At 56.8% G+C, this 50,478-nt stretch carries 43 protein-coding genes and 2 tRNA genes (1 of these 45 cut by a window edge); 15 read left to right on the forward strand and 30 right to left on the reverse strand.

The window, feature by feature from the left end:
- A protein-coding gene (locus A9Q02_RS01305; protein ID WP_097650568.1) for a hypothetical protein crosses the window boundary here: on the forward strand, window positions 1–1,726 show its 3' portion. The gene continues 425 nt to the left of window position 1, outside the view; the window shows 1,726 of its 2,151 coding nt (coding positions 426–2,151); its start codon lies beyond the left edge, outside the window; the stop codon is at window positions 1,724–1,726.
- Window positions 1,727–1,840: 114 nt separating this feature from the next.
- Here the strand turns inward: A9Q02_RS01305 and A9Q02_RS01310 are convergent, their stop codons facing one another.
- The 22 genes from A9Q02_RS01310 to A9Q02_RS01415 form a co-directional block, all read right to left on the reverse strand.
- Window positions 1,841–2,254, reverse strand: a complete 414-nt coding sequence (locus tag A9Q02_RS01310; RefSeq protein WP_097650569.1) for a gas vesicle protein K — start codon at window positions 2,252–2,254, stop codon at window positions 1,841–1,843.
- A gap of 72 nt (window positions 2,255–2,326) precedes the next feature.
- Window positions 2,327–3,025 (reverse strand): GvpL/GvpF family gas vesicle protein, encoded by a 699-nt coding sequence (locus A9Q02_RS01315; RefSeq protein ID WP_172450487.1) that lies wholly within the window; start codon window positions 3,023–3,025, stop codon window positions 2,327–2,329.
- Window positions 3,026–3,046: 21 nt separating this feature from the next.
- Complete coding sequence (locus A9Q02_RS01320; protein ID WP_097650571.1) at window positions 3,047–3,271, reverse strand: gas vesicle protein; 225 nt, start codon at window positions 3,269–3,271, stop codon at window positions 3,047–3,049.
- A complete protein-coding gene (locus A9Q02_RS01325; RefSeq protein WP_097650572.1) occupies window positions 3,264–4,136 on the reverse strand; it encodes a GvpL/GvpF family gas vesicle protein in 873 nt (290 codons plus the stop codon). The genes A9Q02_RS01320 and A9Q02_RS01325 overlap by 8 nt, the downstream gene beginning before the upstream one ends.
- Window positions 4,133–5,230 carry a GvpL/GvpF family gas vesicle protein gene (locus A9Q02_RS01330; RefSeq protein ID WP_097650573.1) on the reverse strand — a complete coding sequence of 366 codons (1,098 nt, stop codon included), beginning with the start codon at window positions 5,228–5,230 and terminating at the stop codon, window positions 4,133–4,135. Before A9Q02_RS01330 ends, A9Q02_RS01325 begins: the two co-directional genes overlap by 4 nt.
- On the reverse strand, window positions 5,142–7,310 hold the full coding sequence (locus A9Q02_RS01335; RefSeq protein ID WP_097650574.1) for a CDC48 family AAA ATPase: 2,169 nt from the start codon (window positions 7,308–7,310) through the stop codon (window positions 5,142–5,144). The genes A9Q02_RS01330 and A9Q02_RS01335 overlap by 89 nt, the downstream gene beginning before the upstream one ends.
- Before the next feature lie 24 nt (window positions 7,311–7,334).
- Window positions 7,335–7,637: a gas vesicle protein gene (locus tag A9Q02_RS01340; RefSeq protein ID WP_097650575.1), complete on the reverse strand. Its 303-nt coding sequence runs from the start codon at window positions 7,635–7,637 to the stop codon at window positions 7,335–7,337.
- 130 nt (window positions 7,638–7,767) lie between these two features.
- Window positions 7,768–8,034, reverse strand: coding sequence for a gas vesicle protein GvpO (locus A9Q02_RS01345; RefSeq protein ID WP_097650576.1), 267 nt, complete (start codon window positions 8,032–8,034; stop codon window positions 7,768–7,770).
- Window positions 8,035–8,082: 48 nt separating this feature from the next.
- Window positions 8,083–8,340 (reverse strand): gas vesicle protein GvpG, encoded by a 258-nt coding sequence (locus A9Q02_RS01350; protein WP_172450489.1) that lies wholly within the window; start codon window positions 8,338–8,340, stop codon window positions 8,083–8,085.
- 48 nt (window positions 8,341–8,388) lie between these two features.
- Entirely contained in the window at window positions 8,389–9,159 is a 771-nt protein-coding gene (locus tag A9Q02_RS01355) for a GvpL/GvpF family gas vesicle protein (RefSeq protein ID WP_097650578.1), read from the reverse strand.
- 36 nt (window positions 9,160–9,195) lie between these two features.
- Entirely contained in the window at window positions 9,196–10,236 is a 1,041-nt protein-coding gene (locus tag A9Q02_RS01360; protein ID WP_141508648.1) for a hypothetical protein, read from the reverse strand.
- Window positions 10,236–10,748, reverse strand: a complete 513-nt coding sequence (gene hsp20 / locus A9Q02_RS01365) for an archaeal heat shock protein Hsp20 (RefSeq protein ID WP_097650580.1) — start codon at window positions 10,746–10,748, stop codon at window positions 10,236–10,238. The genes A9Q02_RS01360 and hsp20 overlap by 1 nt, the downstream gene beginning before the upstream one ends.
- A 15-nt stretch (window positions 10,749–10,763) precedes the next feature.
- Complete coding sequence (locus A9Q02_RS01370; protein ID WP_141508650.1) at window positions 10,764–11,120, reverse strand: hypothetical protein; 357 nt, start codon at window positions 11,118–11,120, stop codon at window positions 10,764–10,766.
- Window positions 11,121–11,138: 18 nt separating this feature from the next.
- A complete protein-coding gene (gene gvpN / locus A9Q02_RS01375; RefSeq protein WP_097650582.1) occupies window positions 11,139–12,101 on the reverse strand; it encodes a gas vesicle protein GvpN in 963 nt (320 codons plus the stop codon).
- A 58-nt stretch (window positions 12,102–12,159) separates the two neighbouring features.
- On the reverse strand, window positions 12,160–12,888 hold the full coding sequence (locus A9Q02_RS01380; protein ID WP_097650583.1) for a hypothetical protein: 729 nt from the start codon (window positions 12,886–12,888) through the stop codon (window positions 12,160–12,162).
- A 385-nt stretch (window positions 12,889–13,273) separates the two neighbouring features.
- Window positions 13,274–13,780 carry a hypothetical protein gene (locus A9Q02_RS01385; protein WP_141508652.1) on the reverse strand — a complete coding sequence of 169 codons (507 nt, stop codon included), beginning with the start codon at window positions 13,778–13,780 and terminating at the stop codon, window positions 13,274–13,276.
- Window positions 13,781–13,919: 139 nt separating this feature from the next.
- Window positions 13,920–14,129, reverse strand: a complete 210-nt coding sequence (gene gvpA, locus A9Q02_RS01390) for a gas vesicle structural protein GvpA (RefSeq protein WP_097650585.1) — start codon at window positions 14,127–14,129, stop codon at window positions 13,920–13,922.
- A 55-nt stretch (window positions 14,130–14,184) separates the two neighbouring features.
- Entirely contained in the window at window positions 14,185–14,394 is a 210-nt protein-coding gene (gene gvpA / locus A9Q02_RS01395) for a gas vesicle structural protein GvpA (RefSeq protein ID WP_097650585.1), read from the reverse strand.
- 106 nt (window positions 14,395–14,500) lie between these two features.
- A complete protein-coding gene (locus tag A9Q02_RS01400; protein ID WP_097650586.1) occupies window positions 14,501–15,226 on the reverse strand; it encodes a response regulator transcription factor in 726 nt (241 codons plus the stop codon).
- A gap of 21 nt (window positions 15,227–15,247) precedes the next feature.
- Complete coding sequence (locus tag A9Q02_RS01405) at window positions 15,248–17,797, reverse strand: GAF domain-containing protein (RefSeq protein WP_172450492.1); 2,550 nt, start codon at window positions 17,795–17,797, stop codon at window positions 15,248–15,250.
- Between the two features lie 315 nt (window positions 17,798–18,112).
- On the reverse strand, window positions 18,113–19,264 hold the full coding sequence (locus A9Q02_RS01410) for a M20/M25/M40 family metallo-hydrolase (RefSeq protein ID WP_097650588.1): 1,152 nt from the start codon (window positions 19,262–19,264) through the stop codon (window positions 18,113–18,115).
- A gap of 340 nt (window positions 19,265–19,604) precedes the next feature.
- Window positions 19,605–20,648 carry a TRM11 family SAM-dependent methyltransferase gene (locus tag A9Q02_RS01415; protein ID WP_245860179.1) on the reverse strand — a complete coding sequence of 348 codons (1,044 nt, stop codon included), beginning with the start codon at window positions 20,646–20,648 and terminating at the stop codon, window positions 19,605–19,607.
- A gap of 648 nt (window positions 20,649–21,296) precedes the next feature.
- Between A9Q02_RS01415 and A9Q02_RS01420 the strand changes: the two genes are divergently transcribed.
- The 3 genes from A9Q02_RS01420 to A9Q02_RS01430 all read left to right on the forward strand — a co-directional run bounded on the left by A9Q02_RS01420 (window position 21,297) and on the right by A9Q02_RS01430 (window position 24,477).
- Window positions 21,297–21,388, forward strand: a tRNA-Ser gene (locus A9Q02_RS01420).
- A gap of 105 nt (window positions 21,389–21,493) precedes the next feature.
- Window positions 21,494–23,509 carry a hypothetical protein gene (locus tag A9Q02_RS01425; protein WP_097650590.1) on the forward strand — a complete coding sequence of 672 codons (2,016 nt, stop codon included), beginning with the start codon at window positions 21,494–21,496 and terminating at the stop codon, window positions 23,507–23,509.
- 278 nt (window positions 23,510–23,787) lie between these two features.
- Window positions 23,788–24,477, forward strand: a complete 690-nt coding sequence (locus A9Q02_RS01430; RefSeq protein WP_172450495.1) for a DUF2202 domain-containing protein — start codon at window positions 23,788–23,790, stop codon at window positions 24,475–24,477.
- 121 nt (window positions 24,478–24,598) lie between these two features.
- Here the strand turns inward: A9Q02_RS01430 and A9Q02_RS01435 are convergent, their stop codons facing one another.
- On the reverse strand, window positions 24,599–25,150 hold the full coding sequence (locus A9Q02_RS01435; RefSeq protein ID WP_097650592.1) for a GNAT family N-acetyltransferase: 552 nt from the start codon (window positions 25,148–25,150) through the stop codon (window positions 24,599–24,601).
- A 383-nt stretch (window positions 25,151–25,533) separates the two neighbouring features.
- Between A9Q02_RS01435 and A9Q02_RS01440 the strand changes: the two genes are divergently transcribed.
- Both A9Q02_RS01440 and A9Q02_RS01445 read left to right on the forward strand, forming a co-directional pair.
- Window positions 25,534–26,721: an acetyl-CoA C-acyltransferase family protein gene (locus tag A9Q02_RS01440; protein WP_097650593.1), complete on the forward strand. Its 1,188-nt coding sequence runs from the start codon at window positions 25,534–25,536 to the stop codon at window positions 26,719–26,721.
- Between the two features lie 156 nt (window positions 26,722–26,877).
- Window positions 26,878–27,621 carry a 3-oxoacyl-ACP reductase family protein gene (locus A9Q02_RS01445; RefSeq protein ID WP_097650594.1) on the forward strand — a complete coding sequence of 248 codons (744 nt, stop codon included), beginning with the start codon at window positions 26,878–26,880 and terminating at the stop codon, window positions 27,619–27,621.
- 73 nt (window positions 27,622–27,694) lie between these two features.
- On the opposite strand, the gene A9Q02_RS01450 is transcribed toward A9Q02_RS01445, so the two are convergent.
- Complete coding sequence (locus A9Q02_RS01450) at window positions 27,695–27,994, reverse strand: hypothetical protein (RefSeq protein WP_097650595.1); 300 nt, start codon at window positions 27,992–27,994, stop codon at window positions 27,695–27,697.
- Window positions 27,995–28,089: 95 nt separating this feature from the next.
- Here A9Q02_RS01450 and A9Q02_RS01455 point away from each other — a divergent pair, with 95 nt between their 5' ends.
- Both A9Q02_RS01455 and A9Q02_RS01460 read left to right on the forward strand, forming a co-directional pair.
- Complete coding sequence (locus A9Q02_RS01455) at window positions 28,090–31,380, forward strand: AfsR/SARP family transcriptional regulator (protein WP_097650596.1); 3,291 nt, start codon at window positions 28,090–28,092, stop codon at window positions 31,378–31,380.
- Window positions 31,381–31,702: 322 nt separating this feature from the next.
- Window positions 31,703–32,101, forward strand: coding sequence for a hypothetical protein (locus A9Q02_RS01460; RefSeq protein ID WP_097650597.1), 399 nt, complete (start codon window positions 31,703–31,705; stop codon window positions 32,099–32,101).
- Between the two features lie 33 nt (window positions 32,102–32,134).
- On the opposite strand, the gene A9Q02_RS01465 is transcribed toward A9Q02_RS01460, so the two are convergent.
- Window positions 32,135–32,887: a LamB/YcsF family protein gene (locus tag A9Q02_RS01465; protein ID WP_097650598.1), complete on the reverse strand. Its 753-nt coding sequence runs from the start codon at window positions 32,885–32,887 to the stop codon at window positions 32,135–32,137.
- Window positions 32,888–33,112: 225 nt separating this feature from the next.
- Here A9Q02_RS01465 and A9Q02_RS01470 point away from each other — a divergent pair, with 225 nt between their 5' ends.
- The 3 genes from A9Q02_RS01470 to A9Q02_RS01480 all read left to right on the forward strand — a co-directional run bounded on the left by A9Q02_RS01470 (window position 33,113) and on the right by A9Q02_RS01480 (window position 37,259).
- Window positions 33,113–34,951 (forward strand): phosphoenolpyruvate carboxykinase (GTP), encoded by a 1,839-nt coding sequence (locus tag A9Q02_RS01470; RefSeq protein ID WP_097650599.1) that lies wholly within the window; start codon window positions 33,113–33,115, stop codon window positions 34,949–34,951.
- A 303-nt stretch (window positions 34,952–35,254) separates the two neighbouring features.
- Window positions 35,255–35,845 carry a TRAP transporter small permease subunit gene (locus tag A9Q02_RS01475; RefSeq protein ID WP_097650610.1) on the forward strand — a complete coding sequence of 197 codons (591 nt, stop codon included), beginning with the start codon at window positions 35,255–35,257 and terminating at the stop codon, window positions 35,843–35,845.
- A gap of 76 nt (window positions 35,846–35,921) precedes the next feature.
- Complete coding sequence (locus A9Q02_RS01480; protein ID WP_097650600.1) at window positions 35,922–37,259, forward strand: TRAP transporter large permease; 1,338 nt, start codon at window positions 35,922–35,924, stop codon at window positions 37,257–37,259.
- Window positions 37,260–37,358: 99 nt separating this feature from the next.
- On the opposite strand, the gene gyrA is transcribed toward A9Q02_RS01480, so the two are convergent.
- Window positions 37,359–40,427 (reverse strand): DNA gyrase subunit A, encoded by a 3,069-nt coding sequence (gene gyrA / locus A9Q02_RS01485; protein WP_097650601.1) that lies wholly within the window; start codon window positions 40,425–40,427, stop codon window positions 37,359–37,361.
- A gap of 163 nt (window positions 40,428–40,590) precedes the next feature.
- Between gyrA and pxpB the strand changes: the two genes are divergently transcribed.
- Entirely contained in the window at window positions 40,591–41,283 is a 693-nt protein-coding gene (gene pxpB / locus A9Q02_RS01490; protein WP_245860182.1) for a 5-oxoprolinase subunit PxpB, read from the forward strand.
- A complete protein-coding gene (locus tag A9Q02_RS01495; protein WP_097650602.1) occupies window positions 41,276–42,271 on the forward strand; it encodes a 5-oxoprolinase subunit C family protein in 996 nt (331 codons plus the stop codon). The genes pxpB and A9Q02_RS01495 overlap by 8 nt, the downstream gene beginning before the upstream one ends.
- Before the next feature lie 122 nt (window positions 42,272–42,393).
- On the opposite strand, the gene A9Q02_RS01500 is transcribed toward A9Q02_RS01495, so the two are convergent.
- Window positions 42,394–43,107, reverse strand: coding sequence for a metallophosphoesterase (locus A9Q02_RS01500; protein ID WP_097650603.1), 714 nt, complete (start codon window positions 43,105–43,107; stop codon window positions 42,394–42,396).
- A gap of 85 nt (window positions 43,108–43,192) precedes the next feature.
- Window positions 43,193–43,267, reverse strand: a tRNA-Lys gene (locus A9Q02_RS01505).
- A 57-nt stretch (window positions 43,268–43,324) separates the two neighbouring features.
- Between A9Q02_RS01505 and A9Q02_RS01510 the strand changes: the two genes are divergently transcribed.
- Entirely contained in the window at window positions 43,325–45,247 is a 1,923-nt protein-coding gene (locus A9Q02_RS01510; RefSeq protein WP_097650604.1) for a VanW family protein, read from the forward strand.
- A gap of 52 nt (window positions 45,248–45,299) precedes the next feature.
- On the forward strand, window positions 45,300–47,843 hold the full coding sequence (locus A9Q02_RS01515; RefSeq protein ID WP_097650605.1) for a WD40 repeat domain-containing serine/threonine-protein kinase: 2,544 nt from the start codon (window positions 45,300–45,302) through the stop codon (window positions 47,841–47,843).
- 171 nt (window positions 47,844–48,014) lie between these two features.
- Here the strand turns inward: A9Q02_RS01515 and A9Q02_RS01520 are convergent, their stop codons facing one another.
- Both A9Q02_RS01520 and A9Q02_RS01525 read right to left on the reverse strand, forming a co-directional pair.
- Window positions 48,015–48,632 carry an SH3 domain-containing protein gene (locus A9Q02_RS01520; RefSeq protein ID WP_097650606.1) on the reverse strand — a complete coding sequence of 206 codons (618 nt, stop codon included), beginning with the start codon at window positions 48,630–48,632 and terminating at the stop codon, window positions 48,015–48,017.
- Between the two features lie 53 nt (window positions 48,633–48,685).
- Window positions 48,686–50,446: a M14 family metallopeptidase gene (locus A9Q02_RS01525; RefSeq protein WP_245860183.1), complete on the reverse strand. Its 1,761-nt coding sequence runs from the start codon at window positions 50,444–50,446 to the stop codon at window positions 48,686–48,688.
- Between the last annotated feature and the right edge of the window lie 32 nt (window positions 50,447–50,478).

Genomic DNA, 50,478 nt, shown 5'->3' on the forward strand with positions numbered 1-50,478 from the left:
AGCTGTGCAACCCGCCGACCAGGTGAGCCTGGAACTCGCCGAGGGCTATGCCCATGTCACGATCTACCCCCGTGGTGCCCCTGGGCCACAGTGGGCCGTTGTGTTGATTGATGGGCAGGTGGCCGGGGCGCGCAGCACCCTCTTCACCCTCCATCCTACGACCGCCCTCGCAACAGGCGATCCCGAGCTTGATGCACTCTACCCACGCCTCCGTGGTTTTATGGAACGCGCCGCCGTGAGCTACGAGCTCAATGGGCGGGTCATCCGCGGTTATCGTTCGCCCGACAATCCGCTCATCTGGCTGCGCGACCACGTCTATCAGGGGCGTGGCTTCCGCTATTTCGAGACCGATGTCACCAGCGTGCTCGATGCCTTCCGCGAGGCCCAGTTGCCCGACGGCAGTCTGCCTGATGTGCTCGACTATCCCGAACGCATGGTCAAAGCCCACCGTAAAGAAGTTGAAAGCGACCTCGAATTTCTCTATGTTCAGGGCGTCTACGAAGCCTGGCAAATGACCGGCGACGACGCGTGGCTTCGTGGGCATGTTGAGTCGATGCGGCGTGCGCTGAACTATATCACCAGCGATCCGCTGCGCTGGGACGCCCAGCGTCAACTCGTGCGCCGGCCTTACACGATTGATATGTGGGACTTTGCCTATGGGCCAACCACGATCAGTCCTGATGGCAAGCCCGCCCCCCGCCACTGGATCGAACCCGATACCATCTGGGGCACCTTCCACGGCGACAATACCGGCGTCGCCCACGCTATGCTCGTGATGGCCCGCGTCGAAGAACACGTCGGTGACCCGCAAATGGCCCCGGTATGGCGTAGCGCAAGCAAAGGTTTGATGGATCGCCTGAATGATCTGAGTTGGAACGGGCGCTTTTTCACCCACTTCATGCCCGAAGATCCAACCTTTGCACCGGCTGGCGTTGACCCTGCCACCCAGTTGAGCCTCTCGAATGCCTATGCGCTCAACCGGCTCGGCGTCGATGGCTATCAAGGTCAGCGCATCATCGAAGAGTACTTCAACCGCCGCGACTTTGCCCGGGCCTTTGCCGAATGGTACGCGATTGACCCACCCTTCCCGGCGGGCAGCTTTGGCATGGCGGGCGGCAAAGGCGAAAATCCCGGCGAATACACCAACGGCGGCATCAAACCCCTCGTTGGCGGTGAACTCGCCCGGGGAGCGTTTCGCCACGGCTTTGCCGCCTACGGGCTCGACATTCTCCGTCGCTACGCCGACCTCACCGAACTCACCGGCTCAACCTATCTCTGGTATTATCCCGACGGGCGCCCAGGGATTCAAGGGCCCGACACGATTGCCAACGACGGCTGGGGTGCCGGGGCGATGATCGGCGCACTCTTTGAAGGTCTGGCTGGCTTTGACGACCAGGCCGAACGCTACCGCGACGTGATCCTCTCGCCGCGCTGGGCCAGTGACCCCTCGTTGACCGAGGTACACGCCGTTGCCACCTACGCCGCATCAGACAGCTACCTCGCCTATCGCTGGCAACGTGAAGACCGGGCCATCCACCTCGACATCACTGGAAGAAGCGAACGCATCTATGCACGCATTCTCCTTCCGCCCGAACTTGACACCGCGACTATGCAGGTCACGCTCAACGGCGACATCGTACCGACTACCATCGATGGCGTCGCCCACGATCGTTACATCGCCGTCCCCCTCGACGCTGGCAATGCGCAAGTTACCATCACCTGGTGATGAGGGCGGTCGCCCTAACAATCCGTGGTTGTGCGGGCGAAAACGACCAGCTTCGCTGGTCGTTTTCGCCCGCACAAGCGAGATTAGTGGGGGCCTGTGACCCCCACCACATGCTCACAGCAACTTCCCAAGCGGCCCAAGATCAATATTCAGATCTTCATCCGTCAAACCGAAGACCTCTTTCAATTCCTTCATACGCTCGTCGAGGCGCATAAAGGTCAGGCCAAGCCGTTCAATCGCCTCGTCGTCAAGCGAACCATCCTCGACGCGATGCAAGGCCTGGCGTTCCATCAATTGACGCAGCAACTCAACAACCGTCAAGACTAGTTGGGCCAGTCCGCTCTCGACTTTGTCGGGATCTAAGCTAATCCGGCCTGAATGCGCCTGACGTGTTGCGCCAAGTTCAGCCACGAGTCCGGTACGATCTTCAGGGGCAAAGAGTATCTTATTGAGATCATCAATCTCCTGGATTTCCAGGTCACAACGTGTTGCTGCATTATTTGTCTCGGTATATTCGTGTAAACTCATGATGTTCCTTGCTTAGGTATGCCACCCCAAGAAACCGTGCGTATGCTGGATTCTTGGGGGCCTGTGGCCCCCTCAGTCAGCGATTTGGCGCACAAAACTATACACCGGCCATGGGCCTGTGGCCAGAAAAGCAAGCTCAGGATGTGCTTCACGCATCGTGGCAAGGCGCTGCCTTGCCTCGTCCATACAGTCGCGGTCAAGCAGATAGGCGGCTTTTACCAGGGTACGCGGCGAGACCAGGAATTTCTGTTCAACCTGAACGGCCAGGGCAACAAGATCAGCCGTTACGTCTGTTACCATCTTCGTCAGCTCGGCCCGCTCGTGCTCCTCACGCTTCGTCTCACGGAGGCGCTCGAGCATATAGGAACGTCCATCGGTGGCTGCTGGCGTGGCCCGGGGCGCTTCAGGTTCGGGCGGCGCCTCACGGCGCATCACCCGCAGCGCCAGTTCCACTTTGCCCGCCAGCCGCACGAGATCCTCTTGATAGATCGATGCGCCCGCCGCAAGACGCTCACGAATGCGCGCAGTCGAACCTATAGTGCCAAAGCGTACCGGCAAGACCGTCCGCGTTGCCATTAATGCCTCGATCACCGTTTCGTGTCGCAACAGATCTTCACGGGTCACTGGCAACTCGGCACGATCGATCGGGCTCACAATGGCAAGCAAAGCCCCCTCGCGCACAGTCTCAAGCGGGCCTTGCGCAAGACCGAGGATGTCAGGCAAAACCACCTCAGGCACGCCTGCAATCGCATAGAGATAGTATCGATCCACGCGCAACACCTTCCCCCCAACTTACGCCTCAAGCTCACGCTGATGTTCAACCAACTGATACCAGGCCGCATTGCGCATCTTATCGGCCGTGTCAACCGAACAAATCAGTGCTTTAAGCCCGACATAGACCAGATCAACATCAGCGATCGACAGCGTCAGCTCACCCCACAAGAAGACACCCTTATCGAGGGCACGATCAAGGAGATCAATGATGGCAATTTCGCGCCCTTCGAAATCATCACCCATCAACAACCTCCTGCACATCCTCGGTGGGTTCGACAAAACTGTACGCCGGCCACGGGCCAGTTAGCTCAAGCCGCAAACCACGCGGCCCATACGTTGTGCATACCTGCTCGAACGCCGCCGTAAAAGCCTCATACTCTGCTTCGGCCACAAGATAGGCCCCATTCAAGACCATCGGCTCATTGGCCGTATTGCTCTGGGTTGCCGGTGGTTTATGACGGTCGCTTGCCCGTACCAGTGCCGCAAGCGTCTGATGGATCGCCTGAGCATCATTGTACATCAGATCATCAACCACTTCATGCGTAGCCCGTTGCAAGCGCTTGCTCAACATATACCGAACACCTTCAGAAGCTGCGTTGAACGTATTGGCAAGATCGCGTAGCTTGGGCACCTCTTGTTGAGCCCAGGTCGTCAGGACAGCACGATCATAGAAGAGCTTCACGCCCCATTCGAGGCAGCCTTCAATGCGGTCAAGCGCCGCACGGAACGTATCACCATACTCGGTGATGGCCTGGCGCAGACGCTCTTCACCAACATAGATCGTGCAAAACTTCAACGGCACAACCGTATAGTACTGCATCAATTGAACGAGTACCCGCTGATGCGCAACCGCCCGGGCTTCGAGCCATTCGATATCCTGGACACGTTCACGCAAGCGATCAACCTCATACTCGGTCAACGGCACCGCGCTCACCATGACCTGCAGATCGTCATGGCCAAACGACTGCACCTGATAGGCAGGCTCGATGCCCTCAATGAGCAAGGGCTCATCCGACAGGTTCGCATGGGGCCGCACGACCGCATAGGCATAGTACGCCAGCAGATTGTCGGCAAAAATAGCCGGATCAAAGGGGGGCAAAACCATCATTCTACCGCCTCCTGACGCACCACCCGCACCATCAGCGTCGCCTCGACGTCCTCACGACTGAGCCGACAGAGTGCCTGCGGATCACTGCCAACCTGAGACGTTGCCACCTCGGTCAAGAAGCGATAGGCATTCGTCAGCGCATCCATCTGGCTGCTCGCAGTGGGGTCGTCCTGGTTATAATCAGGATGGGTGCGGGCGGCCAACCGACGAAAACTCTGTTTGATCGTCGCCGCCGAGACCTCCTCATCCAGTTCGAGCACCTGGCGTGCCGCCACAACCTCAGCGAAATCGAGCATCGCCACCTCAACCGTCGCAAAGCTATAAGGGGCGAGTGAGTCGATGCAGCGAATATGCAACTGACCACCAAATTGTTGATCAAGTTGATCAAGGCGCTGATCAAAAACCATCCGCTTGCGCGTATCAATAAGCAACGCCAAGTTCGCCACCATAGTCTCATCCATCAATGGATTGACCACCACATCTTCGGCAGCCACCCGCAGATGTTCCAACACATGGGCACTGAGTCCCGCCCGCCGCTGTTGCAACAAGCCATGTACCAACTGTCCAAGGAGAATCCGCCCCGACTCGCTCTGTTCAGCGGGCAACTGAGCCACCTGTTCCTTCACCGCTACAACCTCGGGCGAAGCAGCAAGCTCAGCGAGCACCTTGTTGAGATCCCAGAGCACCACCACCTCGAGTTGCTCTTTCTGCTCGAGCTGCGTCAGGTGTTCGCGCAACAACGCCTTGCTCTGACGCAACAATTGTATCAGGCGGCGTTCATTGGAGAGAGTCGTCCCAAACTTGACGGGGAGCAACGGATACTCACGCAGTACCGCATCAACCACGCGCTGGTGCGCAGTAAGGTAGCGCATGGCCTCGGCGCGATCGAGGCCACCAAAATCGCTACGGGGCACCTGGCTCGTCACCACAGCCAACCCGCCGTCTTGAACTGTATAAACATCACTCCCAGGTTCGACGCCTTCAACCTCAAAGATCAGCGCCTCTTCAACTGGAATGATGGCGTACAGGTACTGCGAGGTCGCGTCGTGCCGCGTCGAAGTGGCGTTGATTGACGCAGAGTTCAGCGAAGTCATACAACTCTTCCCTTTCCATTCGCTCGGCAGATCCGGCGCGTCGATCAAGATACTCACGGATTGCCAACAGAGCCGCCCGATGACACAGACCCTCGAGATCCGCGCCGACGGCACCTTCATAATCCCGTGCCATCGCGTCGAGATCAACATCATCGCCCAGCGGCATCCGACGGGTCAGAACCGCGATAATAGCCTGACGGGCGGCAAGATCGGGCCGGGGCATTTCAACCAGGAAATCAAAGCGCCCGGGGCGTTGCAGGGCCGCATCAACACGATCAATCCGGTTGGTCGCAGCCAGCACCACCACCCCCTTGAGCGACTCGATCCCATCGAGTTCCGTCAGCAACTGACTCACCACGCGCTCGGTCACATCATTATTGCTGCCACCGCGGGGCGGGGCAATAGCATCAATCTCATCAAAAAAGATAATGCACGGGGCGGCCTGGCGTGCCTTGCGGAAAATCTCGCGCACCCCACGCTCCGACTCACCGACCCAGCGATTGAGCAACTCAGGCCCTTTGACCGAAATGAAATTGGCCTCGCTCTGGCTTGCCAGGGCTTTGGCGAGCAACGTCTTGCCCGTACCAGGAGGGCCGTGCAAGAGAATCCCTTTGGGGGCACGTACACCGAGTGTATCAAACGCCCGACTATGGCGCAACGGCCATTCGACCGCCTCGACCAGCAGCCTGCGCACGTCTTCGAGTCCACCAACATCCTCCCAATTGACATCGGGGATCTCGGTGAAGACCTCGCGGATCGCCGATGGTTCAATCTCGGCCATCGCCGTATCAAAATCATCGCGGTTGACCTCAAGGGCCATCAGTTTATCATAGGGAATCTGGGCCTGGCTAAAGTCAATATCGGGCAAGAGTCGCCGCAGCGCACTCATCGCCGCTTCGCGACACAAGGCCTGCAGATCGGCCCCGACATAGCCGTGGGTAATCGAGGCAATCTGAGTCATGTTGATATCATTCGTCAGAGGCATCCCGCGGGTATGGATCTCGAGAATTTCGAGGCGGCCATCTTTATCAGGGACATTGATTGAAATCTCGCGGTCAAACCGTCCGGGGCGACGCAACGCGGGATCGATGCTATTCGGCAAATTGGTCGCAGCAATGACAATCACATTGCCCCGCGACTCCAGGCCGTCCATCAACGCCAGCAACTGCGCAACCACCCGGCGCTCAACCTGGCGATCACCACTCAAATCTTCCCGCTTGGGTGCAATCGCATCAATTTCATCAATAAAAATAATCGAAGGTGTGTGCTTGCGCGCATCATCAAAAATACCACGCAGATTGGCTTCTGAAGCACCGTAGAGTTTATCAATAATCTCGGGGCCGTTGATCGTCACAAAATGGGCACTCGTCTCATTCGCGACTGCACGGGCAATCAGCGTCTTGCCGCTTCCTGGAGGACCATAGAGCAAGACCCCCTTGGGCGCATCAATGCCAAGGCGCTCGAAGATCTCGGGGTAACGTAGTGGCAACTCAATCATTTCACGGATACGCCGGATCTCACGGCGCAAGCCACCGATATCCTCATACGTCAGAGCACCGCGTTCACGGCCTTCACTGGCCTTGGAAATGCGCACCTGGGTTGCAGAGCTTATCACCACCGGCCCGTTTGGCGTCGTCTCCTCAACAGTAAAGGTCTGCGAGCGCGTCCCAAACAAGTTGATCCGGACGCGATCGCCAGGTACCACCGGAATCCCATCAAGTTGTTTCGCCAGATAACGGGCCTGAGCCGACGTAACCTGGCGCTCATTCTCGGCCGAGGCCAGCACAATCATCCGGGCAGGCTGGGCGGTCACGCGACTCACGCTCACACGCTCATCAATACCCACGCCGGCATTGAGTCGAAGAATTCCATCGAGTTGAACAAGCCCCATCCCACGTTGTTCGGTATAGGCAGGCATCGCACGAGCCACCGTAGCCCGTTTGCCTTCGATCTTTACAACATCGCCAATCCCTAAGCCCACACGATCGAGATCCTGCGGGTCGAGACGCACAAGACCCCGACCCACATCTTTGGTAAGGGCTTCGGCAACGCGGAGTTGAACCATTGCTTCTTCAGGCATGATCGTCACCGTTCCTAAACCAGGCTATTGCCTGACCGATACCTGCGCCTCAAGACGTTCAATACGCTCTTGAAGAGCTTTATTTTCATCTGTAAGCTCACGTGCTTTGGTGGTCAAATAAGGATCATTTTCCCACCAGTTGATACCCATTTCCATTGCTTTATCAACTGAAGCAACAAGCAAGCGAATCTTAATCGACAGCAACTCGACGCCAACCAGTGAAATCGTAATATCACCGGCGATAACGATGCCCCGATCAAGCACACGCTCAAGTATATCGGCCAGATTGGTTGACTGCACCGAGTGCTGCAACTGATTAGAGGCCATTACTTCCTATCCTCTCGTAGGCATCCTGAAACAAAGCCTGGCTCTGCGTCAGGGCACCTGACTGAGTAGCACGCTGCAACGAAGCCCGTCATCGAACAACTAACACCAACAGGCTCATTGCAGCGCACGTTTATTGTACTTTACCCTCGACTTGCCCACGATAATAGCGCTGGGTACGCTCATAGCTCATCAGATTGCCCTTCTCATCGAGCACCACCTCGTAGGTCGCGAGAATGTCGCTCGACTCGGGAATGCGTTTGAGCTCAATCATATCAACGATGATGTGCCAGCCATCTTCTCTATGTGCCAGGCTCGAAACCGTCCCTGCCGGCAAACCCGTCAGACCAACCAACTGATCCCTGGCCCGCATTGCAATCTCACCTACGCTCATTGGCATAGAAAGCCTCCTTGCTTCACTCAGAACAATAGAACTCAGAACGATCAATCACTGCTGCGCCTTAGAGGCATTGTACTCACGGATCTCTTTGATCCGCTCGAGCAAATACTCCTCGGCCTCCATATATTCATCCTCGGTAATTTCACCAAGGTCAAGTTTCAATTCCATCTCCATCAACTGACCACGAACCTTCCCTTCGTCGTAGATCTCGCCTTCAGCCTGCTCGAGCAGTTTCTCGGCGATCCAGATGGTGCCATTGATGGGGGCTGTCACCGGCAACAGCAGCAGGTCAGTCAAGATACCCACGCGTAGCTCCTCTCTGGTTCCAACCCCGCTCTGGCGGGAGATTTGATCCTAACTATCCCAGCGGACAACAATATTGACAAAGTTATAGGGCGGCGCACTACCCACGTATTTGAACATCATGCGCTTGCCCATCTCTTGATCCAACTCCTGGACGACCTGATCAACCTCGGTCTCATGCTCTTTCCTGACCAGGAACGCCGCATTGAGCACCATCCGCTCGGTGATGACCATGTTATTCCGGGTTTCCAGCACGAGCGGCTCGATCTTCTCTAGAATATAGTGCGCGTCTTCTTCGCGTTTGCGTTTCATCGCCGACTCGACCAGTTCGCCGAGCTTAATCCGCTGGTAGTAGGTCTCCTCAGGTGACTTGCCCACCAGGCTATCGCGCAACTGGCGAATAGCAGGACTAGCCTCCACAATCTCACGATAGACGACTTCTTCATACCAGAAGGCTTTCAGGCCCAGTTCAACACACCCATCCATTTTGTGCATCAATTGCTCAAGCTCGTCGTAACGACGCTTGAGCATCTGCTCAACAACCGCCTCGGCATCCGGCGCAACAATGCCAAACCGTACCGGAAGAATGGTGTGCGTATTCATCACCTCTTCCAGCACCGTCGTATGCGCAAGCATATTGCGGCGCGTACTATCGTACTCAACAATCGGCGAACTACTCACCACGGCAGCGAGATCCTTATACACAAGCGCATGCACCTGGGCATCCTGGCCCCCGATGCTACGTGATTGAAAGGTCAGCGGAGCCGAACTGCGAATGATGCAGTAGAGGTATTCGCCAATTTCGATGTTTGGAGCGGGCATGAGACTTTCTCCTACGCAGATTAAGATGGTTAACCTTTACGCACCAGGTTCATACCGCGATTCAACCGTCGCTTCGACTAGAAGCTCGTGTTCAGCCAGCGCGGTAACAAGGTGCGCAGCCACCTGCTGCCCCCACGTCACGAGCGCTTCGACCGAGAGATCAGGTGCTAGATCGATATAGAGCCGATTGATCGCAGCAAACGCTGGTGCTACCTGCGGTTCAAGCTGTGGGAAGATTTCACGTTCGAGCACACGTAACAATTCACGGGCGGCATGGTCATGACCAGCACGCACAAAGGGAGCTATTTCCATCGCCAGCACAAGGTGGCTCTCGAGATCACCCCCGAGCAAGATCTGACCAACGACCTGCTCACTACGATTGCCACTAGCAACATCTTGCTCGAGCAGATTGCGTAACTGCGCCCGCCCGGCTAGGCTACGGCCAGCATTCGCGACATTACGGCGATTGAGGTGCAAGAGCGCCTGATCAAAGCCGGTTTCAAGCGTCAACTGATTGGTAAAAATCTCACGGGGTGCACTGATCACCAACCGTTCGAGCAGTTCGCTCAAGAGCGTCTCGAGGCGACTCGCCTGTGGCAGGCCATCACCAGAACCAGTTGGCCTGAATGCCAGCCTGGTACGCAGTGAGCGCGAGGCATGCGTGGTCATATTTTCGGCCAACGGATGCGCATGCTCGTGGGCGAGCAACCCCTGCACAGCCAGCAAATCATCCCAGTAGCCGGCCAGTTCCATCGCCTGCTGATTGACAAAGACATTGCAACGCTCAGGATGCGCTAGATCATAGAGATTAATCACTGGCCGGCTGGCGATCATCGTCGTGCCACCAGGCACCGACGCCAACGTGAGATCGAGTTGTCGCGTCAACGGGCTGAGATCTTGTAACACAAACAGTTGTACCCGCCGATGAGGCCACGTCACGTGCTGCATATAGCGTCGGATGACCATCTCTTCGGCCTGGACAATCGGGCTGACCCCTTCGTCAATATCTGAGACGACCCGTAACTCGGTCGACCCGATCCAGTGCAACTGAACGTGTTTGACGCCGCGACCCATCATTACGCTGCTTTCATCAACCGCAGTTCGAGAATACCATTGTTGTAGCTCTGCTTAAGCGATGCAGCCTCCACCGGAGCCGAGAGCAGGATCTCTTTGGCATAGCGGCGCTCACCATTGGTCTCGATACTCACAATATCGTCCTTGAGTTCAACCTGAATCTGGGCCTCACTGACCCCGGGCAATTCGGCGACAATCACGATCTCTTCACTCTCATCAAAGACATCCACCAGTGGCTCACGGACGTCCGCCACCTCGGGGCCAGCCTCGGTCTTGCGGATATTGCCAAAGCGCTGCACCCGCGGCGAACCATCGCTCGCCGTGCGAATACTCACGCCATAGACACCACGGCCCTTTTCGCCGAGCCCCTTCACCTCAAACTCGCCACTCTGATTGATCTCAAGCTTGTCGTTGGAAGCTAGATCCGAGACCGCATCAAGGAGATCACCAAGACCCTTGAAGAGTCCACCGAGACCAAGATCAAGATTGATCTGTGGTTGTTTCTTGTCACTCACAGCTCTTCTCCTTTATTAATATTCAAGCACAATCGCATGCCATTCAGTCAAAGAGTCATCATCAGACTCATCATCCCGAGCGACACGGTTCCGATTTGGCCGCAACGCTTTGGCCTCAGGTTCGGGGGCTGGAACTGGGGGGGCGGTCGCCTCCATCAGCACTTCAAGCCGATCCAGCACCTCTTGCAAGCGTTCAGCCGTCTGGCGCTGATTTTCCGACCACATGGCCAGTTCACGCTCAAGCATCGCCCGCTTATGTTCGAGGCGCGCCTGTTCCGCCAGGATCTTTTCACGCGTCGGTGGGACCGAACGCCCGCCCGACCCACGCGACGTCATCACATCACGCATACCACGGATCTTCCGGGTCTTCATAGCCAGCGCCCTTTCGCTCTAAAGTCCTGTCTGTTCAGGCATCACACGAGTCGCATGATGTTCGATCAACTGGAGCAACATCTTGCGCTGATTCATCCGGCGGGCACGATTCTTGATACTAAAATCCATCTTGGACTCAAGGATATCGAGACAGATCTGAGCAAAGCGTGGATCGCCAGAGGAAGGCAACAGGCCTTGCAACGCGGTCACCCGAGCAATCATAATGCACGCCCGCAGCGTAGGTGCCTGGTCATACTCACCCGAAGAACGGAATTCGCGCACAAGATCAACCACACGTGCGGCCTCATCGAGGGGCAAGCCCGAATTAGACTGCGTAATCGTGACCTCGGTCTCGCGATCATAATAATCGAGATCAATCGTGATCAAGCGGTCACTGAGCGCATCAGGCAACTCGTGAACCCCGGCATACTCCTGGGGGTTACTAGTAAAGATCGCCCGAAACTCAGGATGCACCTTGAGATACGAATTGCGTCCAGTTGACGTCGGCAAAACAAGCAGGCGTTCTTCGAGCACCGCAAGCAACACATTATTGGCCTCGGGGCGCGAGCGGGTAAACTCATCATAGACGAGCGTGAAGCCCTCGCGACAGGCAGTCGTGAGTCGATTATCAACCCACTGCTGCACGGCATCTTCTTCATACTTCACGACCGAATGGATATAGCGATCGACCACACGGCGGTAGCGATAGCCATTCTGCTCACCAACAAGATCAGAAGACGTGAACTGCTCATCACCAACAATCAACATCACCGGGCGCTGAAACTGTGCCGCAATATGCAACGCCAGCGTTGTTTTACCGGTACCGGCCGGGCCACGCAAATGGACAGGAAAGCCAGCGGTGAGATAGGCTGACGCCCGATCCATCACCTGCGAAGTCGTACTCGTCACCACAAAATCAACACTGGATTGCAGTGAAATAAACGCCTTAGTTCGGTTACCAGTATTCGTAGCAGTGGACATTGCTCCTGTTTCTCCTTACCTGATCAGGGTCAAGTGCAGCACCATGTGGGTGCCCAACTTACCGCATTGTCGGCGACCCCACGGCAGCGTGGGCACTTCCGAGTTCAAGATTAAGCGCAAGATACCAGCGCTGACGGGCCGAAGTATACGTAGGGGGATCGGCATGCCAGCCTTCAAACTCTTCCCAGACACGGCGCAAGCCCGGGGCCGAGCGCGTCCAGGCCCCCGGATCAAGCGACACCTTTCCCGCACCATCACGTGAGCCATAGAGTTGTTGCGCCAGGCCCCGTTCATACTCCAGGCCCGACTGGGTCGCCACACCAAGCACGAGATAGGCCACCACATCGCCAAACGCGAGCGCCAGTGGCTCGGACAGACCGAGGCGATAGGCTGCCACAATTGACATACATGCCACCAGGCGGGCCAATGCCTCGGTTCCACCCCCAGCAGCGCCCTGGCGCAACACCACCAGCGCATCAACATAGGCCAGCGGGGGACGGCGCTGCCAATGCGACGGCGGCATCAACGCCAGCGTAAACTCAGACGCATCAAAGTCACCAATCTCATCAATGTCGGCCAGAGCTGCACCAACCAGCGACCAGAGTTTCTGCAACAGGTTATACGCAACCGAAAGGTCGGGCTGGATGATAATTTCTGGCGTCGCCCCATCACGAAGCATCAGGCGGCACTCGATCTCTTGTAGCGCCTGCAACTGCGGTGGCAGCGTCACCTCGACACTCCCGCTTGTCCGACCGGCCGAACGAATACGTCGCTGTCCAAAATACATAGGTCACTCTCTATGCTAGTTCGCAGTGCAGACCATCTAGCAGATGAACCTCCCAAAAAAAAGTGCTGCGAACCGACCCTTCAACGCATCTCTTCACCTGCCCAACCAAATGTCCCAAGCGAGATAAAGCAGCCAAGCGAACAAGAGTTATCATCCGAGGGGCCACTGGTGTCAACCAGCGACCCCTCGTTACCGGCGTGGCGCCTGACCGCGCCTGGTACGACCAGAGATACACCTTGTTCGACAGCGCGACGTCGATCAAATGATCGAAGATGACCCGCCAGAGACTATGCTCTCAAGTCAAGGCTAAAGGCGAACAACGTTTCGGCTGCTATGGTGTATTGACCGAACATAACTAGTAGCGAAGGGAAGTTTACCGCCGAAGTCACCCTCGGCGTTTTTCCATATCCTGATTGAATTGCGCCCAAGCTTCCTTGGAGGCAAGGTGATCAGCACGCACTTCCATCCTCGCCGCGTTTGCGTCAGCAATGAACGTTTGTGTCCGTTCACGCAGATCGGCCATGAAAGCATCGAGCCGCTGACGCTGATCCTGCGACATTGACTGTCGCTCGTTATCACAGGTCTTCAAGAAGTCAGCAACATCTTTGCGCAGATTACCAGTAAACTCATCAAGTTTCTGCTGCTGTTCTGCACTCATCGCCTTATGCGCGGCATCAAACCCACCAAGCATCCCAGCAACATCTTTTTCAAGTGCTGCATTGAATGCCTCTAACTCTTGCCGCTGCGCAGTTGCCATCGTCAGATGGGCTTGACGCGTCGCAGCAAGTTGAGCTTCGGTCTCTTTTTGCAGGGCACCGACCGCCGCTACCCGACTGTCGTACGCCGCCCGCATTTCAGCGGTGAGACGGCTCATATCTTCGGATAGTGACATTGGAACCTCCGATTGCTTATCGAGCGAGCGAAACTATGGTAGCCAACATAACGGGGAGCGCGGCGTGCCTCATACGGATGACCATGCTCCCCACTGTTATCTAACCAGCCACATACGCTACCCGACACAGAACAAGCCGTTAGGCAGTAGCAGCGGCGGTCAGGCCCACGGCCTCAGCATATTTCAGATAGGTGTCCACACCAGCGACGACCACACGAGCCTCAATCGCAAGCAACTCAATGCCAACGAGCGATACGCGAACCCATGCGTCAACGACGATGCCCTTATCGAGGATACGGTCAATGACTTCGGCAAGGCTGCTGGATGCGTTCATCTTCTCGATTGCCATGGTAGTACTCCTAATATCAAGTGATAGAGACGAAAGAAGAAAGTACGAAAAAGTCCTAAGCAGTGGCGGCGGCGGTCAGGCCCACGGCCTCGGCATACTTCAGATAGGTATCCACACCGGCGACGACCACCCGAGCCTCAATTGCCAGCAACTCAATGCCGACAAGCGATACGCGAACCCATGCGTCAACAACAATACCCTTATCAAGGATACGGTCAATGACTTCGGCCAGGCTACTAGATGCGTTCATCTTCTCGATTGCCATGTTACATTCACCCCCTTTCGCGCTTAAACATTCCACACACGCAGCATACTACGCCAGGGAGCGCTTGTGTGTTAGGTATGCGTTAGGGTATCAGCAGTTTGTCAGCCTAACGGTTGGTCTCGACCATCCCACCCAGGATGTAGCCATGACGCGGTACCGTGCGGATGTACTGCGAGTTGTTGGGATCAAGCTCGATCTTGTGGCGAAGGTTCATAATGTGCCAGCGCACGAGGCCCCGCTCAGCGAGATCAACCGGATACCCAAAGACCTCTTGCAACAACCGCGTACTCGAACAGACTTCGCCCTGATGGGTCAAGAAATAGTGCAGCAGGTCAAATTCAGACGGCGTCAGAATAACCGCCCGCGAGCCAATGTTGGCAATACGGGTATGCACATCAAGGTGCAAATCCTCATAGGAGAGTACGCTCTGCTCTGGTTCATTGGCAAGATTATTCTGACTGACACGGCGGAGCAAGGCACGGATGCGGGCCTTCAATTCACCAAAATCAAAGGGCTTGACCAGATAATCATCCGCGCCACCATCCAATCCGCCGATGCGATCCTCGATCGAATTGCGCCGCGAGAGAAAGAGGATCGGAACCGCCGCAAGATCAATCTGGCGGCGCAAGGCAAGGCATACCTGTACTCCATCCATCTGCGGCATGACAATATCAAGCACAATCAAATCAGGTTGATGATGTTGCGCGAGCGCAAGGCCATCAACCCCATTGAAGGCTGTCATCACATCATAGCCTTCATCCATAAGGGTGTGTTTCAGAGCCCAGACAAGATCAGGCTCGTCATCAATAATAAGAATTCGACTCGCCGTCATAACCTGCTTCCTATTACGTTATCAGTTCTGATGGAGGGTTGCTTCAGCTACGGGTAACCGGACAAGGAAGGTTGTCCCCAATCCGGGCGTACTCTGCACCTCAATCACACCACCACATTGCTGGATGATGCTATAGCTCACCGCCAGACCAAGGCCCGTGCCCTGGCCTGTCGTCCAGTGCGTAAAGAAGGGATCAAAAATGCGCGAGAGATGTTCAGGGAGGATCCCCACCCCGGTATCACGCACGCTAAACCTGACCCAATCGGCTTCACAGGTTGCCTCTATCTGCAAGAGACCACCCCCGGGCATCGCCTGGCAGGCATTGAGGATCAAGTTGGTCACGACCTGTTGCAAAAGGGCACCATTGCCAATAACCGCTGGCAGATCGGGGGGGATAGCATGCCGGAAATCAATCCCCCGCATCCGCAACTGATACTCCATGATCAACAAGGTTGACTCAAGTACCCGTTTCACATCGGCGACTTCAACCTCAACTGCTTTGGGCCGCGCAAAGGTCAATAGGCTATCAATAATAATGGCAGCACGCCTCGTCGCATGATGGATCTGCTGGAGGCATTGCTGAAGCAGGGAAGAATTACCGAGATGATCCTGGGCAAGCTGGGCATTCGCCGAGATAATGCCCAGGGGATTGCGCAATTCGTGCCCAATCCCACTCGCCATCACACCGAGCGACGCCATCTTGGCCGACTGAAACACCTGCGCCTGCAACTTGCGGTGCTCGGTGAGATCACGGCCAACGACAACGACACCAGCCCCGACCCCAGGTTCAAGCTCGATTGGGGAAAACCGCCACGCAATGGGTATGAGTTGATCGTGATGAGCGAGGAGGTCTATTTCACATGTATAAACAGAGCGGCCAACACCAGACATTTCAAGCAATTCGCGCATGCGTGGCCGCTGGTCAACAGAACAGAGTTCGGCAAGATTACGGCCAATCACCTCTTCACGGGTATAGCCACTGATCTGCTCGGCAGCGCGATTCCAGGTCACAATTTCACCCTTGCCATCGGTCGCAATGACGAGATCGCTCGCCGATTCGACAATATTGGCGAGATGACGTTTTGCCTGCAAAACTTCTGCCGAAAGTTGGGCATGTTCATGGTAGAGCTGCACCGTATGGTCGTGCATGTCGACCCGATAGATCGCATTGGTCAAGATATCAGCAATGCGCTCGATCAGCCGCGTCTCGTACACGGTGATTGGTTCCGCACTGCCAACCCAAAGCACCCCAAGCGCCATCTCGTGAATATGCAATGGAAGGCCAAGCAAGCCTGCGACAGGAGGGGCATTCACGGCGACAAAATCAGGATGAGACAACGATGGCGCATTGTGCTGCACGACCTGACCCTGACGCAAGATCTGCAATGAAGACGCTGACGGATCGGTAAGAACCCCGCCCTGGTTTGACGTCCAGATGCCACGTGCCGCAACAACGACAAGCCCCTGTTCGTGGCGCAGCAATAAGGCAATGCCAACACTATTCAACTGCACATACATATAATCAAGGCAGAGTTTCAGCATATGCTGCCGCGACGTGCCGCCCCGCATTGTCCGCGAAAGCGTCGTGACCACCTCATACGTACGATCGCGCCATGTCCGTTCAATCACCATCGACAGCGCATCGGCAACTGTCTGCACAAACGCAAGATCAGCCCGCGAAAAGGTATGCCGCTGTTTACTCAACAAGGTGATCGCACCAAACGTACGACCTTTATACGCAATTGGAAGGCAGATACCGCTGCGCATATGGTGCAAGCCAGCAAGGGCACCTCCAGCGAAACGATCCTCTACCGGCAGATCATTGACCACTGTCGGCGTCAATTGATGCAGGGTATAGGCCAGCAAAGGATCTTCTTCTAAGGAGACATAGATTCGCTGCTGGATCGTTTTTGGATCAGTCAGATAGGCATGCACTTTGACGTAATCAGTGGCAGGCAACACCTCAACAATGCGACACCAGGTCACATCAAGCGCACGAGCCACATGGCGCACCGTCCAGGTAAAGAGATCGGCCAGTGACTCGCTGCTCAAGGCACGCCAGTTCAACTGCGCAATTGCCGCCTGACGCCGACTCTTCGGCACGTCACGCTGTGTCCGGCGCGGGATGGCACGCGCAAGGGCTTTGTGTTCTTGCTCAAGCAAGTTACTGATCTGGCGACTAGCATTACAAAGCATCTGCTCTTGCTGTGGGGTCAGGGTGCGTGCAAGCTGATCAAGGACGAGGAGCGAACCGATGGAGGTTCCTTGGAGATTGAAGAGCGGAACGCCCGCGAGAAAACGGGCATATGGCGCACCCACAACCAGCGGATGCGCACGAAAACGGGCATCAGCCGTCAGATCAACGACCTGGAACACCCCGTACTGGTGCATGATCTCCAGGCTAAACGCATGGACGCGAGGCAACCAGCGGGTTTGCACCCCACGCCGATATTTGAAAAACTCGCGATCACCCCCCATCACCGCAATGATAACCATCGGTGCTTCACATGCATTCGCTACAAGCTGAAGCAGATCCTCTAGCAGAAGTTCCGTTGTTGCCTGATCTGACATGGCCTTCCTTGCTCCTATAGGATCGTGCACGATCCAGACTAGAGCGAGTACGCGACAAAGGGACAGCCCGAAGCACAGGATGTTGTGTGTAACGCACGTTTTCTGGGGTTGTGTCACCCTGCGTACCACATGGCCCACGGGCCAATAACGCCGCGAACAACAGGGTGAGCGCCCGTGAGACCTCATCGGTCTTGAAGACCGGTGAGGTCTCAGGCTCCTGTACCGAGGCATGTATCGTTTCCTGATGCGCTCGGCTCTTTACCTATCCCCTATTCCCTACGATCCTGGCCTCATCTGGTGTTTCACGTGAAACAGCTACGAGCTTGCGGCAAGCGTCATCAACAATAACGCCTGGAGGCCACGTCCAAGTTTGGCGGGCACAATATACTCATCCTGGCGATGTGCATTGCCACCCTCGGTCAACCCAATGCAAATCGCAGGAAGACCCTGGCTCAATGGGATATTGGCATCGGTACTGCTATGCTGATAGCTCACCGTTGCCCCAACCGCGTGGTACGCCGAAACAGCCATCTGCACCAAGGGATGCTCGCGTTGAATAGCCCCCGAAGGCCGATCACCAACGACGGTCGTCTTAAACTGAATGGTCTCGGTCTCCGCTGCCGCTAGCGCAACAAGACGGTCAACCTGGGCAATCAGATGTTGCAACGCCCTGGCATCAACCGAACGCATATCGAGCAACATGCTTGCATGTTCGGCGATCGTATTGACCGACGTACCACCTTCGATGACACCGATATTAAAGGTCGTGCGCGGTGTGCGCGGCACCGAAAGCAACGCAATCTGGGCAGCCAGACGCACCAGGGCATGAATGGCACTCGGGACGCCAAAATTAGCCCATGAATGACCACCCGGCGAAATCGCCTCGATCCGGTAACGCCGCACGCCGATAGCCTGATGGTGCAACGTCCCAAAATCACATCCCTCTAGCACAATCACCTGGCCGGCTCTTGTGCGGAGCCGGGCAAGGGCCGCTTTGATCCCACAAAGATCGCCCAAGCCCTCTTCGCCTACATTCGCCACAAACCAGATATCACGTTGATGTGGCAAGTTGTGACGCTGCAACGTCTGCGCCAGATGAATCAAGGCCGCAACCCCAGTGCTGTTGTCACCAAGCCCCGGCCCATACACCCGGTCGCCTTCATACCGCACCGTGAGGTCGGTCTCGCGCGGAAAGACGGTATCAATATGGGCCGAAACGATCAGGGCCGGTGAACCGGCTGGCCCCGGTCGCCGACCATAAACGTTGTTGAGTTCATCGGAAGTCACATCCTGTAGGCCCAGCGCATGGAAACGCTCGAGGACAAATGCCGTCCGCTCACCTTCGTCAAAGGTGGGAGCAGGGATCTGCTGAACCGCTAGGGCGGTTGCGAGGATGGGACGGTAATCAGCCAGTTCAGCTAAGGCTGAACGAACAAGTGGATGGGCACGCCAACGCTGAATATCCATAAGCTGCCAATATGTGCAAGAGGCCTGTTTGCTTCCAACTGGCCTCATCAAAGCTAGTCCAGGGTCACATCGTTACAACGCACCTCCAACACATGGCTCTATTGCCCTGCGTGTAGTGTGGAGGTAGAGGTGGAGGAACAGGATTATAGGAAGCGTGAGAAGGTTGCTGTCTGGCAAGGTTCCAGCTAGATTATACCATTTCAATCTGTGAAGATGCGCATCAGCCATCCGGGGAACTTGTCTTGATTCAGAAGCTGAACACTGGCTGTCGGTGGCACATAGCGCCACGGCGTCTCTGGGTTAACCCAGAGACGCCGTGGCGCGTGAGGCAATCTCCTCTTCAGCGTTTTTTGAAGAGCAAGATATATTCATGTTTGAAGATATAGAAACCACCCACCAGCGCACGGTAACGCCATAGTTCTTTCTGTTCGCGTTTCGCTGTGGTTGTTTCGAAATTCTTGACGATGATGCTCTTTAAGGCAAATCCTTTGTCGAGAATGGCGTTCATTACCTGAAAGCCCAGTGGAACCCATTCGCCACGCGTGTATTTGTCGCCAATCACCACCACAAGGTAACGCCCTCGGTCAAGCACTTCGCCCGCTCGCTCAGCAATGGTGCCCATCAAGGTCAGAAAATGATCAACTGATGCCGCATTGGATAGATCGTCAGGATCGTCGCTGAAGGGAATAATGTCAAAATAGGGGGGATGCATGATCACCAACTGGACGCTCCGTTGGCCGTACCGCGCCAAAAGTTCGTGATAGTCAAGGGTCGCACTATTGCCCTGCACGACATCTCGCACAACCTTGTGCGGATTCGGCTCGACTTCGATCAAGCCCTTGGCATACGCCACCATGCGTGCTTGCAATTCAATTCCCAGGGTGTTGCGCCCAAGACGCTGCCCTTCAATCAGGGTAGTGCCCGAGCCAGCAAAGGTGTCGAGCACCCAGTCTCCCTTTTTGGTGTAGCGGCGCATCATCTGGTTGGGAATCTGTGGAATGAAGTTGCCCCAGTAGCCTGCTGTGTGCGCACCCGAATCGTCACGCCGGTCGATCAGCCACAAGCTGTCAGTCAAAAGGTCTTCGTATTCTTTCCAACGATTGAGGTTAATATCGTTAATCGCGCCGGTTCGCACTTCCGAAATAGCACGGATCAGGCGCTCAAGATAGTACCTCGCCCGCTCCAGCGTCAATGCGGCGGCAATCTGGTCAAGCTCGCGCTCGAGGTATCGCCGGCCAAGCTCAACGCTCGCGCCATCGCTCGCATCGGCAGGACAGGAAGATACTGCCAGGGCTAGTTCGGCTTTAAATGCGGCAAGCCCCTGACGCAAAAGGGCAAGCGATTCGCTTTCCTTCCATTGCGACAGTCGTTCAAGCAGGCTCACTGCATTGAAGCGAAGCGGTTCGTCGGTCGACATACGTGGCTCTCTCTCTGGCAAAAGCGCAGGTATTCCAGGTACACAAGCATAACAGCCGTCACGCAACCCTTATCTTACTCGATCTATTGCAGGAAGAGTTCACCCCTCACCTGAGAGCCACGGCAATTGCATCGTCTGCCGTGGCCGTCAACGGCTCGGCTTCTGGAGAGCAAAAGCCACCTGCGTGACCAGGGCGATTGCATCTTCCGTGTATACACCCCGCCAGGGCACCCGCCAGGGGTGCCCCTACACCGGGCCCCGGCCCTGTAGGGGCACCCCTTTCAAAGGGTTTCACTAAATAGGGTCAAACGACCGCTTTTCGTGAGACACAGCCCCGGTTTAACTCGTCCCAATGCGGTATATATGTTGGCAGGCACCCATGAGGCGTTTTACTGCATTGGGAAGCCCTTCCCAGAACAGGTGAAACCCTTTGAGGGGGCACCCCTGGCGGGTGCCCCTACAGGGCCGGGGGCCGCCGTTGGCGCCGCTGGTTGCATGCACATGCTGCCACATAGCGCGTATGTTTGTATCCGATTTCGTATGATGCAATCGCCCTGACCCGAACACATACACGTGTTGCATCAGCATTCACCTCATGGTACAATCGCCAGCATTGGGCAGGTCGCATAGTCTGGTCTAGTGCGCGGCACTGGAAATGCCGTACAGCGGCAACGCTGTCGAGGGTTCGAATCCCTCCCTGCCCGCCATCTATTTCCTCTTTTCTATCTTCTAAATCCTTGTCTTATCGCCCATACTGATGCCCCGGTAGATCAATGGAGTGCTGACTTCTGTCGGCTGCCCGTCAGGTGCCTATGATCACGTCACCGCACCCTCGCTCACGTACGTTTTTTGTCGCCCTGACCCTGCTCTTGAGCGGCTGGTATCTGCTGACGATGAGTGGGCATACCTATTCGCCCGATGAAGAGACGATGCTGGCCGTCACGCGGAGTCTGCTTGAGCAGGGTGATGTGGTCGTGCGCAATGACGCTGATGCGCCGTTTTCAGCGTTGCGGCCCGGGCGTGAAGGTCAGTCCTTTTCACCGTATGGTGTCTTGCCATCGCTGCTTGCCTTGCCGCTCTATGCCCTGGGGTCATGGTTCGGAGGCAGCGATCCGGCCACCAGCAGTTATACAGCCCGCTTTGCGGTGATGATGCTCAATGGGCCGATCACCGCAGCGACCGCAGCCCTGATCGCCTGGTGGGCCCTCAAACTGGGCGCCCGCCATCGTTGGGCTGTGTTCCTGGCTCTCCTCTATGGCCTGGCAACCTTCGCGTGGCCTTATGCACGGACTTTCTTTTCTGAACCAGTTGCGGCTCTGTTGCTGTTGCTTGCTGCCGAACGCGCCTGGAGCGCAGGCCAGTTCCTTCGCCAGTCTGGGTCGACACCTCAAAAGAGCGTCGCGCCACCACGCCTTCGTCGTGCGCACTCCAGTTCACCTCCAAAAGAGCATCTCGTGTGGGTTTCGCTGATGCTCTTTTGCTCCGGGTTGGCGGCTGGCCTGTTGCCGACAACCCGCATCGCCGCTGGCGTGGCGCTGCCGATCCTCGGTCTCTATCTGCTCTGGATGAGTGGCGAGGCGTGGCGACAACAGCGGTACCGTGAAGCATGGCTTGTACCGTTTGCCTGGGGCGTCGGGTTGGTGCCTGGCCTTGCCATCCTCGTATGGTACAACCTGGCTCGTTTTGGTACACCCTTCGCCTCGGGGTACGCGAGTGAAGCAAACCTCTTTACGGCACCGCTCACCGAAGGTCTCTATGGGTTGCTCGTTAGCCCGGGCAAGAGTCTCTTCTTGTTTGCCCCGCCGGTCTTACTGGCCTTGCCAGGGGCCGTGGTGCTGTGGCGACGCGGGCACCGCGAGGCGGTACTGCTCGGCTTGGGGCTCTTTCTGAGCCACTTGCTGCTCTATGCGCGCTGGGGCGAATGGGAAGGCGGCGGCGTCTGGGGGCCACGCTTCTTGCTCCCTGCCATCCCGCCGCTGATCCTGCTGGCCGCTGGGTTATGGCAACACAACCCTGGTAAGCAACGCTCTCCGCTGGGTCACAGTCGTATTGGCCTGGTGATCCTCGTGGGGGTGATCGGTTTTGTTGGCAACCTGGGCGGTGTTCTCTTCAACTTCAGCACCTACGTCGTGCTCGCAACACCGACCGACAAGGTCTACACGCTGCCCGGTTCACCGCTGCTTGGGCATTGGCGAATGTTGACGGAGCGTTGGAGTGCGTATACCGCACCAGCACCGATCTGCCGTCTCGGGGATGGCTGGTATGCCAGTGAAGACCCGGGAGGGGCGCTGCTACCACGAAGGACAGGGGCGCAGGGCAAGCTCAGATGTACCACCGCCGGTACCCAACTCACGCTCACCCTGGATGATCGCCGTCCAGCCGAGGCCCCCACAAGTCAACTGACCCTCTGGTTGAATGAGGAGCGTATCGGCACGCCACCAACGGGCACCATCCGCACCTATCGCCTCCTGGTGCCACCAGGCAAAGCCCGGCTGAAGATCGAGGCCGTCACATGGAATCCACAGGCCATCGGCTTCAGTGAGCGCAACGACGAACTCGGGCCACAACTGATGCTGCTCCAGGGACGGACAGAAGATGGCGGGCCGATCACCATTGCCGACACCGCCATTGCCCCGCTGCCAACCCGGCCACGGCCACGCTGGGCCTGGTACTACGACCCGCCCAACCAGCACTTGGTTGACCACTGGGCCTGGTACCTGCCGCGCACCGAATTGACCGGGCCACGCGCCTGGACTGGCGCACTGCTAATCATCGTCACCGGAAGTGCGCTACTTGGCAGCGGCATACGCTTACAGCGCCAGAGCTGACCATCACCCGTCAGCTCGTTTCTAACCTGAGCTTCCACAACCTTTGCAACGCAACTCCATCGCTTCTCCATCGCTTCCTGCTAGACTGGGATCATACCTAGGGCGATTGCATCTTCCGTGTATGCACCCCGCCAAGGCACCCGCAAGGGCACCCGCAAGGGGCGGGGCACCCGCAAGGGGTGCCCCGTTGTATCCGATTTCGTATGATGCAATCGCCCTGGGATCATACCGTTCAGCGGCACATAGTAAAGCAAGCCGCCCAGTCAAAGGAAACAATAATGCGCCCGACCATGATCATCCTCTTACTCATCACCTTGCTCACCGGATGCGCAGTCACACCAGCAAGTGCGAGCCCAGGCAGCGCACTGCCGAGCGATCCAGCGACGGTTGTCGCAACCAACCTGAGTCAGGAACAGCGTGACGGCCTCGTCTTTATGCGTGAAGAAGAAAAACTGGCCCACGATCTCTACATAGCGTTAGGTGCAACATGGAAGCTACCCGTCTTTACCAACATCGCGGCAAGCGAGCAGACGCACACCGACGCCGTCAAGACCTTGTTGGAGCGCTATGGCATCGCTGATCCAGCGGCAAGCACGGCACCTGGCGTGTTCAGCGATCCAGCCCTGCAAGCCCTCTACAATGACCTGTTAGCCGAGGGCAAAACCTCAGTCACAGCAGCCCTCAGCATTGGTGCCGCGGTTGAAGAAATTGACATTCTGGACCTACGCGAACGGACAACAAGCGATCTGCCTGCCGACATTGCCCGGGTCTACAGCCAACTCGAAGCCGCCTCAGAGAACCATCTGCGTGCCTTTGTGAGCCAGTACGAAAACCAGACAGGCACCGCTTATGAGCCACAATACCTGTCGATGGCAGAATACACCGCTATTATGGAAGCAGCCGGGCAGGGCCATCAAGGGCAGGGCAATCAGGGCCAGGGCAATCAGCGACGCGGGCAACGCCCATAATACCAGACACTGTGAGGACAACAAAGAGCGTGCCGAAGCGCAAAACCCACAACCGAGCGCCAGCAATGCTGGCGCTCGGTTGTGGGTAAACGGCAACTATCTCGATCGTCGGCTACGTCACTCAGACGCGGACAAACGCCGACATAATCACAATATCATGCAGATTGCCATCGCGGTCAATCGCGTGACGAGCGAGTTGGCCCTCAACGGCAAAACCAAGGCGACTAAAGATCGCCTGGCCTGCCGTGAGCGCCGCGAGCATATCAACCGTGACTTTGGTCGCACCAAGGTCACGAGAAGCTTCAACAATCGCCTGAGCGAGATGCATGCCAAGGCCACTGCGCCGATAGCTCGGCAACACAATCAAGCGAATATTCGCCACATGATTCGACCAACCGGGAAGTCGTAACGCAGCAGCATAGCCCGCAATCTCATTTTCTGGACTAACAGCAATCACCTGACGCCAATTTTCGGCGTGGGCAGCATTCGCCAGACGGGCAATGATCTCGGGATGGGTAAAATCATCCTCAAGGTAGAGCAAGTCATTTTTCGGAAGAGCCTGACCAAATTGCGATAGGGCTAACTTATCGTTCTCAGTAAAGTTACGGATGGTAACCTGACGACCATCCTTCAATGCTACGCTGCTGCTTGCCGCTTCAGTGCGTTGGGCCATGCCCTGCCTCCTTTATATGCTCACATTCAGTGGATTTATATAGGGCTGCTAAGTAATGGAATGAACTATAACATGAATAGTTACAACGTGGTTACTTTAGTTAAAAAATATCTCCGGTATGGAATGATTTCTTTACAAGATATTCGGCAAACACAACGGTTGCGCTAACACCCATAGTGGAGAGAACGCACTCTAAAAGCAGATAGCCCCAGTTACGACAAGCAAGGGCTGGTAGACATCCCAAAACAGAACCAGGATGACCCTGAACAACCCGGCAGAGGCGCTGTTTTGCTGTTATAATATCTCCTATCCTAACGGCCCCAACGAAGATCATACGCCCGTGAGAGTTGAGAACTCAAGGGTGACAAGGAGGTCATGTCGCGATGAGCAACCAGCGAGAGGTAGTGGTACTCAGCGGAGTTCGCACAGCTATTGGCGGATACAATGGTAGTCTGAAAGATCAGACACCAACTGAGCTTGCAGCGGCAGTGGTGCGTGAAGCAATTGCCAGGGCCGGGATCGAAGGCAAAGAGATCGAGCACGTTGCGTTCGGCCATGTCATCAACACCGAACCACACGATATGTATCTTGGTCGCTACGCGGCAGTGAAGGGTGGCGTTCCGGTTGAAACACCGGCGATGACGCTTAACCGGCTGTGTGGGAGTGGGTTGCAGGCGATTGTTTCGATGGCCCAGGCAATCCAACTAGGCGATGCTGATGCGGCTATTGGCGGTGGTGCCGAGGTCATGAGCCGCAGCCCGTACAGTTTGCCAGGGATGCGCTGGGGTGCCCGGATGGGCGACAGTAAAGCCGTAGATATGATGGTTGGAGCACTGTCAGATCCATTTGACGATGTCCACATGGGCATCACCGCCGAGAATGTAGCCGAAAAGTGGGGCATTACGCGTGAAGCCCAGGATGCCCTGGCGGTCATTAGCCACCAGCGTGCCGCCGCCGCCATTGCCGATGGCCGCTTCAAGTCGCAGATCATGCCCGTCGAACTGAAGAGCCGGGGTGGCACCCAGATTTTCGATACAGATGAGAATCCCCGGGCCGACACGGCCATCGAGAGGCTTGCCAAGCTGCGTCCCGTCTTCAAGAAAGATGGGAGTGTCACCGCAGGCAATGCGTCAAGCATCAATGATGCGGCGGCGGCGGTCGTATTGATGGAACGGGCCACTGCCGAACGGCGTGGGTACAAGCCAATGGCACGGTTGGTCGGCTATGCGCACGCTGGCGTTGAGCCGAAATATATGGGCATAGGACCAGTGCCCGCCGTCCACCGCTTGCTCGAGCGCACCGGAGTGAGTCTCGGCGAGATTGACATTTTCGAAGTCAACGAGGCGTTCGCGGCCCAGGCCCTCGCAGTCTGCAATGATCTAGGCTTGCCCGAAGATAAGACCAATCCGAATGGCAGCGGCATCTCGCTCGGTCACCCGATTGGGGCCACCGGCGCTATTTTGACGGTCAAGGCAGTGCATGAACTGCATCGCATTGGGGCACGCTATGCCCTGGTGACAATGTGTATCGGCGGTGGTCAGGGAATTGCAGCGCTCTTTGAGCGGATGTAGCACCAAAACCGGCTCGCTGTTGAACGGGAGAGACGCACGAAGTAGCTGTCAAGCAGCTTGAGACCTCACAGGTCTTGCAGACCTGTGAGGCATGGAAGTACCAGGTGCGGCGCGGAGTAAGGTGTAATCTACAACGATAATCAAGGAGGTATGCTGATGGGGCGTCTCGATGGCAGGACGGCACTGGTAACCGGTGCTTCACGGGGAATTGGCCGAGGGATCGCGATTGAACTTGCTCGCGAGGGGGCAAAAGTCGCTATTAATTTTCAGAATAGTCAGGCCCGGGCTGAAGAAGTCGCCGAAGAGATTCGTTCTTTTGGTGGCGAATGTATGCTCGATCAGGCCGACGTGGCGCACCCTGAAGCAGCTCGCGAGATGGTCAAACGGGTCGTCGACACATGGGGCCGCATTGACGTCCTGGTCAATAATGCAGGCATCACCCGCGATAAATCGATCCGCAAAATGACGGATCAAGACTGGCTCGAAGTCATCCAGACGAACCTCAATGCGGTCTTTTTCTGCACAACCGCAGCGATGCAGCCCATGATTGAGCAGAAGTTCGGGCGGATTATTAACATTAGCTCGATGAATGGACAGACGGCGGCCTTTGGCCAGGCCAACTATGGTGCTAGTAAAGGCGGTATTATTGCCTTTACCAAGACGGCAGCGCTTGAGCTAGCCAAGTTCAATATCACAGTCAACGCGATCGCACCGGGCTTTACGCTTACCGATATGCTGTCCAAGGTACCTGAAGACGTACAAAACCAGATCAAGACCCGCATTCCGATGGGGCGGTTTGGTACGCCTGAAGAGATCGCACGGGCGGTGATCTTCCTGGCTGCCGATGGTGACTATGTCACTGGGACGCAGATCAATGTCAACGGTGGCGCGTACATGTAGAACCGCGCTGCTCTGCCAAGAGAGTGAGCAATGAGCGGGGTATGGGGCCAGATAGCTCATTGCTCACTCTCGCTTAGGGCTTGGCGCTTCGTTCGAGAATCTCTTTGATCTCGCTCGAATAGCCTTCCCAAACCTGGAGCATCTCTTTGTTCATGCGCTGCTGGAGTTTGATGGCATCGGCAATGGCCTGTTCGGCTGAGCCACGCATGCTGCGGCTGTAGTCCCAGTTTTTGAGCACCACGTCAAAGGCAAGATCAGTGCTAGCTGTCATCAATTCATTCCATGCCCGCATCGAACGCATCACTATTTCGGTGGTATCAGTGTATTGCTGGCGCATACGTTCTTGAAGCTGCTCTACCTCATTACTTGCCATGGGAGTTCCTCCGGTGTATACTACTCATAACGCGCTGCGTCAAATTCTAATATGACTATCGCGTATTCATACGATCTAGATTGCTAATCAAGACGATGGTATCACCGACAGTTACAGGTCAGTTCGGTGACGAAACCAGCCACGATGGGCTTTTGCTCACGAGGCTAACTTCACCTGCGCAACAAACACGCCTCTTACGCCGCCAACGGGTAGAGACAACCCTCTCGGCAGCCCTTGATTATCCTATCTGTCTGGTGGTTGCGCCTGCAGGAAGCGGGAAAACGACCGCAATGGCCGCGCTGGCAACCTATGGTGGATGGCCTGCGGCGTGGTGTCGTGCCCGAGCTTCTGATGATCCGGCCCTTTTGCTGCGCCATCTTGCCGCAGCTTTTCGGCCTGTTGCTGCACTCGACGAAGGCCACATCGTGGCGGCCTTACAGCGTGCAACGGATGATCCACTGGGTGCGGGGATTGATACGTTCGTCAATGAACTGGCGGCTGCGCTTGATGATGATACGCTGCTTGTGGTTGATGATTATCATGTCATCGATCAGAACCCTACCTTACAGGCTATCTTTGAACGCCTCTTGGCGATTCAACCCCTCCGCTTGCATTTGACCCTCGTCACGCGGGTTGAACCTCATCTCATGGCGGTTGAAACGGCGCGGATTCGCGGGGAACTCTTGAGTATTGATGAACGTGATCTGGCGTTTACCACTGATGAAGCCCGAGCGCTCGCCGTCTTGCTCGGGACAAAGATCCCCTCTGATCTCGACGAGTTGGTTCGGGTGAGCCGCGGGTGGCCGTTGGGTGTACAGGCTGGTCTGGCGGCTGATAGTTGGCCCGTCGCGCTGGGCTTGCGTGGATCGGCACCCCTTGACACGTATCTCAAGCGTGAGGTGTTCGATCCGCTTGCACCGGATCTACAGCGCTTTCTGTTACAAACGGCCGGCTTACGCCAGCTTGAGCCTGATCTCTGTACCTTGCTGGTGGACAATCAGATGGTTGGGCGTCAACTTGCGCACCTGGAACGAAAACGACTCTTTATTGAACGTGATACCGAAGGGGTTGCCCGGATCCAGCCCGTGTTTCGATCGTTTCTGGCACGGGTCGCCGAGCAGGAACTGACGACCTGGCCGCTCTTGCACCAGCATGCCGCAACCTATTATCACGAGCGCGGTGATAGGGAAGGTGTGATGCACCATCTGTTGCTCGCAGGCGATCATGATGCGGCAACGATACGATTGATCGAGGGGGCCACTACGCTGCTTGATACCGGACATGCCGAGCAGGTGCTGACCTGGGCTGTGCGTCTGATCCAGACTCATGGTGATAGGCCCGCGTTGCGCGAGATTCAGGCGGCAGCACTGCGCCGTCTGGGGCATTATGAAGAGGCCCTGCAAGCCTATGCTGCCGCTAGCAACGCCTTTGCCGCCGTCGATGATCTCGAAGGCCAGGTGCGCTCACTCCACGGTCAGGCAGCGGTCTATCTTGACACCGTGCAACCGGCCCACGCAACCGACCTGCTCAAGCAAGCCTTTCGCCTCTTGCCACCTGAACGCACGGCCGAACGAGCTGATTTGCTCCGCATGCAAGCCGAAAATTGGGCCAATCGAGGACGCGCCGATGTGGCTCTAATCCTTGAACAGGCCGCCCGCCGCCAGGAACATGGCAATGCGCGGCGGAACAATGATGAGGTAAAACAACGCCAAACAAACGGTCCACCGCGCGATCTTTTGCCACCGCGCTTGTTGTTGCGCGCCGGACGCCTCGACGAGGCACGCCAGCAACTCGAAGCTCAGCTCTGGGCAGAAGCAGCTATTTCACCCGATGGGGCGAGACTTTCAGCCCATCGTGAGCCGTTGCTCTTGCTGGCCTTGATCTATGGCATGCTTGGCAGTGGCACCCGTGCGCTCGCCATGGCGCAACGCGGCCTCGTTGAGGCGCAACAGGTTGGGTCACGCCTGACCGAAGCCATCGCGCTGTTGCGCGTCGGACACGCGTATCAACTGGTGAGCCCAAATGATATGCAACCGGTGATCCAGCGCTATACCGAGGCAATGAACCTCATTCAGTCAGTCGGCGTGACCCGTACCCGCGCCGAAGGCTACATGGGCTTGACGTTGCTCTATGGGCATGCCGGCGACCTGCCTCACGCCGAGGCCGATGCCCGCGAGGGTTTGCAGATTGCCGCAGCCGCCGGTGATGAGTGGACGGCAGCGTTGATTCTGTTAGCCCTCGGTGGGGCCGCCGTTGCCGGTGGCGATCACCGTGCCGGCGAATGGCTCGAACAGGCACGCCAGCGCTTTGCGCGTGGTGGTGATGCGTACGGCCTCGCGGTGACCACCCTCTGGCGCGCCATTGCGGCCTGGCGTGCCGGTGATATGAAAGTCGCCGATCAGGCTATTTCTGAAGTGCTGCACGCCGCCGCCGAGCGTCGCTATGTCGGGATTTTGATGGGGCCAAGCCTCTTTGGGCCGCGTGATATGGCCTCACTGGTGCCGCTCTTGTTGCGGGGCCGGTCGCTGAATGGGCACGCGGAACTCGCCCGGTTGCTGTTGCGCCAGGGCTTTCCGACGATTGCCGCTGATGATACCGTCGAAGATTACCATCCCGGCTATACGCTGCGCGTGCAGATGCTTGGCACCTTTCGCGTCTGGCGGGGTGCCCAAGAGATCCAGGCCCGCGAGTGGCAACGTGAGAAGGCGCGGCAACTCTTCCAATTGCTCTTGACCTATCGCGGACACTGGGTGCAACGTGAGCAGATCTGTGCGTGGCTCTGGCCTGACGCCGATCTTGAAGCGGCTGAACGCCAGTTTAAGGTAACCCTCAATGCACTCAATGCCGCCCTCGAACCAGCGCGTCCACCGCGGGTCGCGCCCTTCTTTGTCCGTCGCCAAGGGCTCGCCTATAGCTTTGCCCCATCCTATGGGGTCTGGATTGATGTCGATGAGTTTGAGTTGCGCGCCGCTGCCGCCTTTGCCAGTGATGATGCCGATTTTGCCCGGCGCAGCGCCCAGATTGCGGTTGGCCTCTATCGCGGTGATTACCTGGCCGAGTCACTCTATGATCCCTGGACAACCGAAGAACGCGAGCGTTTGACGGCGCGCTTTCTGGCCATTGCGGTGCGTTATGCTACCCGGTTGAGCAACGAAGGCGATCAGGCCCGGGCCATTCAACTCTGTGAGCAGGTGTTGCGCCGTGACCGCTGTTATGAAGAGGCTTATCAGGTCTTGATGCGTGCCCACGCCCGTACCGGTAGTCGCTCGCAGGCCTTGCGAAGCTATAATCGGTGTGTCCAGTCCCTCCGCGATGAATTGGGGATGGAGGCACTGCCCGAGACCGAGGCGCTCTATGAGGCGCTCAAACGGAATGAGACGGTGTAACCGCAATGCTTTGCACCTAAGGTTGGCCCCTGTTTGACGCAAAGGCGCAAAGGCGCGAAGCTTAGGGCGATTGCATCTTCTGTGCATGCACCCCACCAGGGCACCCGCAAGGGGTGCCCGTACACCGGGCCCGGGGGCCGCCGTTTGCGCCGCTGGTTGCATGCACATGCTGCCACATAGGGCGTATTTTTATCCGGTTTCGTATAATGCAATCTCCCTAGCGCGAAGCTTCGGTAGTATGGTGGCTCAAGGTGGGATATGATAAGATATGCACGGGGCATGTCCCCTGAAGAATCATCATTGTTATGGAGTAAGCGAAAGCATGGCAACAGTTTTTTGGGTTCATAGCATCTTTGGTGAGCGTGTCCTGCCTTTTCTCATTATTTTGATGGCGATCTTCCTGACGGTCACCTATAAACCAGGCATTGAGTCACCCCGTTTTGCGCGTTTGTTCCCGGTGCTCGTCGATCTGCAAGTTGGGCTTGGCATCATCTACTGGTCGTTTTTGCTCTGGAATACGAGTGGGGCGAGTCAAGAACGCCTCTTCAGTTTTCCGTTTATTTTGCACCCGATGCTGGGCATTCTTGCCGCTGGTGTAGGACACATGTCAATTAGTGATAAAGGCCCCCTGGCAAAACTGGGGCGTTGGGGGCCACTCGTGACCCTCTCGCTCTTGCTCGTGCTGGTGCTGAGTACCGTCCTCGTAGGGTTGCAAAATTAGCTCACCAGACAAGCGCCACCTTCCTGGGTGGCGCTAGAGGCCACACACATGCACCCCGGCAGCCCGCAGGCCTTCGCGCAGATACACAGCGCGATCAGCGGCCCCCGGGGTGTCGCCATGGAAACAGAGGGTGTCGGCCTCGATGGGAATTGGAAGGCCGTGGGCAGCCATCACGGTTCCTTGCTGGACGATCTGAAGAGCTTGAGCGAGATTAGCTACCGGATCGGTGATTAGCGCACCAGGTTGATCGCGGGGCAAGAGCGTGCCATCCGCCGCATATCCACGGTCAAGAAAGGCTTCACGGGCAACGGGTAAACCCAGGGCTTGCGCAGCGGTGATCAGGAACGAACCAGCAAAGCCAACCAGGATCAAGGTTGGATCAACGGCGGCGACGGAACGGGCAATCGTCTCGGCTACCACAGGGGTTTGGGCCGCAAGATTATAGAGTGCGCCATGAGGCTTGACATGGCGCAGAGAAACCCCTTCAGCACGAGCAACGGCCTGCAAAGCCCCGATCTGAACCAGCAAGCTTGCCTCGAGCTCTTCAGCACTCATCGGCAAGACCCGTCGGCCAAACCCCTCGCGATCAGGGTAGCCTGGATGCGCCCCAATTGCGACCCCGAAGCGCTTGCATAAACGCACCGTTTGCCGCATCACCAGCGGATCACCAGCGTGCGCTCCACAGGCTACATTCGCCGACGTCACATGGGGCAGCACGGCGGCATCATCACCCATGACCCATACGCCAAAGCTCTCACCACAATCACAATTGAGATCAATGTGCATCTTGTATGTTCCTTTATCTATGCTGATGCTACGGTAAGGGTTGTCGCCCCAACTCCAAGCTAGTTGCCACCTGAACAGTTGCACTTGCGACAACTCGCAAGATCCGTTACATTTTACCGTACCATACGCCGATAGCTTGTGGTATGATTGAGCCGTCCAGAAGCGTCCTGTCGAATCAATGGTGTCGCAGCGTACGTTTCGACATAGCAAAGAGGGGAGGAACAGATGCAGTTCCCTGATTACATCAAGCACGAACGCCTGAAGCAGTGGGTTAGTGAGATGGTGGATCTGTGTAAGCCAGATAAGGTTCGCTTTTGTGATGGTTCACAAGAGGAGTATGACCAACTCTGTGAGGAGATGGTCGAGGCTGGTACCTTTATCCGTCTCAATCCCGAGAAACGCCCGAATAGCTTCCTAGCCCGTTCGGATCCTAGTGACGTTGCGCGGGTTGAGGATCGCACGTATATCTGCTCGATCTCCAAGAATGATGCCGGTCCGACGAACAACTGGATGGCACCCAAGGAGATGAAGGAGATCATGGCGGGGCTGTTTGATGGATGTATGCGTGGGCGCACATTGTATGTGATTCCCTTTAGCATGGGACCGCTTGGTTCACCAATTGCCCAGATTGGCATCGAAATCAGCGACTCAGCCTATGTGGTGGTCAATATGAAATTGATGACCCGCATGGGCAAGAGCGTCTATGATGTGCTTGGCGAAGATGGCGAGTATGTGCCATGTGCGCATACCGTTGGGGCACCGCTTGAGCCCGGTCAGAAGGATGTGCCTTGGCCCTGCAATCCAACGACCAAGTATATCGTCCACTACCCCGAAGAGCGGGCGATCTGGTCGTATGGCTCGGGATACGGTGGCAACGCGTTGCTAGGCAAGAAGTGTCTGGCGCTGCGCATCGCCTCGGTGATGGCCCGTCAAGAGGGTTGGCTCGCCGAGCATATGCTCATCCTGGGGGTGAAAGAGCCGAGTGGGCGCAAGTCGTATGTGGCGGCAGCCTTCCCGTCGGCCTGTGGCAAAACCAATTTTGCGATGCTGGTTCCACCCAAGATCTTTCAGGATGAGGGCTGGGAAGTTACGACGGTTGGTGATGATATTGCCTGGATCAAACCCGGCCCCGATGGCAGGCTCTATGCGATCAATCCCGAGTCAGGCTACTTTGGCGTGGCCCCTGGCACGTCGAACGAGACTAACCTGAGTGCGATGCAGAGTTGTGCCAAGGATACGATCTTTACGAATGTGGGCCTGACTGATGATGGCGATGTCTGGTGGGAAGGCATGACGAAAGAGAAGCCTGCCCATGCGATTGACTGGAAGGGCAACGACTGGACACCCGAGAGCACCACGCCGGTAGCCCACCCCAATGCACGGTTTACCGCCCCGGCGATCAACAATCCGGTACTCGATCCAGCCTGGGACGACCCGGCAGGTGTGCCTATTCAGGCCTTCATCTTTGGTGGGCGGCGCAGCAATACGGTTCCTCTGGTCTACCAGGCCTTCAACTGGAACTATGGCGTCTATCTGGCCGCCACGATGGGCTCAGAGACAACCGCCGCTGCCTTTGGACAGCAGGGTGTCGTGCGTCGCGATCCGTTCGCGATGCTGCCCTTTGCCGGGTACCATATGGGCGACTACTTTAACCACTGGCTCCAGTTTGGGCGTGAGATCTACAATCCGCCCCGTATCTTCAGTGTCAACTGGTTCCGCAAAGACGAGAATGGCAAGTTTGCCTGGCCGGGCTTCGGCGAAAATATGCGTGTGCTCAAGTGGATTGTGCAACGCTCGCATGGCGAGGCGGTCAGTGTTGAGAGTCCAATTGGCTGGATTCCCAACTACGAAAATCTTGACTGGCGCGGGCTCGACTTCAGCCGCGATCAGTTCGATAAGGTGATGAACATGAACCTCAGTGATTGGCAGCAAGAAGTGCTGCTGCACGAGGAACTGTTTATCAAGCTCTATGATCGCTTGCCGAAAGAGATGATCAATATGCGTGAGTTGATCCTCTCGAGCCTCTGGCGGACACCAACCAACTGGGGGCCAACCCACGAATAGAGCTACATCTAGCTGAGTTGCGATAAAAGGGCTGACCTTGTCAGCCCTTTTGCGATCACGTTGGGTTCCAAAACCCGGTTGTTGGTTCGTTTTGGCGACAAAGCCGCCAAAACGAACCAACAACTTTGACAGAAGATGCCCTTGCGTGTAACATAGGCGGTGAGCCCCTCACAAGTTTCGATCATATATGAGTCGACTGCCATAATGCGGGAGCATTGCCGACCAAAGGCCATGCAGGAACGCCGTATTGTTTTGTTGAACCAGGCAAAGCGTGTGCCCCTGGATCAGCAGGGAGGTTGCCGCGTGCGAGGATTGCTGCGTCTCTCCAAAGGCATTGATGCCTTTACCGAGTTGGTTGGAAACATTACGCTCTGGTTGGTGCCGGTTGTGGTTGGGATTGGTGTGTGGAATGTCTTAAATCGCTATGTCGGGCGGGCGATTGGACAGACACTGGGTTCAAACCTCTACATTGAGGCTCAATGGTATGTCTTTTCAATCATTTTTTTAATGGGTGCTTCATATGCACTAAAACATGGCGAACATGTGCGCGTTGATGTCTTTTATGGTATGTACTCACCTCGACGCAAGGCATGGGTTGATCTCCTTGGAACCTTTCTCTTTCTCATTCCCTTCTGTCTGCTGCTCATCTATTTTACGTTGCCGTATGTCCAGAACTCGTGGCAGATCCTTGAAGGCTCGCCTGATGGATCGGCCGGCTTGCCCCGTTATCCTCTCAAGACATTTATTCTTGTCAGTCCTGTTCTCCTGATTATTCAGGGTATTTCCGAGGCAATTAAGAACGCGGCTTTCTTGATGGGCTATAGCGATACGACAGGAACAGGGAAAGAACATTCGGCAATGACAAAGCAACTGCGGATAGACAAGGGGAAATAGCGAAGGTGTGCGGTTTGGGGCTTCACGCGAGCAAGCATCAGTGAGTGGGTTCAGACCTTGTCTAACGGAGAATTGTATGGATTACGAGTGGCTTGGACCGTTGATGTTCCTGGGTGCGCTGGTGATTCTGGGCATTGGCTACCCGGTGGCCTTTTCGTTGGGCGGGGTCGCGATTATCTTCGGTTTGATCGGTACATCGTTGGGGGTCTTTGATCCGATTTTGATCCGGGCGATGCCGTCGCGTATCTTTAACATTATGTCTAATTTTACGCTGCTGGCGATCCCCTATTTTATCTTTCTCGGCTCGATGCTCGAAAAGTCAGGCTTAGCCGAAGATTTGCTTGAAACGATGGGGGTGCTCTTCGGGCCAATGCGCGGTGGTCTGGCCGTTGCGGTCGTTTTTGTGGGGACACTGCTGGCGGCGACGACCGGTGTGGTGGCGGCGACCGTGGTGGCAATGGGCCTGATCTCACTGCCCATTATGCTACGCTACAACTATGATAAGGGGCTTGCCTGTGGCGTTATCTGTGCCTCGGGGACGCTCGGTCAGATTATTCCTCCCTCAGTGGTGCTGGTCGTGCTTGGTGACCAGATTGGGGTTTCGGTAGGCCGTCTCTTCATTGGTTCGCTGATCCCTGGTCTGCTGCTCGCGTTTTCGCTCGGCTTTTATTGCTGGGTGATTGCGCAACTCAGGCCAGCGATAGCCCCTGCGCTGCCCCTCTCGGCCCGTACAGTCAAGGGCTGGGCGCTCGCTTCGCAGGTGATGCGCGTGATGGTGCCACCGCTGTTGCTGATCTTTGCGGTGCTTGGTTCGATCTTTTTTGGCATCGCAACGGCTCCCGAAGCCGGTGCCGTCGGTGCGCTCGGGGCAACTCTGCTGGCCCTCGCCAATCGTCGTCTGAGCCTCAGTACGTTTCGCAATGTCGCCGATGCGACGCTGCGCAATGTGACGATGGTGCTCTTTATTCTGATTGGTTCGACAGCCTTCGCCCTGGTCTTCCGTGCGCTTGACGGCGATAAGTTTGTCTTTGATATCCTCGCCAATCTACCCGGTGGGGTCTGGGGCTTTATGGCAGCGAGTATGCTGCTCGTCTTTGTGCTTGGTTTCTTTATTGACTTTTTTGAGATCTGTTTCATCGTGATTCCGCTCTTTGTGCCTGTTGCCAATGCGCTTGGCATTGATATGATCTGGTTTGGTGTGATTATGGGCGCCAATCTCCAGACGTCGTTCCTGACGCCGCCCTTTGGTTTTGCGCTCTTCTATTTGAGCGGCGTTGCACCGCCCGAGATCAAGACAACGGATATCTATCGCGGCGTCATTCCCTTCATTCTGATTCAGATCATGGTGCTGATTGTGATCGTTCTTTTCCCATCATTGGTCACCTATCTGCCCTCGGTCTCCTTCAGCCGTTAGAGCAGGTTTGACGCAAAAGCGCAGAAGCGCGAAGGTTTGAGGTAGCAGAAGAGGCCAGCAATGCTGGCCTCTTTTTGTGTCTGCCCGTACCGTGAAGCGCTAATTGGGGCTGATCAGCATCGGCGACTCGTGGTCATTGTCGATCACTTCTGCTTCTTCAACCGAGAGGGCCGCCAGACGGTCATCGCGATCAAGATTGAGCACAATGACACCCTGCGTATTGCGCCCGAGTTGGGCGACCTCATCGGCACTCGTCCGCATAACAACGCCCGCCGCCGTGATGAAGGTCAAGAGGGAGTTGTCGGTAACAATCGCAGCCCCCGCAATTTCGTCGCCAGGACGAAGTTTCATGGTGATAACCCCACCCGTGGCACGCCCTTTGGTGGGATATTCGGCCAGAGCGGTGCGTTTGCCCATGCCACGCGCAGTGACTACGAGCAGATCCTGGCCCGGTTGCACCAGTTGCATGCTGATGACCCGATCATTCGCGTCAAGGCTGATCCCGTTGACCCCTGTGGCCGGGCGGCCCATTGGTCGTACTTCGCTCTGCTTGAAGCGTGCCGTCTGCCCCCGTACCGTCGTGAGCAGGATATCCTCGCTCCCGTGACTTACATGCACCCACCCAAGCACATCGCCATCTTCGAGGCCAATGGCAATCAGGCCATTCGAGCGTACCTGGCTATATTCGCGCAAGAGCGTACGTTTGATCTTGCCTCGCTGTGTCGCCATCACAAGATATTCGCCATCAAAACTGGACACCGCTAGCATGCTAGTCACCTGTTCGCCTGGTTCAAGCGAGATCAAATTGACCAGCGGCAAGCCTTTGGCTGTCCGTGAACTGTCGGGCACCTCGTGGGCCTTGAGTTGATAGACTTTGCCTTTGTCGGTGAAGAAGAGCAGATTCTCGAGCGAGCTACAGGTGAGCAGGTGGCTGACAATATCTTGCTCGCGGGTCTTCATGCCTTTCACCCCACGCCCGCCACGGCGCTGGGTGCGATACACATCGGCGATCTGGCGCTTGATATACCCACGGTTCGTGAGCGTAATCATCACCCGAATATCAGGAATGAGATCTTCGTCGCTCACCTCGCCGCTGACATCGGGCACAATGCGCGTACGCCGCTCATCGCCGTACTTCTCTTTGAGCCCGCGCAGATCGGTCTGGATCATATGCAAGACCCGCTTGGGGTTGGCGAGGATATCTTCAAGCTCGGCGATCAGTTTGATCACCTCGTTATACTCGTCCTCGATCTTCTTACGCTCAAGCGCAGCGAGACGCCGGAGTTGCATATCGAGGATGGCATTAGCCTGAATTTCGCTGAGCGAGAAGTTGCGGATCAAGTTGTTGCGGGCGCTATCGGTCGTTCGCGACTCACGAATGGTCCGGATCACCGCATCAATATTATCGAGCGCAATCTTGAGCCCCTCAAGAATGTGGGCGCGGGCACGGGCCTTCGCCAAATCAAACTCAGTCCGGCGCCGGATCACCTCCTGCCGATGGTTGATATACTCCTGCAACATACGCTTGAGCGTGAGCACCCGTGGTTGGCGCCCGGCATCGACCAGGGCAAGCATATTGATGCCAAAGGTCGTCTGCATCTGCGTATGCTTGTAGAGCGCATTGAGCACCTTTTTCGGCTGGGCGTCCTGCTTCAGCAGAATGACCAGACGCATCCCGGTGCGGTCTGATTCATCGCGGACATCACGAATGCCTTCGATCTTGCGATCCTTGACCAGTTCCGCCATACGCTCTTGCAGACGTGCTTTATTGACCTGATAGGGCAACTCAGTGACAATAATATTGAACGCCCCCCGCGAGCCCTCTTCGATATGGGCCTTGGCCCGCAGAATAATCTGGCCACGCCCCGTCGAATAAGCCGCCAGGATGCCCTCGGTACCAAGAATGCTCGCTGCGGTCGGAAAATCGGGGCCGGGCAGGAACTTCATCAACTCTTCGACCGTCGCCTCGGGGTTATCGATCAAATGAACCAGCGCATCACAGACTTCATTGAGATTGTGGGGCGGAATATTCGTTGCCATCCCGACGGCAATCCCAGAGGCACCATTGAGCAAGAGATTGGGAAGTGTGGCCGGCAACACCGAAGGCTCGCGGTACGAACCATCGAAATTATCCCGAAAATCAACGGTATTCTTCTCAATATCAAAGAGCAACTCTTCGGCAATCGCCGTAAGCCGCGCCTCAGTGTAACGCATCGCCGCTGGCGGATCGCCGTCGACACTATTATGCACAACGCAACCGTTGGCGAGCATAAAATTGTGATGCTCATCAACCGTAATGTCGTAAACATCAACCCGCTCATCAAGCCAGCGCACGGATACAACACGGTGATTATGCGTCGCAGCAACCTGGAGCAAATCCTCAAAGCTGGTGAAATAACGCGTCAGCTTCGTGCTACGGGTAGTAAAGCCACGCTGCTCATTGTAGCGATCAGCCAGGTGGTGAACGAACTCGTATTTGCTAGTACTGGGTTGAAGCACGCGCAAGTAGTCATTCGAGCCATGTCGAACCGGGGCAGTATCAAAGTACCCAGCCATCAGGCTGTCTTCAATCGTCAGTTCGTGGGCCTGCTTCCAGGTACCATCACGGAGCATGAAGCGGTGGTCGGGCGTACAGCGCACGGTCGAGCCATCATCAAAGGTGAGCTCAACCAGTTCTGCATCGCGACGAGTAATGCGTGAGTAGCGACCTTCACCAATAACAATCTGCCCAGTGCTGTTGACTGAATAGACGTAGAAGATCTCGTCAGGCGAAAGCTCTGCTAGTTCAGCAAACGTACGCTCAGTGCCATCGAGCAACTTGATGCGGGTATCCCCAGTAAAGCAGCCAAAATTCCCCTGGCCATCTACCAACGGATACCGCATACTCCACGGCTGGGCCATGCGCGCCAGCGCATCGTAGACGGCACTGTCGCCGTGGGGGTGCATTTTGCCGAGGACGTCGCCGACGATGCCGGCACTCTTTTTGTAGGGCCGATTATTACGATAGCCCATGTCCCACATGCCATAGAGGATGCGCCGTTGCACTGGCTTGAGACCGTCACGGGCGTCGGGTAAGGCCCGTGAGACGATGACGCTCATGGCGTAGCTCAGGTAGGCGGTGCGCACTTCGCTCGTGATACTGATGGGCCGGACAATGCCAATCTCCATGTCATACTCCATCGACTCGAAAACGGGGGCTCTGCGCCCCCGTCAGATTAAGCAATACAATAGGCTCGTTTCCTCGAATTACGGCTTTCTGATGCGCTGTTTATCGGTTATCATTATACTCGATCCGGTGGCTTTTGTCTAGTATTATCAAACATTTGTTTCTATGAATATTTCTTTGACATGGTCAATGCAACCGCTCGGTGAAGGGGCGTTGTTGCTTGAATGTACACCCGTTGATACGCTGACGAATCGTCTCATGCTTGCGCTCGCCGATCAGGTGACGGCCCTCGATCTGCCAGGCATTGAGGTGGCCTTGCCAGCATGGGCGTCGTTGATGGTGTTGTTTGATCCGCTGTGCCTGACGCGAACCAGGCTTGAGGCGGTGTTGACAGCGTTGGTGCGGGAAGTTGAGCCCGCCCCAGCGCGACCTGCGCGGGTAGTAGACATCCAGGTGCGCTACGGTGGCGAGGATGGCCCCGATCTGCCCGAGGTGGCGGCATATCTCGGGTTGAGCGAGGCCGAGGTGATTGCATTGCATACGAGTCAGATCTATCGGGTGATGATGATCGGTTTTGCGCCGGGGTTTCCGTATCTGGGGCCGTTGCCAGCGGCACTTGATCTGCCCCGACGTAGCACGCCACGCACGGCGGTTCCGGCTGGTTCGGTTGCGATCGCCGCCGGTATGACCGGGATCTATCCGGCCCGGCTGCCTGGCGGGTGGCATCTCATCGGGCGAACCGAGGCCCAGCTTTTTGATCCGTTGCGTGATCCGCCGACGCTGGTGCTGCCGGGGGATGGAGTAAGATTTAACGCAGAGGCGCAAAGGCGCAAAGGCGCGGAGGGGAGCGATGAGTAGAGGGCCAGGGTTGCGGGTGGTTACAGGGGGATTATTGACGACGGTGCAAGATCAGGGACGCCTGGGGGCACTGCGCTACGGCGTGCCACGAGGCGGAGCCATGGATCGCTTTGCCCTCTATGCGGCGAATCGCCTGGTGGGCAATGCCCCCGACGAGGCTGGCCTTGAGATCCTGGCGAGCGAAGTATGCTTCGAGGTCTTGCAGCCGAGTTTGCTCGCCCTCACCGGCGCACCCATCGAAGCATATTGGAACGATGCGCCGCTGCCACTCTGGACAACGATCCTGGCACGACCGGGTGATCACATCTCGCTCGCCGGGAAACGCCACGGCTGGGGCGCACGGAGCTACCTGGCGCTCGCGGGAGGCGTTGAGGTTCCAGTGGTACTGGGATCACGTGGAACGCACCTGTCAGGGCGTTTTGGAGGGCTTGCAGGGCGAGTCTTGAGGGCAGGCGACCTGGTGATGCTCCGCGAACAACCGAACGACCCTCTGCGGAGAGCCGGGCAAGCTTGGCCTGCCGAGGCTCGTCCACCCTATGGGCCAAAGCCGAGCCTCCGTTTCACCGCAGGGCCACACCAGCATTGTTTTGGTGCAACCAGCAGCGAGGCCCTCGCGCAAGCAGAGCTACGGGTGAGCGACCACGCAAATCGGATGGGCTACCGGCTCGACGGGCATACCGTGGAACTAACCCGTCTCTGCAGCCTGCCCTCGCTCGGCGTCTTGCCTGGTGTCATCCAGGTTCCGCCTGACGGAAAACCGGTGTTGCTCATGGCTGACGCCCAGCCAACAGGTGGCTACCCAATCATCGGGGTCGTCTGCGCCCCTGATCTCGACGTGGCGGCGCAACTCTTGCCAGGCGACAGCCTGCAATTAAAACCCATCGGGGAAGATGAAGCAATTGAAGCCCGTCGCAACTACGCCAGATGGAAGGCAACGCCCCTAGAGCCTGACGACACCGTCGCGCAACTCGCCCTGGCGGGGGGGTGACTCGTGTTGACGCAAAGGCGCAAAGGGGGTTGAGACCGCTGATTTGACGCAAAGGCGCAAAGCTCCGCATAGAGATGCATCAAACCTTCGCGCCTTTGCGTCAAATCAGCAGAAAATGTCATTCACACACTGTTGAGCCCACGCACCGCGACCGGCCCAAAGCCAATGAAATCGGCTGAAGTGAGTTGATAAGCCACCCCATTGATGGTGTGGTTGATCGCATTCTGGTGATCATGGACACGGTGGAGATGTCCATAGATGCAGGCACTTGCCCCGGAAGCCGCAATCCGGTGCGCAAACTCAGTAGGCTGCTGGTTGACAAACGGAGGGTAGTGGAGCATGATGATAAGCGGGCGCTCGTTGGCGGCCAATTGCTGACCATGCGCAATCGCCCGCTCGAGCATACCCAATTCACGGCGATAGATGGGCTCATCGGTCGAGGCATCATAACCCGGCATTTCGGGTGTCACCCAGCCGCGGGTACCACAGGCAACGGCTGAACCAAGATCAAAGGCATCAGCCCCGATCAGATTCAGCGAGGGAGGCATGTGGCGGCGCATCGAACCGACCTTGCGCTGGCACCAATAGTCATGATTGCCACGGATCAAAACCTTGCGCCCCGGTAACGCATCAATCCACCGCAGATCCACCAGTGCATCAGCGAGCTTGAGCGCCCACGAAATATCACCAGCGATCAGTACCCAATCATCAGGCGCCACCCGAGCACGCCATGCCGTCGCAATACGGGTCGCATGATCCCTCCAATGGGCACCAAAGATATCCATCGGCTTGGGGTGAGCATGAGAAAGGTGTAGGTCAGAGATGGTCCAGATCATATATATTGCTCGCAGACGCAAGGTGAGTTGCGCCCATACCCCGAAGAGAAACGCCGCGCTCGATTGCTCGGCGCGGCGCTCAGCATGGTGGGCCCCCAGGGACTCGAACCCTGAACCAATTGATTAAGAGTCAACTGCTCTACCATTGAGCTAGAGGCCCGAAGATCGCCTATAATTATACAAAGCTCCCTTCAGACTGTCAACCTAGTAATAAAATATGCCGATTGACGATTACTATCAGGAATATGGCCCGATCCGACGGCGTCGTGGCACGACAGGGATCGGCGAACATGATCAACAACCGCCTGAGGATCCGCATACACCGCGCGAGCCGCGCCGACGCGAGCCGCGCCGACGGAGGCCGAGGCGTGTTCGGCGCAACTGGTGGGGGTGCCTCTTGCCCATCACAGGGCTGGTTCTCGTACTCCCATTGTTGGCACTCTACGGCCTCAATTTCGTCTTGCGCGACCAGGCGCTGCCAGGCGTAGCGATTCAAGGTGAGTCGGTGGCAGGCAAGAACCGGAACGAGATTGCGGCAATGATCGAGCACCGTTACGCTGAATTTTTGCATCACCCGATTGCGCTCGTCTATCGCGACGAAAGCTGGCAACCGCCCCTGGCCGATCTCGGCGTACGGTTCGACAGTGAGGTGATCGCACGCCAGGCGCTTGCTGCCGGACGGCAGGGCGACCCGCTCACCCGAGCGCGCGAACTCTGGCACCTCTGGCGTGAAGGGCTCGAACTCGCACCAGCATTGAGTGTCGACCAGCGCGCCTTGCAGAGCTACCTGCTCACGCTGACGCCACGGATCGAGTACCCGCCCCAGGATGCGGCGCTCAGCATCGCCTCGGCCAAAATTGTTGGCACCCCAAGTACACCCGGCGTGCAGGTGCTCGTTGATGCCACCGCCAACGATATTCTGCTTGCCCTGCTCGAGTTGCGCCCCCAGGAAGTGACGATCCGTACCCGCTTGCTTGCGCCAGAGGTTGGTGATGAAGCCCTGGTTGAAGCGCAGGCACGGGTGGCCGAGGTGTTACAAACACCGCTCGAACTGCAACTCAACGAACAGCGTTGGATCTGGGCACCCGAGCGTCTGGCTGAATTGCTCCAGGTCGAACCGGTTGAAGACCGCCTCGAAGTACGCGTCGATCCGCAACGCCTTGCGCGCGCCGTTGAGGGTCTGGCCCAGCTTGTTGATACAGGTACAGCCGAACCCCGGTTGCGCTTTGAGGCTGGAACAGTACGGATTATTGAAGAAGGCCGCCCGGGATGGCGCCTCCGGCAAGAAGATGCCGCCAACGAGATTGCGAACGTGCTCTTGAGCAGCGCTCCCACCACGCGAACGCTCGCGCTCCCTGTCGATCAGCTTGAACCCGAGATCACGGCTGACCGCATCACCGAGCTTGGCATCAATACGCTGGTCGCCGAAGGCAAAAGCAGTTTTGTCGGCTCGGCGGCCTACCGGATCACCAATATCCGCGCTGGGTCTGCACGCATGGATGGGGTCTTGATTGCACCAGGCGAGGAGTTTTCCTTTAACCGCCAGCTTGGTGAAGTTGATGCAGCCAATGGTTTTGTCGAAGGCTACGCGATCATTGGCAACCGGACACAACTTGAATGGGGTGGCGGGGTTTGCCAGGTCTCGACCACGGTCTTTCGCAGCGCGTTCTGGGCCGGGTTGCCGATTACCGAACGCCACGCCCACGCTTTTTATATTAGCTGGTACGATCGCTTTGGTTTGGGACCCAACGGTGATGGGCAAGGCCTGGATGCCGCCATTTATACCGGCGTCACGGATCTAAAGTTCGTCAATGATACCGGCAACTGGCTGTTGATGCAGAGCAGGATGGACGAAGCCAACCAGATGCTTACCATTGAATTGTATGGCACCCCGCTGCCACGCGAGGTTCGTCTGGAAGGTCCGTTGATCAGCAACGAAGTACGCGCCCCGGCCCAACCAGTCTATATTGATGATCCCACCCTGGCCCGTGGGATGGTGCGCCAGAGTGATGTGGCCCGCAACGGGCGTGACATCACCATCCAGCGCGTCCTGCTCAGCAACGGGGCCGAGATTGGCCGTGACACCTTTGTGACCCGTTTTCGCGCCTGGCCGAATATCTTTCTGCGTGGTACTGGCTAAGCGTGTCGTGTACCCTTGATTTGAGACCACAGCCCAGAGGTACAAGAAAGCCATGAGCCTCGAGCCGATCAAATGCCGTGCGTGTGGCCATCTCAATCCACCAGGCTCACGCTTTTGCAATGCGTGCGGCAGTTCCCTGCTCTTCATTCGTCCCCTTCGTTTGCAACGCAAGAGCGAAGCAAGTGACGACGAACCAACGCAGGCTCAGCCTGAAACAGAAGTGAGTGAGCTTGAGGCTGAAACCCTGACGCCCGGGATCACCATTGATCCCGCCGGGCGTTATATGCTCACCCGCGCGATTGGTCAGGGTGGGTTTGGCCATGCCTACCTTGCCTTTGATCGCCAGTTGCAACGCTACTGTGTCGCCAAACGCCAAGTCACTAATCCTGAATGGGATGTGCGCACCCGTGAGCAAGCCCTGCGCAATTTTCATCGCGAAGCCCGCTTGCTCGTCACCCTCAATACCCCCGGCCATCCCAATATTCCCGAGATTTATGAGTATCTGCCCGAGCAGCGCTTTCTGGTGATGAAGTATGTCGAAGGCCGCGACCTCGGGCTGATTGTGCATGAACAGGGCGGGCGGCTCACCGTCGAAGAGAGCCTGACAATTGCGCGTGATATCGCCGATGCCTTGGTCTATATGCATGCACGCGAACCCGAGCCGGTTCTCCATCGCGATATCAAGCTGGCAAATATCTTGATTGACAGCGCTGGACGGGTCTGGCTCATTGATTTTGGCCTGTCACGCGTTGCGCCGGTACAAGGCGAAATCAAGCCCGATGACACCCAGTTGGCTGGCACCCTCGGGTTTACGCCGCCTGAACAATGGCACGGCAAAGCCGAGCCACGCTCAGATATTTACGCGCTCTCGGCAACGCTCTATATTCTGCTCACAGGCTTTCACCCAGAGTTGACGCGTGAGAACCTAAGCGAATTCCTGCTTGGCAAAGTTCAGCCCTATCCTCCGCTCCGCACCATTGATGCGGAACTCCCCCTCGAAGTTGAGGCGCTCTTGATACGTGGACTTGCCCTGGAACCCGAGCAACGGCCTGATGCAGAGAGTTTCCTCGCGACCGTGCGCGAACTCTTGATGCCCATCAGTCATACCGACTTGCAGGCACCTGATGGCAGTGAACTTGCCGACGAAACAGCCCTGCGGCAATGGGCCGAAACCCACTGGACAGATGCAGCGACCTGGCTCTACAGCACCTTACCTGACCAGGTTGAGCAATTGTGGGGGCGGAACAAGCTTGCAGCTGATATGCGCCGGGCCGTTACCTCGCATAGTGATGATATGCACGCCGGCCTTGATAGCTTGCTTGCACGTCTCGATACCGAAAACTTTGGGGCCGCTCGGCACCAGTTGGTGACGGATCAACGGAGCATTGACTTTGGAGCGTTGAGCCTGGATGAACGTCGCGATGTGTGGCTCAAGCTGAGTAACAAGGGGCGACGTTATCTCCAACTGACAATTCAAACCCCGCGCTGGATCATCGCAGGCACAAAGAGCGTCAGTTTGCCACCTGGCACGCACCAACGTCTGAAACTTACCGCCGATATGCGACGGGTTGAAGATAGTGGCATCTTCCATGACATGCTGATCCTGAGAGATGCGACAGGGGCTGGTTTTCAGATTGAACTCCATGCCCGCCTCTCGCGCTGGCGGGCCTTTCTCCGCAGTGTCGCCGGGAGCCGAAGCAACGACTGGACAGCCGGCAATGCACGGCTACTCCGCACCCTCCAGGCCCACCGCGGTGGAGTCTGGGCGCTTGCCTTCAGCCCTGATAATCACAACTTGGTCTCGGGTGGAGCAGATGGGATAGTACAGATCTGGCGGGTTGCTGACGGCAGTCTGGTGAGCCACCTTGACGAACAGGCCGGCAATGCCTTGAATGCGAGCTATAGTCCTGATGGCCTTTTGATCGCGATCACGGCAAGCGATACCGGGATCAAAATCTGGCGTTCCCACGAGCGCAAACTGATGCTGACGATACCGAGTCACGTCAGTTATCAAGAGAATATCTACTTTAGCTACGATAGCCAGGCGCTGATCAGCAATGGCAATGATGGAACCATCCGCTACTGGCGCCTCCGCGATGGCAAGCAGGTGAAACTAATCCAGACCGTCAAGAGTGCCCTTTCGTTTACGTGCCGTCCCGATGTGCAAGTGCTGGCTGTTGGTTGCAGCGACGGGGTGATCCGGCTCTATGACGGGAAAGAAGGGCATCTGCAAGCGAGCCTGAGCGGGCATCGGAGCGAAGTGAATTGTGTAACGTATAGTCGTGATGGGAGCATGTTCGCGTCGGGGGGCAATGACGGAATGATTTGTCTCTGGGACGGTGAGCGTGGCACATTGGAACAGACGATCCAGGCACACCAGAATGCGATCCGTACGCTGGCAATCCATCCTGATGGCTTGTTGATCGCGTCAGGTGGCGTCGATGGAAGCATCAAGCTATGGCGGACAAACGACGGCCACCTGTGCCAGACGCTCAGCGGGCATAGTGGGGGCGTCTTACGCATCACCTTTAGCCCTGAGGGTGATCTGCTGGCGTCGGGAGGGAGCGACGGGAAGGTTTTGTTCTGGCAGGCGTGAGCCGCTTGACGAGGCTCACACCTGCCGGGTGACAGTTGAACTTTAGGGCTGTCGCCCTAAAAAACCGGCTTCTTTCGCAAAAAAAGCCAGCGACGCTGGCTTTTTTGCGAAAGAAAGATTTTTGTGAACCGCAGGCTTAAGCTAATACGTGTGGGCCACCGGCCCTATACGCTATTCAGGTTGCAAAACGAGTTCGCTTCCGGCGACCCAACCTTCGCGACCGTCGGCGGCACGAATACGCCACCAGGGGTAGCCATCGAGTTGCGTCGGACCTTCGAGCAAGGTCATCTGGGTTCCAGGGGCGAGGCCATCAAACGCATTGGAATTGAGCCCGGGTTTATCACGGAGGCGCAGGTTCTTGCCACCAGCCTTTTGCACCCAGGCGGTGACGCCAACGGCAAGCACAGCCGGTTTTGGCGCGCCACCAAGGACAACGCGACTACCCTCGGCAACAGCCTGTGAGGCAGCCGACGCGGTGCTGGTTGCGGCTGCTGTGGCAGCAGCTTTGGCTTTGTTCGCCTCTTGCTGAGCCTTGTTGAGGTCGGCCTGCATCTGACGCATCTTCGCCTGAGCATCGGCAACCGCTTTGTTGGCCACGTCAACTTTCTCGGCATCCTTCCTGGCTGCCTCCAGCTTCTTTTCGAGTTCAGCAACCTCTTTCGCTTTGGCTGCGACCTGGTCGCTCATCTCGCGCATCGCCTTCGACATCTGCTCCTTCTGCGCCTCGATCTCAGCCCGGGCCTTCTCTTCCTCTTCCTGCTTCTTCTTGTTGTTGCCAAAGTTGATCATAAATCGATCCTCCTGTTGTTAGGTAATGGCGGATTCCAGTATTCTCGATGGACTTATAACGCAAGTTCAACCACGACGGTACCAGCGCGTTGGGAGATAGCGGTAAGCGTCATAACGCCACCCTCAGGCGCACGCACGACCCACTCGACCTTGCGGAGATTATCGGTGGGATAATCGCTCCCCCAGACACTCCGCTTACTGGCGCGGCCCTCGAGCTGGCCAAGCTCCATCAAAGCCTCACCAGCCTCAAGGCTTGCCCCGTGCGGCAACGCCAGACGCACCTCAACAGGCCGCACGGTGCGCAAATCTTGTGCACGCTTGCTGCCATAGGTCGGCAAATAGCCACTATTGACCACCAGCGCCCGCACGCGGTAGAGCGCATCGCCGAGCGGTTCGGCTTCGACGCGGCGCACCTCAAGGCGCGGACCCATCAGGGCATGGGCCAGCACAAATTCCGTATTTGGTTCAAGCGTCTTGAGGAGAAACTGCTCGGGAGGATTGCCAAAGGTACGGCGTTCGATCCAGCCGCCGAGCTCCACCTTGCCCAACTGGGGATGATCGAACGGGTGCCAGGCGACAAAACCACGGCCACCGAGCTGTTCATCGTTCCACTGCAACAGCTTGAGATCATCTTCTTCGGGATGCGAGCGGAACCACTCGATAAAATCACGCTCTTTGATCCCCGCCTCGCCAATCATATCCCAGAGTTCGACCGTAAACGCAAAAATGCCCAACTGGTCATAGGCCCAATCATCAAACGCCCCGGTCATCACTTTACGGGGATGGTAACGAAAGCCGTGATAGACCGACAGATGCGGATACCCGGTCAACGCCTTGCCCCGCTCACCGATCTCCTGATACGTCCAGAGATCATCAATCGACATTTGCTCATCGGGGCGATCCGAAAAGGGGCGCAAAATAGCGCCCGAGAAGGTATGGTACGAGATCGCGCAACTGACATTGAGGTGCGCCGCGAGGAACGCCACGGCGGCCCGCACCTCGGGTTCAGAGGCAGGAAAGGGGCCGGCCCCTTGCTGCTGGCCTTCGGGGAGCCAATTGAACGGGAAGTTACGGTTGAAATCAAGGCCCTGCACAGCGGGGGCCAGTTTGAGCTCATAACCATCGTAGTTACGGATCAAGCCTTCGGTATAGACCCGATAATAGGTACCACCGAACTCATCAGGTTCCCGACGGCGCATCAACCGGGGATCGCGTTCACTGATCTTCCAGTTGCCATCGGGATCCTCGATCCGCATATCAAGAATCAGCCCGTCGCCATCAAGATCGACGGGATAGAGGCCATCGCGCTCATCAGCATACGGATAACGCCGGGTACCAGAACGCACATAGAGCGGCGACGTGAGCGCCTGCTCCATCCCATCAGGATTGAGACAGGGCACCACATACAAAACCCGTTCATCAAGCAGGCGCGTGACCCGCGCATCGGTACCATACCGTGTAAGCACCGTCTGAATCACATGCAAAGCCCCCATACAACCTGTCACTTCAGTTGCATGGATATTCGCATCAAGCCAGAAGGCAGGCTTCGCGAGATCAGGGCCAGTCGCCTGATTGGTAAGTGTAGCACACCAGATAGCCCGCCCCTCGTGGCTTGTCCCAATGCTCGCGAGCGAACAGAGCGTCGGATAGCGCTCGGCAAAAGCATGGAGCGCAGCTTCAACCTCATGAGGACGCATATAGCTCGTAAATTCAATCATGCAGGCATAGTAGCACAGCGAGCAGGTAACAGCAAGATGTGAGACTGACAACAGGGCTGATGCAAAGTCAGAGCCAGCAGCGGCAACCGACACCATGTGAACACCTTTGCGGTAGGATGAAGATGGAA

The sequence above is a fragment of the Candidatus Chloroploca asiatica genome (assembly GCF_002532075.1).
Lineage (GTDB): Bacteria > Chloroflexota > Chloroflexia > Chloroflexales > Chloroflexaceae > Chloroploca > Chloroploca asiatica.

Excerpts from the sequence above, each read along its gene's own strand:
- A9Q02_RS01310 (WP_097650569.1), bottom strand. The coding sequence starts at position 2,254 with ATGAGTTTACACGAATATACCGAGACAAATAATGCAGCAACACGTTGT.
- A9Q02_RS01320 (WP_097650571.1), bottom strand. The coding sequence starts at position 3,271 with ATGGGTGATGATTTCGAAGGGCGCGAAATTGCCATCATTGATCTCCTT.
- A9Q02_RS01325 (WP_097650572.1), bottom strand. The coding sequence starts at position 4,136 with ATGATGGTTTTGCCCCCCTTTGATCCGGCTATTTTTGCCGACAATCTG.
- A9Q02_RS01330 (WP_097650573.1), bottom strand. The coding sequence starts at position 5,230 with ATGACTTCGCTGAACTCTGCGTCAATCAACGCCACTTCGACGCGGCAC.
- A9Q02_RS01335 (WP_097650574.1), bottom strand. The coding sequence starts at position 7,310 with ATGCCTGAAGAAGCAATGGTTCAACTCCGCGTTGCCGAAGCCCTTACC.
- A9Q02_RS01340 (WP_097650575.1), bottom strand. The coding sequence starts at position 7,637 with ATGGCCTCTAATCAGTTGCAGCACTCGGTGCAGTCAACCAATCTGGCC.
- A9Q02_RS01345 (WP_097650576.1), bottom strand. The coding sequence starts at position 8,034 with ATGCCAATGAGCGTAGGTGAGATTGCAATGCGGGCCAGGGATCAGTTG.
- A9Q02_RS01355 (WP_097650578.1), bottom strand. The coding sequence starts at position 9,159 with ATGCCCGCTCCAAACATCGAAATTGGCGAATACCTCTACTGCATCATT.
- A9Q02_RS01360 (WP_141508648.1), bottom strand. The coding sequence starts at position 10,236 with ATGATGGGTCGCGGCGTCAAACACGTTCAGTTGCACTGGATCGGGTCG.
- A9Q02_RS01370 (WP_141508650.1), bottom strand. The coding sequence starts at position 11,120 with ATGAAGACCCGGAAGATCCGTGGTATGCGTGATGTGATGACGTCGCGT.
- gvpN (WP_097650582.1), bottom strand. The coding sequence starts at position 12,101 with ATGTCCACTGCTACGAATACTGGTAACCGAACTAAGGCGTTTATTTCA.
- A9Q02_RS01380 (WP_097650583.1), bottom strand. The coding sequence starts at position 12,888 with ATGTATTTTGGACAGCGACGTATTCGTTCGGCCGGTCGGACAAGCGGG.
- A9Q02_RS01385 (WP_141508652.1), bottom strand. The coding sequence starts at position 13,780 with ATGTCACTATCCGAAGATATGAGCCGTCTCACCGCTGAAATGCGGGCG.
- gvpA (WP_097650585.1), bottom strand. The coding sequence starts at position 14,129 with ATGGCAATCGAGAAGATGAACGCATCCAGCAGCCTTGCCGAAGTCATT.
- gvpA (WP_097650585.1), bottom strand. The coding sequence starts at position 14,394 with ATGGCAATCGAGAAGATGAACGCATCTAGTAGCCTGGCCGAAGTCATT.
- A9Q02_RS01400 (WP_097650586.1), bottom strand. The coding sequence starts at position 15,226 with ATGACGGCGAGTCGAATTCTTATTATTGATGACGAGCCTGATCTTGTC.
- A9Q02_RS01405 (WP_172450492.1), bottom strand. The coding sequence starts at position 17,797 with ATGTCAGATCAGGCAACAACGGAACTTCTGCTAGAGGATCTGCTTCAG.
- A9Q02_RS01410 (WP_097650588.1), bottom strand. The coding sequence starts at position 19,264 with ATGGATATTCAGCGTTGGCGTGCCCATCCACTTGTTCGTTCAGCCTTA.
- A9Q02_RS01425 (WP_097650590.1), top strand. The coding sequence starts at position 21,494 with ATGATCACGTCACCGCACCCTCGCTCACGTACGTTTTTTGTCGCCCTG.
- A9Q02_RS01430 (WP_172450495.1), top strand. The coding sequence starts at position 23,788 with ATGCGCCCGACCATGATCATCCTCTTACTCATCACCTTGCTCACCGGA.
- A9Q02_RS01435 (WP_097650592.1), bottom strand. The coding sequence starts at position 25,150 with ATGGCCCAACGCACTGAAGCGGCAAGCAGCAGCGTAGCATTGAAGGAT.
- A9Q02_RS01440 (WP_097650593.1), top strand. The coding sequence starts at position 25,534 with ATGAGCAACCAGCGAGAGGTAGTGGTACTCAGCGGAGTTCGCACAGCT.
- A9Q02_RS01445 (WP_097650594.1), top strand. The coding sequence starts at position 26,878 with ATGGGGCGTCTCGATGGCAGGACGGCACTGGTAACCGGTGCTTCACGG.
- A9Q02_RS01450 (WP_097650595.1), bottom strand. The coding sequence starts at position 27,994 with ATGGCAAGTAATGAGGTAGAGCAGCTTCAAGAACGTATGCGCCAGCAA.
- A9Q02_RS01455 (WP_097650596.1), top strand. The coding sequence starts at position 28,090 with ATGGTATCACCGACAGTTACAGGTCAGTTCGGTGACGAAACCAGCCAC.
- A9Q02_RS01460 (WP_097650597.1), top strand. The coding sequence starts at position 31,703 with ATGGCAACAGTTTTTTGGGTTCATAGCATCTTTGGTGAGCGTGTCCTG.
- A9Q02_RS01465 (WP_097650598.1), bottom strand. The coding sequence starts at position 32,887 with ATGCACATTGATCTCAATTGTGATTGTGGTGAGAGCTTTGGCGTATGG.
- A9Q02_RS01470 (WP_097650599.1), top strand. The coding sequence starts at position 33,113 with ATGCAGTTCCCTGATTACATCAAGCACGAACGCCTGAAGCAGTGGGTT.
- A9Q02_RS01480 (WP_097650600.1), top strand. The coding sequence starts at position 35,922 with ATGGATTACGAGTGGCTTGGACCGTTGATGTTCCTGGGTGCGCTGGTG.
- gyrA (WP_097650601.1), bottom strand. The coding sequence starts at position 40,427 with ATGGAGATTGGCATTGTCCGGCCCATCAGTATCACGAGCGAAGTGCGC.
- pxpB (WP_245860182.1), top strand. The coding sequence starts at position 40,591 with ATGAATATTTCTTTGACATGGTCAATGCAACCGCTCGGTGAAGGGGCG.
- A9Q02_RS01495 (WP_097650602.1), top strand. The coding sequence starts at position 41,276 with ATGAGTAGAGGGCCAGGGTTGCGGGTGGTTACAGGGGGATTATTGACG.
- A9Q02_RS01500 (WP_097650603.1), bottom strand. The coding sequence starts at position 43,107 with ATGATCTGGACCATCTCTGACCTACACCTTTCTCATGCTCACCCCAAG.
- A9Q02_RS01510 (WP_097650604.1), top strand. The coding sequence starts at position 43,325 with ATGCCGATTGACGATTACTATCAGGAATATGGCCCGATCCGACGGCGT.
- A9Q02_RS01515 (WP_097650605.1), top strand. The coding sequence starts at position 45,300 with ATGAGCCTCGAGCCGATCAAATGCCGTGCGTGTGGCCATCTCAATCCA.
- A9Q02_RS01520 (WP_097650606.1), bottom strand. The coding sequence starts at position 48,632 with ATGATCAACTTTGGCAACAACAAGAAGAAGCAGGAAGAGGAAGAGAAG.
- A9Q02_RS01525 (WP_245860183.1), bottom strand. The coding sequence starts at position 50,446 with ATGGTGTCGGTTGCCGCTGCTGGCTCTGACTTTGCATCAGCCCTGTTG.